The sequence below is a fragment of the Nonomuraea sp. IBHARD001 genome, from assembly GCF_056106265.1.
Genome location: NZ_JBWBBW010000002.1, coordinates 391,112 through 446,654 on the forward strand (window position 1 = coordinate 391,112; position 55,543 = coordinate 446,654).

General features: G+C 69.4%; 58 protein-coding genes (2 of these 58 cut by a window edge). 43 read left to right on the forward strand and 15 right to left on the reverse strand.

The window, feature by feature from the left end; all coding sequences use genetic code 11:
• From ACTWNK_RS03910 to ACTWNK_RS03925, 4 genes are all read right to left on the reverse strand, one after another.
• Positions 1-209: the beginning of an ABC transporter permease subunit gene (locus tag ACTWNK_RS03910; RefSeq protein WP_474302124.1), read on the reverse strand. Its footprint begins 502 nt before the window's first position; the window shows 209 of its 711 coding nt (coding positions 1-209); its start codon is at positions 207-209; the stop codon falls past the left edge of the window.
• Between the two features lie 38 nt (positions 210-247).
• The gene (locus ACTWNK_RS03915) at positions 248-1,147 is read right to left on the reverse strand and encodes an ABC transporter ATP-binding protein (RefSeq protein ID WP_474302125.1); all 900 of its coding nucleotides are present in this window, start codon (positions 1,145-1,147) and stop codon (positions 248-250) included.
• 149 nt (positions 1,148-1,296) lie between these two features.
• Positions 1,297-1,956, reverse strand: coding sequence for a response regulator (locus tag ACTWNK_RS03920; protein ID WP_474302126.1), 660 nt, complete (start codon positions 1,954-1,956; stop codon positions 1,297-1,299).
• On the reverse strand, positions 1,953-3,098 hold the full coding sequence (locus ACTWNK_RS03925; protein ID WP_474302127.1) for a sensor histidine kinase: 1,146 nt from the start codon (positions 3,096-3,098) through the stop codon (positions 1,953-1,955). Before ACTWNK_RS03925 ends, ACTWNK_RS03920 begins: the two co-directional genes overlap by 4 nt.
• Positions 3,099-3,315: 217 nt before the next feature.
• Between ACTWNK_RS03925 and ACTWNK_RS03930 the strand changes: the two genes are divergently transcribed.
• The 6 genes from ACTWNK_RS03930 to ACTWNK_RS03955 all read left to right on the forward strand — a co-directional run bounded on the left by ACTWNK_RS03930 (position 3,316) and on the right by ACTWNK_RS03955 (position 8,041).
• Entirely contained in the window at positions 3,316-4,479 is a 1,164-nt protein-coding gene (locus ACTWNK_RS03930; RefSeq protein ID WP_474302128.1) for an acetoin utilization protein AcuC, read from the forward strand.
• 8 nt (positions 4,480-4,487) lie between these two features.
• On the forward strand, positions 4,488-5,270 hold the full coding sequence (locus ACTWNK_RS03935) for a phosphatase (RefSeq protein WP_474302129.1): 783 nt from the start codon (positions 4,488-4,490) through the stop codon (positions 5,268-5,270).
• Positions 5,271-5,582: 312 nt separating this feature from the next.
• Positions 5,583-5,786: a helix-turn-helix domain-containing protein gene (locus tag ACTWNK_RS03940; RefSeq protein WP_012887307.1), complete on the forward strand. Its 204-nt coding sequence runs from the start codon at positions 5,583-5,585 to the stop codon at positions 5,784-5,786.
• A 172-nt stretch (positions 5,787-5,958) separates the two neighbouring features.
• Positions 5,959-6,057, forward strand: a complete 99-nt coding sequence (locus ACTWNK_RS03945; RefSeq protein ID WP_018654693.1) for a 30S ribosomal protein bS22 — start codon at positions 5,959-5,961, stop codon at positions 6,055-6,057.
• 23 nt (positions 6,058-6,080) lie between these two features.
• Positions 6,081-7,112: an NAD-dependent epimerase/dehydratase family protein gene (locus ACTWNK_RS03950; protein WP_474302130.1), complete on the forward strand. Its 1,032-nt coding sequence runs from the start codon at positions 6,081-6,083 to the stop codon at positions 7,110-7,112.
• Positions 7,109-8,041, forward strand: a complete 933-nt coding sequence (locus ACTWNK_RS03955; RefSeq protein WP_474302131.1) for a lysophospholipid acyltransferase family protein — start codon at positions 7,109-7,111, stop codon at positions 8,039-8,041. Before ACTWNK_RS03950 ends, ACTWNK_RS03955 begins: the two co-directional genes overlap by 4 nt.
• Positions 8,042-8,061: 20 nt before the next feature.
• Here the strand turns inward: ACTWNK_RS03955 and ACTWNK_RS03960 are convergent, their stop codons facing one another.
• From ACTWNK_RS03960 to ACTWNK_RS03970, 3 genes are all read right to left on the reverse strand, one after another.
• Entirely contained in the window at positions 8,062-8,931 is an 870-nt protein-coding gene (locus ACTWNK_RS03960; RefSeq protein ID WP_474302132.1) for an HAD family hydrolase, read from the reverse strand.
• Positions 8,932-8,960: 29 nt separating this feature from the next.
• Positions 8,961-9,650, reverse strand: coding sequence for a DUF5667 domain-containing protein (locus ACTWNK_RS03965; protein ID WP_474302133.1), 690 nt, complete (start codon positions 9,648-9,650; stop codon positions 8,961-8,963).
• Between the two features lie 113 nt (positions 9,651-9,763).
• Entirely contained in the window at positions 9,764-10,417 is a 654-nt protein-coding gene (locus ACTWNK_RS03970) for a sigma-70 family RNA polymerase sigma factor (protein WP_474302134.1), read from the reverse strand.
• 180 nt (positions 10,418-10,597) lie between these two features.
• On the opposite strand from ACTWNK_RS03970, the gene ACTWNK_RS03975 reads away from it, so the two are divergent.
• Complete coding sequence (locus ACTWNK_RS03975; protein ID WP_474302135.1) at positions 10,598-12,256, forward strand: hypothetical protein; 1,659 nt, start codon at positions 10,598-10,600, stop codon at positions 12,254-12,256.
• 2 nt (positions 12,257-12,258) lie between these two features.
• On the opposite strand, the gene ACTWNK_RS03980 is transcribed toward ACTWNK_RS03975, so the two are convergent.
• Positions 12,259-12,504 (reverse strand): glutaredoxin family protein, encoded by a 246-nt coding sequence (locus ACTWNK_RS03980; protein ID WP_474302136.1) that lies wholly within the window; start codon positions 12,502-12,504, stop codon positions 12,259-12,261.
• Between the two features lie 119 nt (positions 12,505-12,623).
• Between ACTWNK_RS03980 and ACTWNK_RS03985 the strand changes: the two genes are divergently transcribed.
• The 7 genes from ACTWNK_RS03985 to hemL all read left to right on the forward strand — a co-directional run bounded on the left by ACTWNK_RS03985 (position 12,624) and on the right by hemL (position 20,254).
• Positions 12,624-13,316: a redox-sensing transcriptional repressor Rex gene (locus tag ACTWNK_RS03985; protein WP_474302137.1), complete on the forward strand. Its 693-nt coding sequence runs from the start codon at positions 12,624-12,626 to the stop codon at positions 13,314-13,316.
• Positions 13,313-14,569 (forward strand): glutamyl-tRNA reductase, encoded by a 1,257-nt coding sequence (locus ACTWNK_RS03990; RefSeq protein WP_474302138.1) that lies wholly within the window; start codon positions 13,313-13,315, stop codon positions 14,567-14,569. Before ACTWNK_RS03985 ends, ACTWNK_RS03990 begins: the two co-directional genes overlap by 4 nt.
• Positions 14,566-15,474 carry a hydroxymethylbilane synthase gene (gene hemC, locus ACTWNK_RS03995; protein ID WP_474302139.1) on the forward strand — a complete coding sequence of 303 codons (909 nt, stop codon included), beginning with the start codon at positions 14,566-14,568 and terminating at the stop codon, positions 15,472-15,474. Before ACTWNK_RS03990 ends, hemC begins: the two co-directional genes overlap by 4 nt.
• The gene (locus ACTWNK_RS04000) at positions 15,471-17,027 is read left to right on the forward strand and encodes a bifunctional uroporphyrinogen-III C-methyltransferase/uroporphyrinogen-III synthase (protein ID WP_474302140.1); all 1,557 of its coding nucleotides are present in this window, start codon (positions 15,471-15,473) and stop codon (positions 17,025-17,027) included. Before hemC ends, ACTWNK_RS04000 begins: the two co-directional genes overlap by 4 nt.
• 131 nt (positions 17,028-17,158) lie before the next feature.
• A complete protein-coding gene (gene hemB, locus ACTWNK_RS04005; protein WP_474302141.1) occupies positions 17,159-18,142 on the forward strand; it encodes a porphobilinogen synthase in 984 nt (327 codons plus the stop codon).
• A 153-nt stretch (positions 18,143-18,295) separates the two neighbouring features.
• A complete protein-coding gene (locus ACTWNK_RS04010) occupies positions 18,296-18,934 on the forward strand; it encodes a bifunctional DNA primase/polymerase (protein WP_474302142.1) in 639 nt (212 codons plus the stop codon).
• Between the two features lie 30 nt (positions 18,935-18,964).
• Complete coding sequence (gene hemL / locus ACTWNK_RS04015; protein ID WP_474302143.1) at positions 18,965-20,254, forward strand: glutamate-1-semialdehyde 2,1-aminomutase; 1,290 nt, start codon at positions 18,965-18,967, stop codon at positions 20,252-20,254.
• On the opposite strand, the gene ACTWNK_RS04020 is transcribed toward hemL, so the two are convergent.
• The gene (locus ACTWNK_RS04020; RefSeq protein WP_474302144.1) at positions 20,251-20,559 is read right to left on the reverse strand and encodes a hypothetical protein; all 309 of its coding nucleotides are present in this window, start codon (positions 20,557-20,559) and stop codon (positions 20,251-20,253) included. The genes hemL and ACTWNK_RS04020 overlap by 4 nt on opposite strands.
• Positions 20,560-20,899: 340 nt before the next feature.
• Between ACTWNK_RS04020 and ACTWNK_RS04025 the strand changes: the two genes are divergently transcribed.
• Positions 20,900-21,832 carry a LysR substrate-binding domain-containing protein gene (locus ACTWNK_RS04025; protein ID WP_474302145.1) on the forward strand — a complete coding sequence of 311 codons (933 nt, stop codon included), beginning with the start codon at positions 20,900-20,902 and terminating at the stop codon, positions 21,830-21,832.
• On the opposite strand, the gene ACTWNK_RS04030 is transcribed toward ACTWNK_RS04025, so the two are convergent.
• Complete coding sequence (locus tag ACTWNK_RS04030) at positions 21,825-22,682, reverse strand: EamA family transporter (protein ID WP_474302146.1); 858 nt, start codon at positions 22,680-22,682, stop codon at positions 21,825-21,827. The two genes, ACTWNK_RS04025 and ACTWNK_RS04030, sit on opposite strands and share 8 nt — an antisense overlap.
• A gap of 242 nt (positions 22,683-22,924) precedes the next feature.
• On the opposite strand from ACTWNK_RS04030, the gene ACTWNK_RS04035 reads away from it, so the two are divergent.
• From ACTWNK_RS04035 to ccsB, 5 genes are read left to right on the forward strand one after another with little or no spacing between them, the layout of a single operon-like run.
• A complete protein-coding gene (locus ACTWNK_RS04035) occupies positions 22,925-23,563 on the forward strand; it encodes a histidine phosphatase family protein (protein WP_474302147.1) in 639 nt (212 codons plus the stop codon).
• A gap of 56 nt (positions 23,564-23,619) precedes the next feature.
• Positions 23,620-24,195, forward strand: coding sequence for a TlpA family protein disulfide reductase (locus tag ACTWNK_RS04040; protein WP_474302148.1), 576 nt, complete (start codon positions 23,620-23,622; stop codon positions 24,193-24,195).
• Entirely contained in the window at positions 24,188-24,910 is a 723-nt protein-coding gene (locus ACTWNK_RS04045) for a cytochrome c biogenesis CcdA family protein (protein WP_474302149.1), read from the forward strand. Before ACTWNK_RS04040 ends, ACTWNK_RS04045 begins: the two co-directional genes overlap by 8 nt.
• Entirely contained in the window at positions 24,910-26,502 is a 1,593-nt protein-coding gene (resB, locus tag ACTWNK_RS04050; protein ID WP_474302150.1) for a cytochrome c biogenesis protein ResB, read from the forward strand. The genes ACTWNK_RS04045 and resB overlap by 1 nt, the downstream gene beginning before the upstream one ends.
• Positions 26,499-27,425, forward strand: a complete 927-nt coding sequence (gene ccsB, locus ACTWNK_RS04055; RefSeq protein ID WP_474302151.1) for a c-type cytochrome biogenesis protein CcsB — start codon at positions 26,499-26,501, stop codon at positions 27,423-27,425. Before resB ends, ccsB begins: the two co-directional genes overlap by 4 nt.
• Positions 27,426-27,473: 48 nt before the next feature.
• On the opposite strand, the gene ACTWNK_RS04060 is transcribed toward ccsB, so the two are convergent.
• Positions 27,474-27,776, reverse strand: a complete 303-nt coding sequence (locus ACTWNK_RS04060) for a PLD nuclease N-terminal domain-containing protein (RefSeq protein ID WP_474302152.1) — start codon at positions 27,774-27,776, stop codon at positions 27,474-27,476.
• 118 nt (positions 27,777-27,894) lie between these two features.
• On the opposite strand from ACTWNK_RS04060, the gene ACTWNK_RS04065 reads away from it, so the two are divergent.
• Positions 27,895-28,923: a hypothetical protein gene (locus tag ACTWNK_RS04065; protein ID WP_474302153.1), complete on the forward strand. Its 1,029-nt coding sequence runs from the start codon at positions 27,895-27,897 to the stop codon at positions 28,921-28,923.
• Between the two features lie 10 nt (positions 28,924-28,933).
• Positions 28,934-29,173: a hypothetical protein gene (locus tag ACTWNK_RS04070; protein WP_474302154.1), complete on the forward strand. Its 240-nt coding sequence runs from the start codon at positions 28,934-28,936 to the stop codon at positions 29,171-29,173.
• 196 nt (positions 29,174-29,369) lie between these two features.
• On the opposite strand, the gene ACTWNK_RS04075 is transcribed toward ACTWNK_RS04070, so the two are convergent.
• Positions 29,370-29,591 carry a BldC family transcriptional regulator gene (locus ACTWNK_RS04075; protein WP_026214226.1) on the reverse strand — a complete coding sequence of 74 codons (222 nt, stop codon included), beginning with the start codon at positions 29,589-29,591 and terminating at the stop codon, positions 29,370-29,372.
• A 261-nt stretch (positions 29,592-29,852) separates the two neighbouring features.
• Here ACTWNK_RS04075 and ACTWNK_RS04080 point away from each other — a divergent pair, with 261 nt between their 5' ends.
• The gene (locus tag ACTWNK_RS04080) at positions 29,853-30,071 is read left to right on the forward strand and encodes a DUF4229 domain-containing protein (protein ID WP_474302155.1); all 219 of its coding nucleotides are present in this window, start codon (positions 29,853-29,855) and stop codon (positions 30,069-30,071) included.
• On the opposite strand, the gene ACTWNK_RS04085 is transcribed toward ACTWNK_RS04080, so the two are convergent.
• The gene (locus ACTWNK_RS04085; protein WP_474302156.1) at positions 30,068-31,309 is read right to left on the reverse strand and encodes a hypothetical protein; all 1,242 of its coding nucleotides are present in this window, start codon (positions 31,307-31,309) and stop codon (positions 30,068-30,070) included. The genes ACTWNK_RS04080 and ACTWNK_RS04085 overlap by 4 nt on opposite strands.
• Before the next feature lie 78 nt (positions 31,310-31,387).
• On the opposite strand from ACTWNK_RS04085, the gene ACTWNK_RS04090 reads away from it, so the two are divergent.
• Positions 31,388-32,107, forward strand: a complete 720-nt coding sequence (locus ACTWNK_RS04090) for a demethylmenaquinone methyltransferase (RefSeq protein WP_474302157.1) — start codon at positions 31,388-31,390, stop codon at positions 32,105-32,107.
• Here ACTWNK_RS04090 and ACTWNK_RS04095 read toward each other — a convergent pair.
• The gene (locus ACTWNK_RS04095; protein WP_474302158.1) at positions 32,089-32,598 is read right to left on the reverse strand and encodes a hypothetical protein; all 510 of its coding nucleotides are present in this window, start codon (positions 32,596-32,598) and stop codon (positions 32,089-32,091) included. The two genes, ACTWNK_RS04090 and ACTWNK_RS04095, sit on opposite strands and share 19 nt — an antisense overlap.
• Before the next feature lie 285 nt (positions 32,599-32,883).
• On the opposite strand from ACTWNK_RS04095, the gene ACTWNK_RS04100 reads away from it, so the two are divergent.
• From ACTWNK_RS04100 to ACTWNK_RS04190, 19 genes are all read left to right on the forward strand, one after another.
• Entirely contained in the window at positions 32,884-33,762 is an 879-nt protein-coding gene (locus tag ACTWNK_RS04100) for a helix-turn-helix domain-containing protein (protein ID WP_474302159.1), read from the forward strand.
• A gap of 56 nt (positions 33,763-33,818) precedes the next feature.
• Positions 33,819-34,022, forward strand: coding sequence for a DUF397 domain-containing protein (locus ACTWNK_RS04105; RefSeq protein ID WP_474302160.1), 204 nt, complete (start codon positions 33,819-33,821; stop codon positions 34,020-34,022).
• Between the two features lie 124 nt (positions 34,023-34,146).
• Positions 34,147-34,353, forward strand: a complete 207-nt coding sequence (locus ACTWNK_RS04110) for a DUF397 domain-containing protein (RefSeq protein ID WP_474302161.1) — start codon at positions 34,147-34,149, stop codon at positions 34,351-34,353.
• 204 nt (positions 34,354-34,557) lie between these two features.
• Positions 34,558-35,811, forward strand: coding sequence for a geranylgeranyl reductase family protein (locus tag ACTWNK_RS04115; RefSeq protein ID WP_474302162.1), 1,254 nt, complete (start codon positions 34,558-34,560; stop codon positions 35,809-35,811).
• A gap of 76 nt (positions 35,812-35,887) precedes the next feature.
• Positions 35,888-36,247, forward strand: coding sequence for an NADH-quinone oxidoreductase subunit A (locus tag ACTWNK_RS04120; RefSeq protein ID WP_474302163.1), 360 nt, complete (start codon positions 35,888-35,890; stop codon positions 36,245-36,247).
• Between the two features lie 2 nt (positions 36,248-36,249).
• Positions 36,250-36,801 (forward strand): NuoB/complex I 20 kDa subunit family protein, encoded by a 552-nt coding sequence (locus ACTWNK_RS04125; protein ID WP_474302164.1) that lies wholly within the window; start codon positions 36,250-36,252, stop codon positions 36,799-36,801.
• Positions 36,798-37,463, forward strand: coding sequence for an NADH-quinone oxidoreductase subunit C (locus ACTWNK_RS04130; protein WP_474302165.1), 666 nt, complete (start codon positions 36,798-36,800; stop codon positions 37,461-37,463). Before ACTWNK_RS04125 ends, ACTWNK_RS04130 begins: the two co-directional genes overlap by 4 nt.
• The gene (locus tag ACTWNK_RS04135; RefSeq protein WP_474302166.1) at positions 37,460-38,785 is read left to right on the forward strand and encodes an NADH-quinone oxidoreductase subunit D; all 1,326 of its coding nucleotides are present in this window, start codon (positions 37,460-37,462) and stop codon (positions 38,783-38,785) included. The genes ACTWNK_RS04130 and ACTWNK_RS04135 overlap by 4 nt, the downstream gene beginning before the upstream one ends.
• Complete coding sequence (gene nuoE, locus ACTWNK_RS04140) at positions 38,782-39,438, forward strand: NADH-quinone oxidoreductase subunit NuoE (RefSeq protein ID WP_474302167.1); 657 nt, start codon at positions 38,782-38,784, stop codon at positions 39,436-39,438. Before ACTWNK_RS04135 ends, nuoE begins: the two co-directional genes overlap by 4 nt.
• Positions 39,435-40,724, forward strand: coding sequence for an NADH-quinone oxidoreductase subunit NuoF (gene nuoF / locus ACTWNK_RS04145; protein ID WP_474302168.1), 1,290 nt, complete (start codon positions 39,435-39,437; stop codon positions 40,722-40,724). The genes nuoE and nuoF overlap by 4 nt, the downstream gene beginning before the upstream one ends.
• On the forward strand, positions 40,721-43,099 hold the full coding sequence (locus tag ACTWNK_RS04150; RefSeq protein WP_474302169.1) for an NADH-quinone oxidoreductase subunit G: 2,379 nt from the start codon (positions 40,721-40,723) through the stop codon (positions 43,097-43,099). Before nuoF ends, ACTWNK_RS04150 begins: the two co-directional genes overlap by 4 nt.
• The gene (gene nuoH / locus ACTWNK_RS04155; RefSeq protein ID WP_474302170.1) at positions 43,096-44,424 is read left to right on the forward strand and encodes an NADH-quinone oxidoreductase subunit NuoH; all 1,329 of its coding nucleotides are present in this window, start codon (positions 43,096-43,098) and stop codon (positions 44,422-44,424) included. Before ACTWNK_RS04150 ends, nuoH begins: the two co-directional genes overlap by 4 nt.
• A complete protein-coding gene (nuoI, locus tag ACTWNK_RS04160) occupies positions 44,411-44,926 on the forward strand; it encodes an NADH-quinone oxidoreductase subunit NuoI (protein WP_474302171.1) in 516 nt (171 codons plus the stop codon). Before nuoH ends, nuoI begins: the two co-directional genes overlap by 14 nt.
• Positions 44,919-45,683 carry an NADH-quinone oxidoreductase subunit J gene (locus ACTWNK_RS04165; protein WP_474302172.1) on the forward strand — a complete coding sequence of 255 codons (765 nt, stop codon included), beginning with the start codon at positions 44,919-44,921 and terminating at the stop codon, positions 45,681-45,683. Before nuoI ends, ACTWNK_RS04165 begins: the two co-directional genes overlap by 8 nt.
• Positions 45,680-45,976 carry an NADH-quinone oxidoreductase subunit NuoK gene (nuoK, locus tag ACTWNK_RS04170; RefSeq protein WP_474302173.1) on the forward strand — a complete coding sequence of 99 codons (297 nt, stop codon included), beginning with the start codon at positions 45,680-45,682 and terminating at the stop codon, positions 45,974-45,976. Before ACTWNK_RS04165 ends, nuoK begins: the two co-directional genes overlap by 4 nt.
• Before the next feature lie 69 nt (positions 45,977-46,045).
• Complete coding sequence (gene nuoL / locus ACTWNK_RS04175; protein WP_474310825.1) at positions 46,046-47,893, forward strand: NADH-quinone oxidoreductase subunit L; 1,848 nt, start codon at positions 46,046-46,048, stop codon at positions 47,891-47,893.
• A complete protein-coding gene (locus ACTWNK_RS04180) occupies positions 47,893-49,434 on the forward strand; it encodes an NADH-quinone oxidoreductase subunit M (protein WP_474302174.1) in 1,542 nt (513 codons plus the stop codon). Before nuoL ends, ACTWNK_RS04180 begins: the two co-directional genes overlap by 1 nt.
• Entirely contained in the window at positions 49,431-51,020 is a 1,590-nt protein-coding gene (nuoN, locus tag ACTWNK_RS04185) for an NADH-quinone oxidoreductase subunit NuoN (RefSeq protein WP_474302175.1), read from the forward strand. Before ACTWNK_RS04180 ends, nuoN begins: the two co-directional genes overlap by 4 nt.
• Before the next feature lie 11 nt (positions 51,021-51,031).
• On the forward strand, positions 51,032-52,021 hold the full coding sequence (locus ACTWNK_RS04190) for a polyprenyl synthetase family protein (protein ID WP_474302176.1): 990 nt from the start codon (positions 51,032-51,034) through the stop codon (positions 52,019-52,021).
• Here ACTWNK_RS04190 and ACTWNK_RS04195 read toward each other — a convergent pair.
• Positions 51,997-55,543 carry the 3' portion of a WD40 repeat domain-containing protein gene (locus tag ACTWNK_RS04195; RefSeq protein WP_474302177.1) on the reverse strand. Its footprint extends 131 nt past the window's final position, so only the last 3,547 of its 3,678 coding nucleotides appear in the window; the start codon falls outside the window, past its right edge; its stop codon occupies positions 51,997-51,999. The two genes, ACTWNK_RS04190 and ACTWNK_RS04195, sit on opposite strands and share 25 nt — an antisense overlap.

Consider the following 55,543-nt stretch of genomic DNA (forward strand, 5'->3'; position numbering starts at 1 on the left):
ATGGCGCCCGTCCGATACTCGCTGCTGATCACCAGCACGCCCAGTGAGGCCATCGCGAGCGCCGCGAACGACACCCCGCTCAGCGCCGTCGACGCGCCGTCGAACCCCTCCTTGCCGAGATCGGTGTTGGCCAGCGCGAGCGACAGGCCCACGCCGAACAGCAGCATCACCGCCGCCGCCGTGCCCAGCGTCCACATCGTGGAACGCACTGAGCGCATCTTGGTCCACTCGGACCGCAGAACGTCCGTCATGCCGCCACCGCCTCGTACTCGGTGCTGTCCTTGGTCAGTTCCATGTAGGCCGCCTCCAGCGTGGGCTGGACGACCGTGAGCTCCTCCAGCACCACACCGGCCCGCGCCGCGCGCGTGCCGATCTCCAGTGCGGTCATGCCGGTCACCCGCAGGTGGTCGCCGTGCAGCTCACCGCATTCGAGCAGTACGGCGAGCTGCGGCAGATGCGGCGAGCGGATCCGCACATAGGCCTGCGACGAGCGTCCGATGAACTCCCGCACGCTGGTGTCGGCGATGAGCCTGCCCCTGCCGATGACGATGAGATGGTCGGCCGTCTGCGCCATCTCGCTCATGAGATGGCTGGAGACGAACACCGTCTTGCCCTCGGCGGCCAGGCCGCGCATGAGGTTGCGGATCCAGAGGATGCCCTCCGGGTCGAGGCCGTTGACCGGCTCGTCGAACATGAGGATCTCCGGGTCGCCCAGCAGCGCGGCGGCGATGCCGAGCCGCTGCGACATACCGAGCGAGAACCCGCCGACCCGCCTCTTGGACACCTCGCTCAGCCCGACGACGCCCAGCACCTGGCGTACTCTCGCCGCCTCGATCCCGTTGGCCTGGGCCAGCGCCAGCAGGTGGTTGTAGGCCGTGCGCCCGCCGTGCACCGCCTTCGCGTCCAGCAGCGCGCCCACCTTGCGCAGGGGGTGCCTGTGCTCGGCGTACGGCCTGCCGTCGATGAGCACCGATCCGTCCGACGGCCGGTCGAGTCCCAGCATCATGCGCATCGTCGTCGATTTTCCGGCGCCGTTCGGTCCGAGGAACCCGGTCACCTGCCCAGGTCGCACCTCGAACGACAGGTCCGACACCGCCACGGTGTCCCCGTATCGCTTGGTCAGGCTCATGGCCGTAATCGCTGTCATGCCTCCACCCTCCCCCCGCCTCCGCCCCCTTTCGTCCTGCCCCAGGACCGTCCTGACCCCTTGCCTCCGGAACGACCCGGTGTACCTCCTGGGATCCAGCTCCTACACCTTTGTCTCCTCCTCGAGCCCGACCCGCCGTACGCCCCCGCCTACCCCCGCGGGCTCACCACCCCCGCCTCGTAGGCCACGATCACCGCCTGGGCGCGGTCGCGGACGCCCAGCTTGCTGAACAGGCTGGTGACGTGGTTCTTCACCGTCGACGGCGACACCTGCAGCGACTGTGCGATCTCCGTGTTGGACAGCCCCCGTGCGATCAGCACCAGCACCTCCCGCTCCCGGTCGGTCAGCACCTCCAGCCCGGCGGGCGCCGCGGCGACGCGCGGGCGGGAGGCGCGGACGAAGGTGCCGATGAGGCGGGTCAGGAGGCGGGGGGCGACGGCGGACTCGCCGCGGTGCACGACGCGGACGCCTTCGACGAGCTCCTCGGGCGAGACGTCCTTGGGCAGGAAGCCGGAGGCCCCGGCCCGGAGCATGGCCACGACGTGCTCGTCGAGGTCGAACGTGCTCAGCGCCAGTACCCTGACCTCGCCGAAGTCACGCGTGATGCGCTCGGTCGCCTGGACGCCGTCGAGCTCGGGCATGTGCAGGTCCATGAGCACGACGTCCGGCCTGATGCGGGCGCCGAGCTCGACGGCCTCGACGCCGTCGGCGGCCTCCCCGACGACGGTGATGTCGGGCTGGGAGTTGAGGATCAGCCGGAACCCGGTCCGGACCAGCGCCTCGTCGTCGACCAGCAGAACCTTGATCATGTACGTGCCTCCACGGGCAGCGGGATCCTCGCGTGCACCCGGAACCCGCCCTGCGGACGCGGACCGGTCTGGAGCTGACCGCCGCACAGCGCGACGCGCTCGGCCATCCCGCCGAGCCCGAACCCGGAGGGCGGCGCCCCGATCAGCCTGGCAGACGGCAGGCCGGGCCCGTCGTCGACCACCTCGACCTCGACCGCCCCCTGCGCATAGCTCAGCGACACACTGGCCCTGGCGCCGGGCGCGTGCTTGCGCGTGTTGGTCAGCGCCTCCTGGACCACCCGGTAGACGGCGTGGTCCACGGCGGTGGGCAGGGCGACGGGCTCGCCGAGCACGGTCAGGCTGGCGGGCAGCCCGGCGCTCGCCGCCTGGTCGATCAGCGCGGCCAGGCCCGAGGCTCCGGGGTCGGCGCCGAGCTCGGCGTCGCCGTCGTCGGCCCGCAGCACGGTGAGCATCTGCCGCATCTCGGCCAGCGCCTGGCGTGCCATCCGCTCGGCCGAGACCAGGGCGTCCTTGGCATCGACCGGACTCTGGTCCATGCTCGACCTGGCTCCGCCCACCAGGGCGTTGATCACGCTGATGTGATGGGCGACGACGTCGTGCAGCTCGCGGGCGATCCTGCGGCGCTCGGCCCTGACGGCGTCGTCCGCGGCCTGCTGCTCGCGCCGGTCCTTCAGCTCGGTGCGCAGCCTGACGAACTGCCCGAGCCCGACGGCGAGGACCGGCCCCAGCACGATGGCCAGCTGCGTGCTGTCCACGCCGTACTTGATCAGGGCGATGAGCAGGGACCCGCACGCGGAGAGCGCGGCGGCGATCCAGGCGACGCGGCCGGGGCGGTAGCGGCCGACGCTGTAGAGGGCGATGGTCGAGGGCAGGCCGTTGGTGTTCTCGGCGCCCATGACCGTGCAGAGCACGTCGACGGCGAAGGTGAACAGCGCGACCTGGACCGGCCTGTCGCGCCGGACGAGGAGGGCCAGGGCCGACAGCGTGGTCAGCGCCGCATAGGGGGTGACCTCGTAGCCCTGCGACAGGCTCGCGATCACCGCGGCCAGCGCGAGTGCGAAGAGCACCACCACGAGTGCCACGTCGAACACCCGGGGACGGCGCATGAAGTCCCACACGGTGTTCACCGTCCCCCATGCCATGCCCAGACCTTATGTGGTCGCCACGTCGAAGGATGGCGTGGCCGCCCGCCCTGTGGACAACCTCCTCCCGCCGAATCCCGGGCCGCACGCACACCCGTAATCTGCGGAGATATTGCGTTTCGCGAAACCCGGCCCCTCCTCCCCGTAGCCGTGTGAACTCCGTGTGCTCCCGCTGCGGTAACGTCGGCCCCAGGCGATGGACGGGAGTGGCGCGCAAATGAGCCAGTCGGTGCGAGTGGTCTGGGACGACGCGCTCACCTCCTACGACTTCGGTCCAGGGCACCCGCTGGCCCCCGTCAGGGTCGAGCTCACGATGGCGCTGGCCCGTGAGCTCGGCGTGCTGGAGAAGGTGGAGCTGGTCGGCTGCGTCCCGGCCACCGACGACGACCTGGCCCTGGTGCACGGGCGCGACTACATCGACGCCGTGAAGCGGGTTTCGGTCACCGGAGCGCCCGACCTGTCGGCAGGGCTCGGCACGACCGACAACCCGGCCTTCCCCGGCGTGCACGAGGCGTCGGCGCTGATCGCCGGGGCGACGCTGGCCGCGGCGAAGGCGGTCTGGGAGGGCGAGGCCGAGCACGCGCTCAACGTCGCGGGCGGCCTGCACCACGCCATGGCCGACACCGCCAGCGGGTTCTGCGTCTACAACGACCCGGCCGTGGCCATCGCCTGGCTGCTGGCCCAGGGCGCCGAGCGCGTGGCCTACGTCGACGTCGACGTGCATCACGGCGACGGGGTGCAGGCGCTGTTCTACGACGATCCCCGCGTACTGACGATCAGCCTGCACGAGTCGCCCCGCACGTTGTTCCCCGGCACCGGGTTCCCCGAGGAGACGGGCGCCGAAGGCACGGCGGTGAACGTGGCGCTGCCCGCCGGGTGCGGTGACACGGGATGGCTGCGCGCCTTCCACGCGGTGGTGCCGCCGCTGCTGCGGGAGTTCGCGCCCGAGGTGCTCGTCACCCAGCACGGCTGCGACAGCCATGCCCTCGACCCGCTCGCCCACCTGATGCTGAGCCTGGACGGCCAGCGCACGGCCTACGAGGCGCTGCACCGGCTCGCGCACGAGACGGCGGGCGGCCGCTGGGTGGCCACGGGCGGCGGCGGTTACGAGCTGGTCCAGGTCGTGCCGAGGGCGTGGACGCACCTCATCGCCGAGGCTTCGGGTCACCCCCTCGACCCGGCGACGCCGACCGGCCACGGCTGGCGTGAGCTGGTACGGGAGCGGACCCGCGAAACGCCGCCGCTGCGCATGACCGACGGAAGGCGCCCGGAATTTCAGGACTTCTCCGGCGGTTATGACCCAGCGGACTCCATCGACCGTGCGGTCATGGCGACCCGGAACGCGGTCTTCCCCCTGCACGGCCTCGACCCGCTCCCATAGGAGATCTGTTGCTCAGCCGCGACGAATTCCGCGACCACCTGATCCGCACCCGGATCGCAGGAGACGTGGCCACGAGCCGCGAGAACAACCTGGATCACTACCGCTCCCTCGCCAATCGTGATCCGTATCACATGTTCGGCCTGTCGATGGGCCAGGACTGGTCCTACCGCGACGTGCTCGCCCTGATGGCCAAGCAGGCCGGTGTGATCGCCGATCCCGGCCACAGGGAGGGCCAGGACACGATCGACCCCGACCGCACGATCGACGCGCTGGACGCCATGGCCGACAGGATCGCCGTCACGCTGTCGGGTCAGGCGCCCAAGGTGCTCGTCGCCACAGGACACCCCACAGGGCTCCTCGTGGTGCATCTGGCGCTCGCCAGGCTCGCCAGGTCGACGGGCGCCACCCTGCTCACCCCCGCCGAGGGCTGGACGTACTGGGGAGCGGGCTTCGGGCGCAAGCGGAAGATCCGTTACCTCGAGGACATCGCCATGCTCGACGACCGGGGCGGCTTCGTGCACACCCACGACCCGGCGCCGATGGAGGCCATGGTCGCGGAGATGGGCGACGCGCGGCCCGACCTGGTGATCGCCGACCACGGCTGGGCGGGCGCGGCGGGCGAGGCGGGCATCCCGACGGTGGGGTTCGCCGACTGCAACGACCCGGCGCTGTTCCTCGGCGAGGCGGAGGGCAAGATCGATGTGGTGGTCCCGCTCGATGACAATGTGCTGCCGCGCTATTACGAACCGTTGACCGAGCGGCTTGTCACACGAGTCACGCGAGCCCTTTGAGTCGAATTCGGTCCTCCCTATACCGTCTTTTCGCGCCTGCATTCCAAGAGGCTCGTCGTCCCTTTGCCAACTTTTGATGCGGGCTGGGCGACTCTTATGACAGGGAAGTTGGACAGTTCCAGCCTCCCGGCGAGGAGCACGACCCGGCTGCTGGCCAGCGAGTTTGCTGGTTTCGCTGACAGGCGGCTCCGAAGGCTGATGAAATAGGGGGTTTGCGCACTCGGAGTCCCGACTTACGCTGACGGCAGTACACGTGCGTGAGCGATGGCACCAGTGGGGATAACCCGGAAACACGTGCGGAAGAGGCGTCCGATGGGTGCAGGCGAAAGACCTCTCAGCGAGGTGAAGTTCCTGACGGTGGCTGAAGTGGCCACGGTCATGCGGGTGTCCAAGATGACGGTGTACCGACTCGTGCATTCGGGCGAGCTACCGGCCATCAGGGTCGGTCGGTCCTTCCGAGTGCCTGAGCAGGCGGTACACGACTATCTCAGGGATGCCTACATCGAGGCTGGCTGAAGTCTCGGTGCGGATCCGAACACTGAGGTAGCGATGCGATCGGTGGTCGCGTCGTGAGTGCGGCCGCGGGTTCATCCCCCAGGGGGCGATCTACCACGGATCGCCGGTAGGCTGTTGGCCCGGTGTGCGCTCGCACACCGGTTCAGCATTTCTATCTCCACCTGGGGGTCCCGTGGGCTCTGTGATCAAGAAGCGCCGCAAGCGGATGGCCAAGAAGAAGCACCGCAAGCTGCTCAAGAAGACGCGCATCCAGCGGCGTAACAAGAAGTAGTACGACGCGACTGTGAGGCGCCGATGACCCACACCGTGCTTGTCACCGGGGTCTCGCGCCACATCGGCGCCCGGGTGGCGAGTGTTCTCGCGGCGGACCCGGACATCACCCGCGTCATCGGAGTGGACACCGTGCCGCCGCCCTCGACCCGAGATGGCGGCATGTCACTCGGCCGGACGGAGTTCGTCCGGGTGGATCTGCGCAGCCCCGACATCGCATCGGTGATCGCGGCGGCGGACATCGACACCGTTGTGCACATGAGTCTGGTCAGCGCCCCCCAGCGGGGTTCGGGCCGGGCTCTGATGAAGGAGCACAACGTCATCGGCACCATGCAACTGCTGGGTGCCTGTCAGCGGTCGGCGACCGTGCGCCGTGTGGTGGTGCGTTCCACCACGGCGGTCTACGGCTCGTCGCCCAAGGATCCGGCGGTGTTCACCGAGGACGCAGAGCCTCCCGACCCACCCAGCCACGGCTATGCCAAGGACGCGGCTGAGGTCGAAGGCTATGTCCGGGGCTTCGCGCGCCGCCGTCCCGACATGGCGGTGTCGCTGCTCAGGTTCGCCAACTTCATGGGTCCAGGCGTCGACTCACCGCTCACGCGGTACTTCACCCAGCCCGTGCTCGCCACGGTGCTCGGCTTCGACCCTCGGCTGCAGTTCGTCCACGAGGACGACGCGGTCGAGGTGCTCAGGCGGATGGCGGTGGCCGACCACCCCGGCACGTTCAACGTGGCCGGGGCAGGTGTGCTGCTGCTGTCGCAATGCCTGCGCAAGGCCGGTCTGCCGTCGCTGCCGCTGCCCTCGCCCGCCTTCCGCGCCCTCGGCGACGCGGCCAGGTCGGCGGGGCTGGTCGCCTTCTCACCCGAACAGCTCAGGCTGATGTCGTACGGCAGGGCGGTCGACAGCGACAGGCTCGCGCTTGAGCTCGGCTGGAAGCCAAAGTTCAGCACGGCGGAGGCGTTCGACGACTTCCTGCGCACGCGCGGGGTGTCGGGCGGTTTCTCCGTGGCCGTCGCCGACTGGGTGTCGGCCCTGCTGGGAAGCGGGCGCGCATGAGCGTCTCACCGTCGCGGCACGAGCCGGAGGGCGGTGACGTGATCCCCATCACCTCCGCGCGATCGGCCGCACGCCAGGAGCCCGAGCCCGAACGGCCGGACGAGCTCGCCGCGCTGCTGGCCTTCGTCAGGCGCAGGCTCACCGGCGACTACGAGGTCGACGAGTTCGGCTTCGACGCCGAGCTCACCGACAAGGTCCTGCTTGAGCTGATCCGGCCGCTGTATCGCCACTGGTTCAGGGTCGAGACGCTGGGCCTGGCCAACATCCCCGGCGACTCGGGCGCGCTGATCGTCGCCAACCACTCGGGCACGCTGCCCGTCGACGCGCTGATGATGCAGGTCGCCCTGCACGACGACGCCGGCCGTCCGGCCCGCCTGCTTGGCGCCGACCTGGTCTACCAGCTGCCCTTCCTCGGCCATCTGTCGCGCAAGAGCGGCCACACGCTGGCCTGCCCCGAGGACGCCGACCGGCTGTTGCGCAAGGGCGAGCTCGTCGGGGTCTTCCCCGAAGGTTTCAAGGGCGTGGGCAAGCCGTTCGCCGAGCGCTACCAGTTGCAGCGCTTCGGCCGTGGCGGGTTCGTCGCCTCGGCGATCAGGGCCGGTGTGCCGATCGTGCCGACCGCGATCGTCGGCGCCGAGGAGATCTACCCCAAGATCGGCGATCTGCGCTTCCTGGCCAGGCTCTTCGGCCTGCCGTACCTGCCGATCACGCCGTTGTTCCCCTGGCTGGGGCCGCTCGGGCTGGTGCCGCTGCCGTCGAAGTGGATGATCGAGTTCGGCGAGCCGATCCGGACCGACGAGTACGACCCGGCGGCGGCCGACGACCCGATGCTGGTGTTCAACCTGACCGACCACGTGCGCGAGGTCGTGCAGCAGATGCTCAACGAGCTACGGCTGCGCAGGGGTCACGCCTTCCCGCCGTTCTTCTGAGCGCCGTTGCTCCGCGCGGGTCAGCTCGACCTGTAGTGCTTGCGCAGGGCGATCCCGGCGGCGATGCCGCCCGCGATGGCGCCGATGCCGGCGGCGATCGGCAGTGCGGTCAGTGTGGCCTTGCGGCCGGTGCGGAAGTCGAGGATCTCCCAGCCGTTCTTGCGGGCGTGCTCGCGCAGCTCGCCGTCGGGGTTGATGGCGACCGCGTGGCCGACGAGCGAGAGCATCGGCAGGTCGTTGGCCGAGTCGCTGTAGGCGGTGCAGCGGGTCAGGTCCAGCCCTTCGCGTCTGGCCAGGGCCCGCACCGCCTCCGCTTTGGCCGGGCCGTGCAGCAGGTCGCCGACGAGCCTGCCGGTGTAGACGCCGTTCTCGGTCTCCGAGACCGTGCCGAGCGCGCCGGTCAGGCCGAGGCGCTGGCCGATGACATGGGCCAGCTCGACCGGGGTCGCGGTGACCAGCCAGACGCGCTGGCCCGAGTCGAGGTGGCTCTGGGCCAGCGCCCTGGTGCCCGCCCAGATGCGGCCGGCCATCGACTCGTCGTAGATCTCCTCGCCGAGACGCACGACGTCGTCGACCTTGCTGCCCGCGACGAAGGCGAGCGCGGTCTCGCGTGCGATCGCGATGTGCTCGGGGTTCTCGGCGCCGCGCAGCCGGAAGACGGCCTGCCCGACGGCGAACTTCATCAGGTCGGACGTGGTGAACATGCCGCGGGTGGCCAGGCCCCTCGCGAAGTGGTAGATCGAGGCGCCGCGCATCATCGTGTTGTCGACGTCGAAGAAGGCGGCGGCCTTCTGGTCGGGCTCGACGGGCGGGCTCGTGGTGACCGCGGCCTCGGCCGCGACCTCGCCTGCCAGCACCGCCTCGTGCTTTCGTCGCAGTAGCCGCCTCATGTCATCAGAGCTTATCCGGCTCCTGTGACCTACTCCTGAACGTCGGAGGGAACAACAAGGGTGTCGATGTAGTCGAGATAGCCGTTGGCCTGGTCCTTGTCGTCGATGTCCATGAGCGGGATCATCGGCTCGACCTTGTCCCGCTGGTCCTTGGCGAAGTGGTTGACCTTGCGTGAGTGCGGCTCCTCGCGCTGCAGCCTGCTGATCGCCGAGCGCGTGGACTCCTCCATGTCCTTGAGCGTCCTGCCGACGAGCGAGGAGTCCTCGGAGCCGAGCAGCACGCCGACCTCGGTCGCCCGTGTCTTGGCCGACTCCAGCTCGCGTTCGGCCCGCTCGACGTCGTCGGTGCTGAGCCGCAGCAGCGTGCTCTCGGCGGCCCGCTTGAGCGGGTACAACGGATCGCCTGGCACCGACTGGTAGGTGAAGACGGCCGCGGTCAGCATCGCCAGCGTCACACTCATCGTGAGCGCCTGCGAGAACCACGGCACGGGGGTACGGCTCGGCCCCATGAACCTGCGCGTGCCGCGATGCCGTGCGCGGCGCTGAGCAGGAGCGGGGGTGCCGGGCGTCTCGGGTTCGGGCTCGGCGGCGGCGGCCGTGAGCAGTGTTTCGTGGAGCTTCGCGCGGAAGGCCGGGCTCGGACCGCCACCGAGCGGCTGGTCGCCCAGGTCGGTCAGCTGTCCGAGCAGGCGCGCCTGCGAGCTCCGCGAAGGGCCCAACAGCCCCCTCCGGGGTCGCGACCTAGCCATGTGCGCTCCCTGCCAACGGTGATACCTGCCTAACGACAGGCAGCCGGATGAGGTTACGCGAACTCTTCAATGCGGATGGTTGACTATTCAAGATCCGGCTTGAGCGCCCGCGCGAGGGCTTTGATCGCTCGGAACTGCAGGGCCTTGATCGCACCACTCTTCTTCCCCATCACGAGCGCCGTCTCCGCGAGCGACATCCCGTGCAGGAAGCGCAGGACGACGCATTCCTGCTGCTCGGGATTGAGGTCGCGGACCGCTCTCAGGACACGGTCGTTGATGATCGCGGTCACCACGGCGTTCTCCGGGATGTGCGCGCCGTCGAGCGGCACGTCGAGCACCTCGGCGGTGGAGACCTCCAGCCGGTACCGGCCGGACTTGAAGTGATCGGTGATGAGGTTGCGGGCGATCGTCACCAGCCAGGCGCCGAAGTCGCGCCCCTGCCAGGTGAAGTCGGCCATCCTGCGTAAGGCGCGTAAGAACGTCTCGCTGGTGAGGTCTTCGGCGAGGGCGTGTGAGCCCACCCTGAAGTAGATGTAGCGATAGACGAGATCGAGATACCGGTTGTAGAGCGTTCCGAAAGCATCGGTGTCTCCGGTCTTCGCACGCAGGACGAGCGTGCGCATCTCTTCGTTGACCTCGTCATCACCGGCGTTTTCGCGCACGGCAGGGTCGCTCTGCCGCGCCACGCCCGCCACGGCGGGAGTCAGCAGACCGGCGAACGGCCACGAGTTAGGCATCCGGTATCCCTAGGGGTAAGGGGTGCGGCGTGCTCGAACACTCTAGAAATCATCGGGAATTTCCACAATCCACCTTATGGGCGTCGTGACTACCCGTAACCGGCGGATACCGTGAGGACCGACCTGCTTCCCGCTTCGACTACCGGTTGGGAGGTTCTGTCCGGCAGCATTGGAGACACCATGGACTTCCTCGTCGCTGTCATCGCCTTCGCCGGTGCTCTCCTCGCCGCGGTAGCCGGGTTCGCTCTGGTGCGCCGGCTGAATGAGGAGCGTAGCGGCTGGCTGATCGCCTGGACGATCACCACCATCGCCCTGTGCCTGTCACTCACCGTGATCGGCGTCGGATCGATGGCCGGGTTCGGTGTGCTGACCTTCAGGGCCTTCCAGGTCACGGGCTCGCTGCTGGCGCCGCTCTGGCTGCTGGCCGGAGTCGTTCAGCTTCTCGCGGACAAACCGGCGGCCCGATTCGCCACCTGGCTCTTCGTCATCGCCTACTCGGTCGTCGGCGTCTACGTGCTGACCATCGACCCGGTGACGGCCACGTTCACGACGGCGTTGCCGCTCGGCTCGGCCAACTGGGACCTGCCGCCCGCCTACCTGCTCAACGCCACTCACGGTATCGTCGCGTTCGGGCTGCTTTTCTCGCTGGTCGTGGCCGGGTTGCGCTGGCGCGGCGGCGACGAGTACGACACCGACAACCTGCACGCCACCGTGGTCCTGGCCGCGACCGGCATCGCGCTGATCGGTTCGCTGCGCTTCGCCGTACCCGGCGTGTTCACCGCCGGGCTGCTCGCCGTCACCGTGGCCGGGGTCTGGTACGTCGTGCTGCGTCCCCTCGCGCCCTACGACGACGAGGAGGACGACATCGACGGCGCCGACGAGCGCTGGCAGGAGCGGCCCTCCACCGGGCGCAGGGCGGCTCCCGCGACCGTGCCGCCGCCGCCCCGCAGGTCCGGCCTCGGCGACCTCGTCGCTGAGTACCGCGCGGGCGACCAGGACGCCGACCACGCCGCCCGCATGGGCCCGGCGACCGGCTACATCATGGACGCACCCGCCGACCAGTACGGCAGGCCGCAGCACGGCGGGCCGCAGCACGGTGGGCCGCAGCACGGTGGGCCAAGCGGGCAGCACGGTCCCTTCGGCGCCCAGCCGATGTCCGGTCCCCAGATGTCCGGTCCCCCTATGTCCGGTCCGCAGCCCATGGGCCCTCAGGCGGGGCCCCACACGGGCCCTCACGGCTTCGCGCAGACCGGTCCGCACCCTGGACCCCCACAGGGCCCCGGGCCGCAGACGGGCGCCTACGGGCTCGTCCAGGGACCTTCGGGTCCGATGCCGACGGCGGTCCCGGGGCCACTGCGCCACGGGCAGCCCCAGCACGGCTTCGGTCCCGGCGGCGAGCCGGAGTACTCCATGCCCGCCACCGGCGCCCTCTACCCGGGCGCCGAGCTGCCGCCGCAGCCGCCGGGCCCGCCGCAGCCGGGCGCGGGTGGCAGGCCGGGCAGGCCCTCGCCCAGCATCTACGGGCTGCTCACCGTCTTCACCCTGATGGACGGCTCGGGCGAGGCGTTCGACAGGCTGGCCGAGCAGACCGTCGACGCGGTGCGCATGGGCGAGCCCGACACGCTGATCTACTCCTGCCACTCGGTGAAGTCGGCCCCGCTGCAGCGCATCGTCTACGAGCTCTACCGCGACGAGGTCGCCTACACCGACCACCAGCGCCAGCCGCACGTCGAGAGGTTCCTCGGCGAGCGCCAGTCGATGGTCCTGGCCACCAATGTGATCGAGCTCAGCGTCAACGCCGCCAAGGTGGTGCCGCTCCCGACGGCCTTCCAGCTGTAGCCCTAGCGGGGGCCCGGGGTGAGCGCCGCGCGCAGCCGATCCTCCGAGACACGCCAGAAGTCGTGCTGCTCGCCGTCGATCAGCGTGACGGGAATCATCTCCCAGTACTTCTCCTGCAACTCGGCCGACGAGGTGATGTCGACCTCCTGCCACGGGAGGCCCATTTCCCCTGCCACACGGGCGATGACGGCTCTCGCGTCGTCGCAGAGGTGGCAGCCAGGCTTGCTCATGAGGGTGATGCTCGGCATGCCGTCACGGTAGTGCCTCGGAGCACTGACTTTGTGCGTACGTTCACAAAGGGATTAACCTGAAAGACGCCCTGATAACGCGGCCCGGCAGGCCGCCCGTTCACCTGGAGCTCCGGCACGTGATCCGCCGACTGTCCCAACCGCGTGACCGTGGCATCCCCGAGGCGACCGTCGCCCGGTTGCCGCTGTACCTGAGGGCGCTCAACGGGATGGCGGAGAAGGGCACCGCCACCGTCAGTTCGGAGGACCTCGCGGCGGCCGCGGGGGTCAACTCGGCCAAGCTGCGCAAGGACCTGTCCCACCTCGGCTCCTACGGCACCAGGGGTGTCGGCTACGACGTCGAGTACCTGATCTACCAGATCTCCCGCGAGCTGGGCCTGACCCAGGACTGGGCCGTGGCCATCGTCGGGGTCGGCAACCTCGGCAGGGCGCTCGCCAACTACGGCGGGTTCGTCTCACGCGGATTCCGCGTCGAGGCGCTCGTCGACGCCGACCCCGAAGTGGTGGGCGACCACATAGCGGGATTGAATGTGGAGCACATCGACGCGCTCGAATCCGTGATCAAGAGGCGCGGGGTCTCGATCGTGGTCCTGGCGACACCGGCGGCGGCCGCCCAGCAGGTGGCCGATCGCGTCATCGCGGTAGGCGTCACCAGTATCTTGAACTTCGCCCCCGTCGTGCTTTCCGTGCCGGACGGCGTCGATGTCCGTAAGGTCGACCTGTCGATTGAGCTGCAGATCCTGGCGTTCCACGAGCAGCGCAAAACGGATCGTTTGAGTGGGGGGCCACTTATGGCGGTGGACAACACATGACTGTCCTGGCCATCGGACTGAGTCACCGGACTGCTCCGGTGTCCTTGCTGGAGCGCGTGTCGGTGTCCGGCGACGCGCTCGTCAAACTTCTGCACGACGTGCGGCAGGACAGCTGCGTGGCGGAGGCCATGGTGGTCTCGACCTGCAACAGGGTCGAGATCTACGCCACGGTCGACCGCTTCCACGCCGCCGTCACCTCCATCACGCGGCTGCTCGGCGTGCACTCGGGCGTCTCCTTCGAGGAGCTGACGCCGCATCTGTTCGTGCACTACGACGACAGGGCAGTCGAGCACCTGTTCTCCGTCGTCAGCGGCCTCGACTCCATGGTCGTCGGCGAGGGTCAGATACTCGGCCAGGTCCGTCAGGCGCTCAGGCTGGCCCAGGAACAGGGCACGGCGGGCGCCACCATCAACGAGCTGGCCCAGCAGGCCCTTCGGGTGGGCAAGCGCGCCCACGCCGAGACCGGCCTGGACAAGGCGGGCGCCTCGCTCGTCTCGGCCGGACTGGCCCTGGCGGGACCGTTGCAGGGCCGCAGGGCGCTGGTCGTCGGCGCGGGCTCGATGAGCGCGCTGTCGGCCGCGACGCTGGCCCGCATGGGCGTCACCGACATCGTCGTCGCCAACCGCACGTTCGAGCGAGCCGTACGGCTGGCCGAGACGGTGGGCGGCAGGGCGGTCGAGCTGTCGGAGGTGCCGCGCGAGCTGGCCGCGGCCGATGTGGTCATCTCCTGCACGGGCGCAGGCCACCACGTCATCACCCCGGCGATGGTGACGGGCGAGACGTTCATCCTCGACCTGGCGCTGCCGCACGACGTCGACCCGGCCGTGCGCGAGCTGCCCGGCACCACGCTGGTCGACCTGGAGGCCATCCAGGCCGCGGTCGCGGGCTCGCAGGACGGCGACGCCGTCGAGGCGGTCAGGCGCATCCTGGCCGACGAGGTGCGCGCCTACCTCGGCGCCGAGCGCGCGGCCAGGGTCACCCCGACCGTCGTGGCGCTGCGAAGCAAGGCGGCGGGCGTGGTCGAGGCCGAGCTCGGCCGACTGCTCATGCGCGTGCCCGACCTCGATGTGAGGACGCGCGACGAGGTCGCCCAGACCGTCAGGCGCGTCGTCGACAAACTGCTCCACGAGCCCACTGTGCGTGTCAAACAGCTCGCCGCCTCCCCGGCGGGCGATCATTATGCGGAGGCGCTGCGTGAGCTGTTCGACCTGGACCCGAAGGTCCCCGAAGCCGTGAGAGAGGGAGAGCTTTGAGCATCCTGAGGCTCGGTACGAGGCGCAGCCTCATGGCCACCACGCAGTCGCAGATGGTGGCCGACGCCTACACCGCCGCCGCCGGTCTGCGGATCGAGCTGGTCGGCGTCACGACGTTCGGCGACGTCACCAAGGCCCAGCTCAGCCAGCTCGGCGGCACCGGCGTGTTCGTCAGCGCCCTGCGCGACAAGCTGGAGGAGGGCGAGGTCGACTTCGCCGTGCACTCCCTCAAGGACCTGCCGACCACGCAGGACGCCAGGTTCACCCTCGCCGCGCTGCCCGAGCGCCACGACCACCGCGACGCGCTGGTCGGCCCGACGAAGTTCGCCGACCTGCTGCCGGGCGCCAAGGTCGGCACCGGCTCGCCCCGGCGCATCGCCATGCTCCGCGCGCTGCGCGCCGACCTGGACTACGTGCCGATCCGCGGCAACGCCGACACGCGCATCGGGAAGGTCGTCTCGGGCGAGCTCGACGCCGTCGTCCTGGCCGCCGCCGGGCTGAGCAGGCTCGGCAGGGAAGCGGAGATCGCCCAGCTCTTCGAGGTCGAGGAGATGCTCCCGGCCCCCGGCCAGGGCGCTCTCGCCGTCGAATGCCTGTCATCGCGCACCGATCTCGTCGAGCTGCTCGGCGTGCTCGACGACGCGCGCACCCGCTCCGCCGTGACCGCAGAACGCTCCGTGCTCAACGCACTCGAAGCGGGTTGCTCGGCTCCGGTAGGTGCGTACGCGCTGGATGACGGCGACAATGTTCACCTGACCGCCGCAGTCGTCGCCACCGACGGCCTGCGTGCGGTGCGCAAGTCCACCGCCGGATCACCTTCGGAGGCCATGGAGCTCGGCCGCGCGCTAGCGGCCGCCATGATCGCCGAAGGGGCCGACAGATTGATGGGGGAGCATTCCCATTGAGCTCCGATAGTCCAACCTCCGCATTCGTCGCCTTCGTCGGCGCCGGTCCGGGCGACGCGAACCTGCTCACGCTCCGTGGCGCGGAGCTGCTCGGCAAGGCCGATGTGGTCGTGCTCGACGACGAGACCTACACGCCACTGCTCAAGCACAGCGGGCCGGGCGTGCAGGTCGTCGACGGCGGCCGCTTCGACGCGGCGGTCGACCACGCCAAGGCAGGGCGCACGGTGGTCAGGCTCTGCGCCGGCGACCCGATGCTGTTCTCCTCGATCACCGAGGAGGTCGCCGCGTGCGCCGCGGCGGAGGTGGACTTCGAGATCGTGCCCGGCGTCCCGCCCGCGACCGCGGTGCTCACCTACGCCGGTATCCCGCCCGCCGTGGCCGTGCCCGAGTTCAGGATCGTCGACGCCTCCCAGGAGCAGGACTGGGCCTCGCACGCCGCCTGCCCCGGCACGCTCGTCGTCTACAACGGCATCACCGAGGCCGTGGCGATCGCCAAGGCGCTGATCGCGCACGGCAGGCCGGACGGCACGCCCGTCGCGGTCAGCAGCGGCGGCACCACGACCGAGCAGTTCACGGTCGTGTCCTCGCTGGGCAGGCTGCAGGCCGATCTCAAGCACGCCGGATTCACCGAGCCCGCCATCATCGTGGTAGGCGAGGCCGTCGGCATGCGCGAGAGCCTGTCGTGGTTCGAGACCAAGCCGCTGTTCGGCTGGCGGGTGCTGGTGCCGCGTACGAAGGAGCAGTCGGCCGCCCTGTCGGAGCAGCTGCGTTCCTACGGCGCCGTGCCCGACGAGGTGCCGACGATCTCGGTCGAGCCGCCGCGCACCCCGCAGCAGATGGACCGCGCGATCAAGGGCCTGGTCACCGGCCGCTACGAGTGGGTCGCCTTCACCAGCGTCAACGCCGTCAAGGCCGTACGCGAGAAGTTCGAGGAGTACGGCCTCGACGCCCGTGCGTTCGCCGGGCTCAAGGTTGCGGCGGTCGGCGAGGCGACGGCCAAGGCGCTGGTCGACTTCGGCGTCAAGCCCGACCTGCTGCCCGCCGACGAGCAGTCCTCCGAGGGCCTGGTGGCCGAGTGGCCGCCCTACGACTCGATGCTCGACCCGATCAACAGGGTGCTGCTCCCGCGTGCCGACATCTCCACCGACACGCTGGTCGCCGGGCTGACCGAGCTCGGCTGGGAGTGCGACGACGTCACGGCCTACCGCACGGTCAGGGCGGCGCCTCCGCCCGCGCCGATCCGTGAGGCGATCAAGGGCGGTGGCTTCGACGCGGTGCTGTTCACCTCGTCGAGCACCGTGCGCAACCTGGTCGGCATCGCGGGCAAGCCGCACAACGTCACGGTGATCGCGGTCATCGGGCCGCAGACCGCCAAGACGGCCGAGGAGTTCGGCCTGAGGGTGGACGTCATGGCCGACCGGCCTTCCGCGTCGGCGCTGGCATCGGCCCTGGCCGAGTACGGCGCCAAGCAGCGTGAGGCGGCCGTGGCGGTGGGCGACACGCCGCGCAGGCCGTCGCAGACGCGAAGGGGCGCCCGCAGGCGTACCAAGTAGCTCAGCCGATCGGCACTCGCTCACAAGCCGGGCTGCATAGGCTGAAGACCAGACATACGGACCCCGGCACCACGGCCGGGGCGGGGGATGAGGTCGCGCGCAGGGGCAGGGCGACCGGCTAAGGAGTCGTCGTGAGTGCTGAGTTTCCCGTTGCCAGGCCGAGGCGGCTGCGCCGTGACGGGGCGATGCGGCGCATGGTGGCGGGCACGCGGTTGCATGCCGCCGATCTGATCCTGCCGCTGTTCGTCAAGGAGGGCATCGAGGCGCCGCACCCGATCGGCTCGATGCCGGGCGTGGTGCAGCACACCCGCGACTCGCTGCGCAAGGCCGCGCACGAGGCGGCGCAGGCGGGGGTGGGCGGGCTCATCCTGTTCGGCATCCCGGCGGTGAAGGACGCGCGCGGCTCGGCGGCCGACGACCCCGACGGCATCGTGCAGGTGGCGGTGGCGGACGTGCGGGCCGAGGTCGGCGACGAGCTGGTGGTGATCACCGACACCTGTCTCGACGAGTTCACCGACCACGGCCACTGCGGCCTGCTGACCGCCGACGGCGAGGTGGACAACGACGCCACGTTGGAGCGTTACGCCGCCGCCGCCGTGGCGCAGGCACGGGCGGGCTCGCAGGTCATCGCGCCGAGCGGCATGATGGACGGCCAGGTGGGCGCGATCAGGACGGCGCTCGACGGCGCCGGGTTCGAGCAGCTGCCCATCATGGCGTACTCCGTGAAGTTCGCCTCCGCCTTCTTCGGCCCCTTCCGGGAGGCGGCCGAGTGCGCGCCGCAGTTCGGCGACCGCAGCGCCTACCAGCAGGACCCGGCGGGGCCGATCGGGGAGTCGCTGCGCGAGGTGCGCCTGGACCTGGCCGAGGGCGCCGACATGGTGATGGTCAAGCCGGCCCTGGCCTACCTGGACGTGTTGCGCCAGGTCCGCGACGTGGTCGACGTGCCGGTCGCGGCGTACCAGGTGAGCGGCGAGTACGCGATGGTCGAGGCGGCGGCGGCCAACGGCTGGATCGACAGGGAGCGAGTGATCATGGAATCGCTCGTCGCGATCCGCCGGGCCGGAGCCGACATGATCCTCACCTATTGGGCCACTGAGGTGGCTCGGAGCCTCTGACTAGGGGGTTTCCATCCGGCGCATGTGACCGGTGCGTTAGAGTGCGAGGACAAGTGCTGGTGTGTCCCAGGTGACGGCTTCTCGTGTGCGTTAGGCCCGAAGTCGCACCTCTTGGCGGGATCGCCGCATGCGCGGGACTCGACGGGAGACACCATGGTGGGGGTACCACTCGCTCGGCGTACCAAAAAGCGTGCTCGTCCGACGCGGATCGACGCGGTGCTCGAACTGGCCGCACTCGGCTGGCCGATGGTGCCGGGCGCGTATCCGCTCAGACACGGGGCCCGCGCGTGTTCGTGTGACCGCATCGGCTGTCCGGACCCGGGCGCGCATCCGCTCTCGCCCGCCTGGCACATGCAGGCCACGACGGACACGACGCTGCTGACGCGCTGGTGGCAGCGCGAGCCCGAGGCGAATGTGATTCTGCCCACCGGACGCGTGTTCGACGTCTTCGATGTACCGCTCGCCGTAGGTCTGTCCGCTCTGACGCAGATGGACGCCTCAGGATTCACCACGGGCCCGGTCGCCGCCAACGGCGACCGGGTTCTGTTCTATGTGGCCACGCGCGGCAATCCCGACGACGAGGACGAGTGGTGGTCGTGCAACCTCGACTGCGACCCGACCACGATCGACGAGACGCCCGGCCTGCGCTGGCACTGCCGTGACAGCTATGTCCTCGCCCCGCCCTCGGTCATCCCCACCGGCCAGCCCGTCTCCTGGCTGCGCCCGCCCGACGGCAGGCCGCTTCCCGATCCCGTGCGTGTGCTCGACCGTCTGGCCGACGCCTTCGTCTGAGCGCCCTGTGGCGTGACTACGCTTGGACGGGTGAGCAGCACTCAGAACTCAGCCGCCCTGTTCGCCCGCGCCCAGGAGATCGTTCCCGGCGGGGTCAACTCCCCGGTCCGCGCATTCGGCGCGGTCGGCGGCACCCCGCGCTTCATGGCCTCGGGGCAGGGCCCCTACATCACCGACGTCGACGGCAACCGTTACGTCGACCTGGTCTGCTCCTGGGGGCCGATGATCCTCGGCCACCGCCATCCGGCCGTCGTCGAGGCCGTCACCGAGGCGCTCGCGCACGGCATGTCCTACGGCACCGCCACACCCGGCGAGGTGGAACTGGCCGAGGAGATCGTCGGGCGCATCCCGCCCGTGGAGAAGCTGCGCCTGGTCAGCTCCGGCACCGAGGCCACGATGAGCGCCGTGCGCCTGGCCCGGGGGTTCACCGGCCGCTCCACGATCGTCAAGTTCGCCGGCTGCTACCACGGGCACGTCGACGCCCTGCTGGCCTCGGCCGGGTCCGGCGTCGTGACGTTCGGCCTGCCCGACACGCCCGGTGTGACCGGCGCCTCGGCGGCCGACACCATCGTCCTGCCGTACAACGACCTGGCCGCCGTCGAGCAGGCCTTCCGCGAGCACGAGATCGCGTGTGTGATCACCGAGGCGTGCCCGTCCAACATGGGCGTGGTGCCGCCGGTCGAGGGGTTCAACGCCAGGCTCAAGGAGCTGTGCGCGGCCGGGGGCGCGCTGCTGATCGTGGACGAGGTGCTGACCGGCTTCCGGGTCTCGGACCAGGGCTGGTACGGCCTCGACCCGGTCGACGCCGACCTCATGACGTTCGGCAAGGTGATGGGCGGCGGGCTTCCGGCCGCGGCGTTCGGCGGCAGGGCCGACGTCATGGCGCACCTGGCGCCCGAAGGCCCGGTCTACCAGGCGGGCACGTTGTCCGGCAATCCGCTCGCCTGCGCCGCGGGCCTGGCCACACTGCGGGCACTCGACGACGACGCCTACGACCGGATCGACGCCTCCGCGCTGGTCATCGGCAGGGCCGCCTCCGACGCGCTCGCCGCCGCCGGGGTGCCGCATCGGCTGCAGAGTGCGGGCAGCCTGTTCTCGATCTTCTTCACCGACGAGGCCGTGGTGGACTTCGCCGGGGCCCAGCGGCAGAACACCGCCGCCTACACCGCCTTCTTCCACGCGATGCTGGAGCAGGGGGTCTATCTGCCGCCTTCGGCGTACGAGGCGTGGTTCCTGTCGGCGGCGCACGACGACGAGGCGCTGACCAGGATCGCGCAGGCGCTGCCCACCGCGGCGAAGGCAGCGGCGGCGGTGCGCTAACGACTGAGAACGAGGGAGCGTGCGGCCGGAACGCCTTCGACCAGCGCCGAAAGGGCGAGGAGCGGCGGAGCCGACAGTGCGCTCACCCACACCATGAAGCGCAGGGAGTCGCCTGGCGCGGCCTTGCGGGTGGCGATGTTGCCCAGCCCCCACGAGGCGGCGGCCAGGCAGAGCAGGAAGGCGCCGATCGGACCGCTGGCCCCGAAGTCGACGGCGATCAGCACCAGCCCCGACAGGGCGACGGCGAGTCCGGTGATCCGCCTGCGCGTGAGCCGCTCGCCCAGCAGGGTGACGGCTAACACCACGGTGAACACGGTCTGGGCCTGCAGGGCGAGGGACGCGAGTAGCGCAGGCCCGCGAAGAGGAGGGGCGGGAAGTGGCGCAGCCCCACTTCCATCACCACGAAGTTGACGCCCCAGACGGCTGCGAGGGCGACGGCCATGGCTAAGTGCCGTGGCCGCACTACCGGGTCTTGGCCTTGCCCTGGTAGCGGTTGCGCTGCTCGCGGGCCTGCTCGGCGAGAGCCTTGAGGTAGGAGGTTTCCGACTTCTTGCTGACCTTTTCTGTGCTCATGCATATATTTTCGCGGACTCCACTATTGAGCACAAGCGAGACTTTCTAAGGTGCTCCGTTTAGACTTGCTACATGTTGGATCTGAACCGGCTCAAGGCTCTGCATGCCGTCGCCACCTACGGCTCGGTCGGCGCGGCGGCCGACGCGCTCATGGTCACACCGTCGGCCGTCTCCCAGCAGATCGCCAAGCTGGAGCGCGAGATGGGCGCCACGCTCGTCGAGCGCAACGGCAGAGGCGTCAGGCTCACCGACGCGGCCGGACTGCTCGCCGAGCACGCCGAGCGCATCCTCGCCCTGGTCGAGACCGCCGAGGCCGACTTCGAGGCCCTGCGCGGCGCGGTCGTCGGACGGCTTTCGGTCGGCGCCTTTCCCACCGCCGCACGCGGCCTGCTGCCCGCCGCGCTCAACACCCTGCGCGAGCGCCACCCCGACCTGACCGTGCACCTGCACGAGCGCGAGCCGGAACGGCAGCTGCGCGAGGTCGCCAGGGGAGAGCTCGACCTGGCCGTCGTCCAGGACTGGATGAACCGCCCGATGGCCGTGCCCGAGGGCCTGACCAGGGCCCAGCTCGTCGACGACATCGCCGACGTCGTGCTGCCGGTCGGGCACCCACTGGCCGGGCGCAAGGAGATCGAGTTGTCGGAGCTGTCGGGCGAGCGCTGGATCAGCTCATCGCCGGGCACGATCTGCCACGACTGGCTCATCTACACCCTGCGCAGCGCCGAGCTCGAACCCGAGATCACCTGCATGGCCGATGAGTACCCGACCCAGCTCGCCCTCATCGCCGCGGGCCACGGCACCGCCATCATCCCCCGCCTCGGCCGTGACCTCATGCCCGCCACCGTGCGGGCCGTGCCGATCCGCCCCCGCCAGACCCGCCGCATCTACGCCCTCTGGCGCACCGACGCCGCCCGCCGCCCCGCCATCCGGGCCACGGTCGAGGCCCTCCTGCAGGCCAGCCGCAACCTGGAGAACGACTGGATGACGGCAGCGGCGGTCAGCTGAGCCCGATCGCCACCATCCCCGTCAGGATCACCCCCGCCGCCAGCAGCCTGCGGCGCACGTCGCCCTCGGACAGCAGTCGGCCGCCGAGCACGACCGCGATGAGCACGCTCACCTCGCGCATCGGCGCCACCACGCTCACCGGGGCCATGGTGAAGGCGTGGAGGACCAGCACGTACGACAGCGGGATCAGCAGGGCGGCGCCGATCACGCGTGTCCTGTGCGCGCGCCACACACCGGCGACGAGGGCGCGTCTGCGGGGGGTCGCGATCCAAGGGGTCAACGCCACCGCACGGCCCACCTCGCCCAGGTAGTTCAGCATCATCGGCGCCACCATGAAGACGCCGACGACCTGGCGGTCCCAGATCGTGTAGCCCGCGATGAACACACCGGTCAGCAGGCCGTACACCAGGCCTTTGGGGTCGATCCTGCGGCCCGTGCCCATGACGAACACGCCTCCGCAGACCAGGACGATGCCCGCGATCCCGGCGGGGGCCGGGTGTTCGCCGAGGAAGAGGACGGCGACCAGGCTGGCCAGCATCGGGCCGGTGCCTCTGGCGACCGGGTACACCGTCGACAGGTCGCCGTGGCCGTAGCCGCGTTGCAGGAGCAGGAAGTAGCCCAGGTGCAGGCTGAGGCTGACGGCGATCACCCCGAGGTCGAGCCAGCCGAGCCGTACCCCTTCGACCAGGGCGAAGCCGAGCGCGACGGGGGCCCACAGGACGGCCGAGGCGACGCCGACCAGCCAGATGAACACCACGCCGTCGGCGTCGGCGGCCTGTTTGCTCAGCAGGTTCCACGAGGCGTGCGCGACGGCGGCGACGAGGATGAGGGCGAGAACGAGAGGACTCACGCGAGACTCCCTCCGGGTAGGCGGACAGGAGCCTCCAGGCTTTTGTCCCGTCAGCTGTGCGGCCTCCCGGCCGGGGCGCCGCTCGGACCTGACGTCCGGCCCTGATTGTGTCGGCGATATATCGGGCGGGCCGGATGCGGAACCCTAGGCGCAGTCGAGCCTCACTTTACCGTCCGTTTACCCGGAGGAGCAGGCAGCCTGCCGTTATCGCCGCCATCGAAGCGGCTAGGCTGGAGCGCACCATGGCAGAGACCACCGTCATCCACCTGCTGCGTCACGGCGAGGTGGAAAACCCCAACGGCATCCTCTACGGCAGGCTGCCCGGCTATCACCTGTCCCGGACCGGAAACCGGATGGCCGACACCGTCGCCAAAGCCGTGACCGGTCGCGATGTGGTCAGGCTCTACAGCTCACCCCTGGAGCGGGCGCAGGAGACGGCGGCGCCGCTGGCCGCGGCCTTCGGGCTCGACGTGACGCTCGACGAGCGGCTGATCGAGGCGGACAACCTGTTGCAGGGCGCCGCCGTCGGCATGGGGATCGGCATATTGCGTAATCCACGCCATTACCGCTACTTCACCAACCCGTTCCGGCCCTCGTGGGGCGAGCGATACACCGACGTCGTGGCCCGGATGCGGCTGGTCATCGACGACGCGCGCGACGACGCCCGAGGACACGAGGCGGTGCTGGTCAGCCATCAGCTGCCGATCTGGATCATCAGGCTCGCCGCCGAGGGCCGCAGGCTCTGGCACGACCCGCGCCGCAGGCAGTGCTCGCTGGCCAGTCTGACGAGCCTGACGTTCGACGGCGACCGGCTCATCTCGGTCGGCTACAGCGAACCCGCCGCCGCGCTGGTGAAGGGGCCCACTGTCCCGGGCGCCTGACCCCGCCGGTAGAGTGACGAGCTCTACTGGTTGTAGTACAAGGAGATCCCTCTCCCGTGCGCGCAAAGCCCTTCGCCTTCGCCCTGCTGGCTGCCCTTCCCCTGGTCATGGCCGGGTGCGCGGGCGATCCCGCAGGCCAGCCGCAGGCCGGCGACACCAGGTTCGTCGCGGGTGACGGCAAGGTGCAGATCTTCGCACCCGCCGACCGCAAGCCCGCGCCGCCCGTGCAGGGCGAGGGCCTCGACGGCGGCACGCTGTCGACGGCCGAGCACAAGGGCAAGGTCGTCGTGCTCAACGTCTGGGCCTCCTGGTGCGGCCCCTGCCGGGCCGAGGCGCCCGTGCTCAAGGACGTCGCGGCCAAGACCAAGGCCAGCGGTGTGGAGTTCATCGGCATCGACTTCAAGGACCAGAAGGCGGCGGCCCTGGCCTTCGAACGCACCGAGCAGCCCGGCTACCGCAGCATCTTCGACCAGAAGGGCGCCGTGCTGCTGCCCTTCACCGGCACCGTGCCGCCCGCCTCCATCCCCGCCACGCTCATCATCGACGCGCAGGGCAGGATCGCGGCCAGGGCGCTCGGCGCCGTCAAGTACACCGACCTGATGAACGCCGTGACCAAGGTGCGCGATGAGTGACGTCGTCGCCTCGGGCTCGCTGCTGCTGGCGGTGCCCATCGCGATCCTGGCCGGGATCGTCTCCTTCCTCTCGCCGTGCGTGCTGCCGCTCGTACCCGGTTACCTGTCCTATGTGACCGGGATGAGCGGCGATCCCAAGCGCGGGCGGCTCCTGCTCGGCACCCTGCTGTTCGTCCTCGGCTTCGCGGTGGTCTTCGTACTCGGCGGTGCCCTGTTCGGCGGCCTCGGCCAGATCATGTACGGCAACGCCGAGACGATCACGCGGGTGCTCGGCGTGCTGACGATCGTGCTCGGCCTGGCCTTCCTCGGGGTGATCCCCGGGCTGATGCGTGACATGCGCATCCACCGGGCGCCCGCGGCGGGTCTGGCGGGCGCGCCGCTGCTCGGGGTGGTGTTCGGGCTCGGCTGGACGCCGTGCATCGGGCCCACGCTGGCCGTCGTGCTCGCACTCGGCGTCAACGAGGGCAGCGCCGGGCGTGGCGCCCTGCTCGCCTTCTTCTACGCGGCCGGTCTCGGGCTGCCGTTCGTGGTGGCCGGTCTGGCCTACACCAGGGCGTTGCGGACGTTCAAGGCGATCCGCCGGCATCAGCAGCTCATCACCAGGGTCGGCGGCGGCATGCTGGTCGCGGTCGGCGTGCTGCTGGTCACCGGGCTGTGGGGGGAGATCATTGCGAACATGCAGGTCTGGGTCGGCGGATTCGTACCGGTGATCTGATGGGCGACTCGATCGTGGACAACACCGCAGGCAAGGGCCTCGGGCTCGTGGGGTGGCTGCGCTGGGGCTGGCGCACGCTCACCTCGATGAAGACCGCCCTCGTGCTGCTCTTCCTGTTCGCGCTGGCCTCCATCCCCGGCTCGCTGGTGCCGCAGCGCGGCGTCGAGCCGGACAAGGTCGCGCGCATCTTCCAGGAGGACCCCACGCTGGCCGCCTGGTACGACAGGCTCTGGCTGTTCGACGTCTTCACCTCGCCGTGGTTCGCGGCCATCTACCTGCTGCTGTTCACCTCGCTGATCGGCTGCATCATCCCGCGTACCTCGACGTACCTGCGTGAGTTGCGCCGCCGTCCTCCGGCCGCGCCGCGCAACCTGTCGAGGCTGCCGCACCACGCCTCGTTCGCCTCCGGCGCCTCCGCCGACGACCTCGCGCGGACGCTGCGCTCGATGCGGTTCCGCGTCGACAGCGGTCCCGGGTGGGTCTCGGCCGAGAAGGGCTACCTGCGTGAGGCGGGCAACCTGCTCTTCCACACCTCTCTGCTCGGCCTGCTGGTCGCGGTCGCCTTCGGCTCGCTCTACGGCTATCGCGGCAATGTGCTGGTCGTGGAGGGCGACGGCTTCTCCAACACCGTGGCCGCCTACGACCGCTACATCCCGGGCACCCAGGTCGCGGCCGAGTCGCTCGAACCGTTCTCCTTCACCTTGCGCGACTTCCAGGCCACCTACCAGGTCGAGGGCGACAAACGCGGTCAGGAGCTCGACTACTCGGCCCACCTGGCGGTGACCGACGCGCCCGGCGGCACCGAACGCGACTACGAGCTCAAGGTCAACGAGCCGCTGGAGATCAACGGCACCCAGACCTATCTCATCGGACACGGCTACGCCCCGACCTTCAAGATCACCGACGGCAAGGGCCAGATCGTCCACGAGGGCGCCGTGCCGTGCCTGATCTCCGACAAGCCCACGCTCACCTCGGCCTGTGTCATCAAGGCGCCGGACGCCAGGCCCGAGCAGCTCGGCTTCGTGCTGAGCTTCCTGCCGACCAGCGTCGCCCTTCAGGGTGGCGGGCACGCCTCGGCCTTCCCCGGTGCGCTGAACCCGGCCGTGCAGATCATCGGCGTGTTCTCCGGCGACCTCGGCGTGCGGTCGGGCCGGCCGATGTCGGTGTACGAGCTCGCGCCGCCCGATGTGATGAAGAAGCTCAATCCACTCGTCATGGGGTCGAAGGCGCCGCCTCCGCTGGAGCCCGGCCAGTCGTTCGACCTGCCCGGCGGCCTTGGCACGATCGCGTTCACCGGCGTCAAGGAGTGGATGACGCTGCAGATCGCCTACGACCCGGGCCGTATGCCCGCGCTCGTCACCTCGGTGCTCGCGGTCGTCGGCATCGTGATGTCGCTGATGATCAGGCGCAGGCGCGTCTTCGTCAGGACCGACGGGAGCACGGTCACCGTGGGCGGCCTGACCCGTACGGAGGGCTCGGGCGCGACGTTCGCCGAGGAGTTCGCCGACATCGTCAAGGCTCTGTCCCCAGGCTCATCCGACGATGTCGAGGATGACCTCATAGCAGGACCTCATAGCAGGAGTGAAGGATGACCGCTGAGCAACTCGGCGAGCTGAGCGATCAGCTCGTCCTGGCTACGGTGCTGCTGTACCTGGGGGCGATGATCGCATTCGCCCTCGAACTCGCCTTCGGCAAGGCCAGAACCGACCGTCCCGCCCGCAAGGTCCCGGTGGGCGCGGGCGGACCCGGCGCGCCGGCCTACGACGACGTGCCCACGCCGGAGGCGCCCGCGTGGGCGGCCAGGGCCGGAGGCATCGGGGTGGTGCTGGCCTGGATCGGCTGGGCGGCCAACCTGGTGGCCATCGTCGCGCGCGGGCTGTCGGTCGACCGCTGGCCGTGGGGCAACATGTATGAGTTCGTGGTGGCGATCTGTTTCGCCGCCGTGAGCGCGTTCCTGTTCACCCTGCTCCGGGCCAATGTGCGCTTCCTCGGTGCGTTCGTCACGGTGACGGCGGCGCTCGGGCTCGGCTTCGCGGTGATCTGGCTGCACGTGCAGGCCGGGCCCGTTGTCCCGGCGCTCAACTCCTACTGGATCGCGATCCACGTCAGTGCGGCGATCATCGCGAGCGGGCTGTTCATCGTCGCCGGTGCTTCGGGCATCCTCTACCTGCTCAGGGGCGACGGGCTCTCGCGGCTGCCCGCGCGTGCCGACCTGGAGCGTGTGGCGCACCGGGCGATCGTGCTGGCGTTCCCGATCTGGACGTTCGCCGTCATCGCCGGTGCGCTGTGGGCCGACAAGGCGTGGGGCCGGTACTGGGGCTGGGACCCCAAGGAGGTCTGGGCGTTCATCACGTGGGTGGCCTACGCGGCCTACCTGCACGCCAGGGTGACGGCCGGATGGCGGGGCAGGGCGGCGACGATCGTGCAGCTGGTGGCGTTCGGGTGCCTGCTGTTCAACCTGGTCGGCGTCAACATCTTCCTCGGCGGGCTGCACAGCTACGCCGACGTCGGCTGAGACGCGCTCACACGAGACAGGCACCGGGCGGGGAGCACCCCCGCCCGGTCAGTCGTCGTCGCGCAGCCTGCGGTCGAGGTCGCGCAGGAAGTCGGGGTCGTCGTCCGGCCCCTTGGGCGCCTCGGGACGCTGCTGCGGCGGCGGCGTGGAGCCGGGCACGGCACCGCCGCCGCCCCGGGGACGGCCGAGCAGGAGCCAGAAGAGGCCGCCCGCCAACGGCACCAGCACGATGATCAACACCCAAAGGATCTTGGGCAGGTTGCGCGTCTCCTCGTCGGGCGTGGTGATCACGTCGAACAGGCAGTAGAGCCACAGGGCCAGCACTGCCAGGCCTAGAAGCACATTAGGCATGCCCGCACTGTAAGCCATCCACACCGTGATCGTGTCGGCGCACTGTCCCATTTCGGATGACTGGCGAAGATCCACGTCGTACGGTGGAACCCGGTTCTGTGATCCGTGGAGAGGTGCGATGGCCTTTTCTGGCGACAAGGGCCGCCATCGAGGCGTAAGCCGATGGTGGCGCCGGGGTTCCTACCTTTCCTCCCGCCGCAACACCGCGAGGGCCGAACGCTCGATCTGGCAGGCCCGCCTCGGACGCGGCGGCGCCGACCGGGTCACGACGGGCGACAGGGGTGACCCCTGGGAACGCATCCACGGCGGCGACACCGCACAACCCCCCGAACGCGGCAGACGACCTGGCGGCCGGAGCGGCGTCGAATGGTCGGGCAGAGGGACGGCCGACCGCGTCACGAAGGGCGAAAGGACCGACCGGGGAGACCGGCCGCGCACCCGGCTGTCCGCCTCGGTCGCCGAGCGCCCGCAGTACACCTGGCAGGACTTCGAGCTGAGCGACGAACGGCCGAGGGCGCAGCCCAACACCCCCGACTCGCCGTACACAGGTGACGGCCTGCGGCACTGCGGCAAGCTGGAGGCGGTGCTGCACCGGCAGTGGGACGCCAGGCTCGGGCCGCCGCCGCCCGACGTGGTCAGGGCGGTGGAGAGCCTGGCCCGGCTGCCCGACCGGCTCAAGGAGAAGCTGGCCGAGGGCCTCGAAGGCATCTACGTGGGCCCGGGCGGCGTGCCCGACCTGGACGACATGGGCTACCTGCGCGGCGCTCCACTGCCGTCAGGGCGCGCCTCGTGGGACATCTGCGCGGGCGCGTACGGCGATCGCAAGATCGTGGTGGGCGACCGGCCCTCGCCCACGCCCGACGTGATGATGCACGAGGTCGGCCACGCGCTCGACGACGTCGACTCGCCGTACGGCGACTGGGTGTCGGACTCGGCGGAGTTCCAGCTGCTCTACGACAAGTGCGGTTCGCTGTTCGCCTCGGCCTTCCACCGGCAGGGCGGAGGGCTCGGTCGCAAGGAGTTCTTCGCCGACGCCTTCGCCGCCATCGCGTCCAGACAGCGTCCAGCACTCGTCGACATGCTGAGCGGTGACACGAGGCTCGCGCTGGATGTCATGCTCTTCTTCAACCGGCGTTACGGAATCTAGGTGATATCCCATGTACGTCATCCGGCTCGACGACGGGACCTTGCGGGTGCCGCAGAGCCTGACCAGCGGTGACGGGCGCCTGATCGGCAACGCGTACGTCGAGCTCGAGCCCGGCGATCCCGACTACGACCAATGGTTGCCCGAGGCGCTCACCGAGGACGAGGCCGAGGAGCGGCGCACGCGCTGGAAGGAGGACAACGACGCGCTTGAGCGCGAATTCCTGGCCTACAAGGCCCAGCAGGGGGAGTGACGCCACCTGCTTCAGCTGATGCCCGTCAGATCTCCCAGCGGCGGCGAGGGACGCGGCGCGGGGTGGGAGGCATGACGAGGCGGCTGTGCGGTATACCGGCCGTCGGACAGCTGTCCACTGTCGACTCGGACGAGTGTCCTCGGTGACCCTGCGGCTTCCAGGTTCGGGGGCGCAGAGTCACCGTGGTGACGGCACGTCAAACGCGCGGAGACTCACCTGCCGGCCTGTCGGCCGTAAGGACGTCCTCGCCACGAAGGAGGGCATGCACTTCCGACTCGCGGAAACGCCGGTGCCCCCCGGGGGTACGGATGCTACTGATGCGGCCTGCCGCGGCCCAGCGCGTAACCGTCTTTGGGTCTACCCGGAAGAGGGCGGCAACCTCTCCTGGGGTCAGCAGACGCTCGCTGCTACTCTCCACCAATCTCTCCCCCTCGCATCCCGCTTCCTGCCAGCGGGCGGACAGGTAACCAAGTGTGTCGAGCGAAGCCTGATTTATCCGTGGTTTTCAGCAAAGATCACGGGTTGTTATCAGCTGACTGCCCGATTGTTATATGATAGAGCCTCTTTGGGGCTCTCGTGGGTGTTTCTTTACGAAAGCACCTGAACGGGCACCCTAGCAGCGCTCGCTCCCGATGCGAAGAGCGCTCGCGGTGTCCGAGGGTGACGTAACCTCGACGGCGTGCGTCCAGTCCTCGTATACACCGCATCGCGGATCGGCTTGTTCGTCGTGGCCTTCGTGGTGATCTACATCGTCAGCCCGTGGAACATCTGGCTTGAGCTGATCATTGCGTTCCTGATCAGCGGAATCGCCAGCTATGTCCTGCTCTCCCAGCAACGCGACGCGATGAGCGAGCGCATCAGCGGGAAGGTTCCCCCAAAGCCTCTCGAAGACGACTAGGGCAGCGGGAACATGCCTATCCGGGCATGGTACTCGTGACTGAGCGATGTCGTGTCGCTACCAACGAGTAATCCGCCCTTATGCGCAAGAAAGGCCTTGACGCCGATGCCGCGCTCCCTGCCGGGGTTCCAGCGCAGCGCCTTGCCCGTGGTCGGATGGATGGCGGCGATGCCCTCTCTCGGCACCGATCCCGGGCCCGCCGAGTCGCGGCCGTAGGGGTTGTCCATCCATCGCTGGTGCCCGCCCACGTAAACCGCGGCGCCGGTGACCGCCACCGAGTAGAGCGAGTCGCCGCCCGTGTGGTTGACCCAGGTGGGCCGGATGTCGGATCCCGTGGTGTAGGTCTCGAACCTGGCCGCGCTGTCGCACAGCTTGCGGCCGCCGCCGGGGCCGCCGGTCGCCACCACGGCGAAGTAGCTGCCGTCGGGTGCGAAGTCCAGCCCGCGCACGTAGGAGGGGAAGACCTCCATGCACTCCGGCTCGTAGGCGGCGGTGTGCCAGTCGGCGACCTTCGCCTCGGGGCCGCCGATGTCGATGAGGCCGAGCTGCGGTCTCGGCAGTCCGTCGAGCGTGGTGAACGTGCCGTCGACGGCCAGCCGGTCGCGGGTGGCCGCCAGCGCGTATACGCGGACCTTGGGCGTGCGCGGGTCGCCCGGTGTGACGGTGAAGGCGGGGTCGGGCGCGCCGGTCGCGGTGTCGAGCCTGGCCAGGCCGGTGCGTGAGGAGGAGTCGATGCGGATGAAGTCGCCGCCCACGTAGAGCTGCGTGCCGCGTCTGGCCAGGGTGGAGACCGACCCGCCGTACACCCTCGGTGCGAACGAGCGCACCGTCGAGCCGTCGGACAGCCTCAGCCTGACCAGGGCCCTGCCCTTGCCCCTGTTGACGGTGGCGAAGTCGCCCCCCGCGTAGACCGAGCCGCCCGTGCCCACGGCCAGCGCGTGCACGGGACCGTCGACCGTGGGCGCGAAGCCGGGCAGCACCCGGCCGGTGCGCAGGTCGTAGGCGAACAGATTGCTTCTGACCATCTCGGTGGAGTCGCCCGCGTCACGGACGAGGCTGAACTGGCCGCCGACCACGACCGTGTCGCCCGCCAGGGCGATGGCGTTGACGATGCCGTCGAGAACATGGGGCGTGGTGTCGACCGGATCTTCGGACACGACGCGGGAGTGCCTGGTCACGCCGGTCGGGACGAACGCCAGGACCGCCACGACCGCCGCTGCGGTGGTTCGGGCAAGCATTCGTCAAGTGGTAGCAGACTCTTGGTTACCGAGAGACTACTTTCCGTTTATTGTCCACTACGCCCTAGGCTTATCCTCATGACGCGCGCTTCGCTGGACAAGCAGCCGCACGAGGTCGCCGCGATGTTCGATCGCACGGCCCGGCGCTACGACCTGGTCAACGATGTCCTCTCCCTCGGCCAGGACCGGCTGTGGCGCAGGGCGACGGCCGCCGCCGTCGACGCGGGCCCGGGTGAGCTCGTCCTCGACCTCGGCGCGGGCACGGGCACGTCGACCGAGGCCTTCACCGCACTCGGCGCCAGGGCGATCGCCTCCGACTTCTCCCTCGGCATGCTGCGCACCGGCGTCGAGCGCAAGGGCGGCAACGGCCTGACGGGAGGCGGCCTGGCCTTCATCGCCGGGGACGCGCTCAAGCTGCCGTTCGCCGACGACTCCTTCGACGCCGTCACCATCTCCTTCGCCCTGCGCAACGTGCACGACACCGAGCGGGCCCTGCGCGAGATGCTGCGCGTGGCCAAGCCGGGCGGGCGGCTGGTGATCTGCGAGTTCTCCCACCCCACGGTCAAGTCGTTCGACCTGGTCTACTCGCAGTACCTGATGAAGGCGCTCCCGCGCGTGGCCAGGGTGTTCGGCTCCAACGACGACTCCTACGACTACCTGGCCGAGTCCATCGCCGACTGGCACGACCAGCCGGCCCTCGCCTCGATCGTCCAGAGGGCCGGTTGGCGCAAGGTGGCGTGGCGCAACCTGTCGCTCGGCGTCGCCGCACTGCACCGGGGTTACAAGCCCCAGGGCTGAACGACCGCGACCGTCACACGCGCACTGTTGCCCCCTTCCTGCTCGACGACCGCGTGTACGGCGCCGCAGGCCGCGGCGATCGCCGTCTCGTGCTCCTTGATCACCTCCGCGGTGAGCCCCGAAGGGCAGAGCACACTCAGGAAGACCGCACGGCTCTGCGGCCTCATCCGCGTCCGGATGACGAGCGGCAGCCGTCCTGTGGGGCTCCGCATCGGCGTGCGCAGGCACACGCCCTGGAAGCGGTGCCTGACCACGAGCGCGACGACGCGCAGGCGCAGGCCTCGCCGTACGTGCGGGGTGCCGAGGCAGGCGAGTACGACGCCGAGCGGGGCCAGCACGGCGCTCACGGGACCGGCCCAAAGGGCGGTCTGCGCGACGCACACGGCCATCAGGGCCAGCGCGCCGATCACGTCCCGCCATCGGACGGCGGCTCCCAGCAACGACAGGGGCCGACTCTTGCGTGACGTGTGGTGCAGGGGGAAGCTGGACATGGTTCCACCGCCGATTCCCTTCGCGGTCGGTTGGGGAGGTGTTGTGGGATCCCGGGCGGATGGGTGCTGACCATCCGCCCGTTCACGTGCCGGAGGCGGCAACGGAATGGTGAACATCCGCGCTTTCCCCGGGCGGGCGGGCTACTCTCATAGTGCGGTCCCGAAAGGACCGATGCAATTCCCGCAGGGATTCCTGTTGCGACTATTTAGGTGATTCCCTACGGGATTGAACCTGGTGGCTACGGGGTATCCCTTCGGGGTTTCTCTTTTGGGAGGAGTCGGTCGTTGGCTACCAACCTCAGCCCGACCGTCTGCCGTCGCAGGCTCGCCGCGGAGCTGCGCCGGTCTCGCGAGGATGCCGGTTTACAGGGCACCCAGGTCGCCAAGGCGCTCAACTGGTCCACCTCCAAGGTCTCCCGCCTGGAAAACGGCCAGGTGCTGCCCAATGAGAAGGACGTCACCACGCTGCTGCGCCATTACGACGTCGACGAGTCCAGGGTCGCCCTGCTCGTGGGGTTGGTGGAGCTGGCGCAGAGCAAGGGGTGGTGGGAGTCGCAGAGTGAGTTGCTCGGCGAGACGCTGACCGACTTCCTCGGCATGGAGGCGGCGGCCTCGGAGATCCGCACCTGGCAGACCATGGTCATTCCCGGCCTGCTGCAGAGCGCCGACTACGCCCGCGCGCTCGGCCGTGGTTCGACCGACCTCTACGCGACGACGCCTGGCGAGGCCGAGCGGAGGGTCCAGGTGCGTATCCGGCGCCAGCGCCTACTCACGGCGCCACACGCGCCCAGTGTGCACACCGTGATCGACGAGGGGGTGCTGAAGCGCACCTACGGCGACGCCGGCATCATGCGCGAGCAGCTGCGCCACCTGCTCAAGCTCTCCGAACTGCCCAACGTCGTGGTGCAGGTGCTCAGGCTCGACGGACCGCACTTCTTCGACTCCGGCAGCTTCGTCCTGCTCAGGTTCCCCGAGATCGAGGGACTGGGCGGCGCCTACGGCGACGTCGCCTACGCGGAGTCCTTCCACATCAAGACCATCGAGGAGAGTGAGGCGTCGGTATACCGGTACGAAATGACCTTCGACAAGCTCGCCACGATGGCGCTCGACCCCACCTCGTCCAGGGAGAGGATCGCCAGGCTGGCCGATTCCCTGAAGAGTTAGAAGGCGTCTTCGGGAGGGAATAGGTGGATTGCCCCCTAATGCCCCAAGGAGACTGCATGGGCGAGCACGCCTCCGAGGCTACATGGCGCAAGAGTAGTTACAGCATTCCTAGTGGTGAATGCATTGAAGTGTCCCGATCGCCGTCGGGAGAGGTGTGCATCAGGGATTCGAAAGACCCGACAGGTCCGTTCCTGACGTTCTCGCCGGACGCCTGGCGCTCCTTCGTCGATCACGTCAAGGGAGGCGGGCTCGACACGTAAGCGAGGCTCTCGTGCAAGCCTGCTGGTCGGTCCGGAAATCTCACCGACACGGCAGACTTTTCTTACCAGTTAGACAGTTGAAGATCTCTGCGGGCTGTACCCTCTGACCATCGCGTCAGCGTTGATGCCTAAGGAGGCTTGGGTGGGTCCCACGGAAGCGCCATTGGTGTGGCGGAAGAGTTCCTTCAGCACTGCTACGGGCGAGTGCGTCGAGTTCTCCCCATCCGCCGACCGAGTGCTCATGCGCGACTCCAAGGACCCCTCGGGACCGGTTCTCAGCTTCTCGCCCGGGGAGTGGCGGGACTTCCTGGCGAAGATCCGCGGCGTCTGAAGCTCGGCGCTGTGATCGTTCAAGGCCCTCCGTCGGTGACGGGGGGCCTTCGTGTGTGAGGTTACCCATGGGTAGGACCACCCGCCTGACACGTTGCGTCGGAAAAGCGTTAGACTGCGGGCCGACAAGTTTGTGAAGAGGTTCACAAAGGAACGAAGGCCCCACACCCCGAGGCCATCGAGCGTGTAGGACAGGACAGGTCCCGTGACCGTGCCAGCCGCCATCCAGGCTGACGCCGACGTCATCGTCGTCGGCGCCGGTCCCGCCGGTTCCGCAACCGCCTTTTATCTCGCCCAGGCCGGGCTCGACGTGTTGCTCCTGGAGAAGACCAGGTTCCCGCGCGAGAAGGTCTGCGGCGACGGGCTCACCCCCCGGGCGGTCAAGCAACTGATCAACATGGGCGTCGACATCGACGCGCCGGGCTGGATCAGGAACAAGGGCCTTCGAGTCGTCGGCGGGGGGCTGCGCTTCGAGCTCGACTGGCCGGAGTTGTCCAGCTATCCCGACTTCGGCCTGGTCAGAACCAGACAGGACTTCGACCAGATCGTCGCGGCCAACGCGGTCAAGGGCGGTGTGCGCCTGATCGAGGGCGTCAACGTCACCGGGCCGATCCTCGACGACAGGTCGGGCCACGTCGTGGGCGTCACGGCCAAGGACGGCACGGACTACCGTGCGCGTGTCGTGGTCGCGGCCGACGGCAACTCCACCAGGCTCGCCCTCGCACTCGGGCTGCACAAGCGCGAGGACCGCCCGATGGGCGTCGCGGTGCGCACGTACTTCGAGAGCCCGCGTCACGACGACGACTACCTGGAGACCTGGCTGGAGCTCTGGGACGGCGACACGCTGCTGCCCGGCTACGGCTGGATCTTCGGCGTCGGCGACGGCACCAGCAATGTCGGCCTGGGCCTGCTGAACACCAGCACCCAGTTCGGCAACATCGACTACCGCGACCTGCTGCGGCGCTGGGTGCGCAACATGCCGCCCGAGTGGGGCTACACCGAGGCCAACATGACCGGCCCGATCCGCGGAGCCGCGCTACCGATGGCGTTCAACCGGCAGCCGCACTACACGCGGGGCCTCGTGCTCGTGGGCGACGCGGGCGGTGCGATCAACCCCTTCAACGGGGAGGGCATCGCCTACGCCATGGAGACCGGCGAGATCGCCGCGGAGATCGTCGCCAAGGCGCTGACCGGCACCACGGCGGCGCAGCAGGAGCGCACGCTGCGGACCTACCCCCAGGTGCTCAAGGACGTCTACGGTGGGTACTTCACCCTGGGGCGGGCCTTCGTCGAGGTCATCGGCAGGCCCGGCGTGATGAACTTCGGCACGCGGCACGCGCTGCCGCATCCGAGGCTGATGCGTTTCGCGCTCAAGCTTCTTGCTAATCTCACCGACCGGCGAGGCGACGCGTCAGACCGGATCATCAACGCTCTCTCAAAGGTCGCCCCACCAGCATGAACCTTAGACTTGCCCGGCAAACTTATAGATCAGTCCGCGCGTTCGCGCGCGTGGAGATGGGAGAGGAGGCGTAGCGATGGATCTTTATCTACCCATCCTCGTGCTCGCCGTTGTCGCGGGAGGCTTCGCTGTCTTCTCGGTCGCGATCGCTCCTTTCACCGGTCCCAAGCGCTGGAACCGCGCGAAGCTTGACGCATACGAATGCGGCATCGAGCCCACGCCCCAGCCGGTCGGTGGCGGCCGCTTCCCGCTGAAGTACATGATCACCGCGATGCTGTTCATCGTGTTCGACATCGAGATCATCTTCCTGTACCCGTGGGCGGTCTCCTTCGACCTGCTCGGCGTGTTCGGACTGGTCGAGATGGTGCTGTTCATCGTCACCGTGCTCGTGGCCTACGCGTACGTGTGGCGCCGCAAGGGTCTGGACTGGGACTAGAAATGGGACTTGAAGAGAAACTCCCGAGCGGGTTCATCCTCAGCACGGTCGAGCAGGCCGCGGGCTGGGCGCGCAAGAACTCCGTGTGGCCCGCCACCTTCGGGCTCGCCTGTTGCGCCATCGAGCTGATGGCCACCGGCGCCTCGCACTACGACCTCGCGCGCTTCGGCATGGAGCGCGCTTCGGCGTCTCCGCGCCAGGCCGACCTGATGATCGTCGCCGGTCGTGTGTCACAGAAGATGGCCCCGGTCCTGCGCCAGATCTACGACCAGATGGCCGAGCCCAAGTGGGTCATCGCGATGGGCGTGTGCGCCTCCAGCGGCGGCATGTTCAACAACTACGCCATCGTGCAGGGCGTCGATCACATCGTCCCCGTCGACATCTACCTGCCGGGCTGCCCGCCCAGGCCCGAGATGCTGATCGACGCGATCGTGAAGCTGCACGACAAGATCCAGAACATGAAGTTCGGCGCGCACCGGGCCCAGCAGATCGACGACCTCGAACTGCGTGCCCTCCGTTCGCTGCCGCTCATCGACCAGGGGGCGGGGAAGTGACCTCCGACAACCTGCCCAGCGTCCCCGAGACGCCGGTGGCCAGGCACGGCATGTTCGGGTCCAAGGACTCGGGCGACACCTCGGGCTACGGCGGCCTCGTCGTGAGGCGAGCACCGCAGCTGTCCACCCAGCGCCCGTACGGCGGCTACTTCGACGAGGTCGTCGACCTGCTCGAAGCGGGCGTCGAGGACGGCGTCGAGCGCGTGGTCGTCGACAGGGGCGAGCTGACCCTGCACGTCAGGCGGGACAAGCTGGTCGAGGTCTGCCGCAGGCTCCGCGACGAGCCCGCCCTGCGCTTCGAGCTCTCGCTCGGCGTCTCGGGCGTGCACTACCCGCATCTGGAGGGTGAGGAGCTGCACGCGGTCATCCACCTGTGCTCGATCACCCACAACCGCCGTGTGCGCGTCGAGGCCAGCTGCCCCGACACCGACCGGCACATCCCCTCGACCGTCGGCGTCTACCCGACGCACGACTGGCACGAGCGGGAGACCTACGACTTCTTCGGCATCGTCTTCGACGGCCACCCCGGCCTGACCCGGATCATGATGCCCGACGACTGGGACGGCCACCCGCAGCGCAAGGACTACCCGCTCGGCGGCATCCCGGTCGAATACCGCGGCGCCGAGATCCCCGCGCCGGACCAGAGGAGGTCCTACGCATGACGACTCACGCAGAAGAGGCCGCCGAGGGCAAGGTCTACTCGGTCAACGGCCAGGACTGGGACGACGTCGTCGGCGCGGTCCGCGACTCCGACGAGGAGCGCCTCGTCATCAACATGGGGCCGCAGCACCCGTCGACGCACGGCGTGCTCAGGCTCATCCTGACCCTCGACGGCGAGACGGTCACCGAGGCCCGCACCGGCATCGGCTACCTGCACACCGGCATCGAGAAGAACATGGAGTTCCGCACGTGGACCCAAGGGACCACGTTCGTCACCCGCATGGACTACCTCGCGCCGATCTTCAACGAGACCGCGTACTGCCTGGGCGTCGAGCGGCTGCTCGGCATCGAGGAGCGGGTGCCCGAGCGCGCTCAGGCCATCCGCGTGATGATGATGGAGCTCAACCGGATCTCCTCGCACCTGGTGGCGATGGGCACGTTCGGCATGGAGCTCGGCGCGACCACGCCGTTCCTCTTCGGCTACCGCGACCGTGAAATGATCATGGACCTGTTCGAGTACATCACGGGTCTGCGGATGAACATGGCCTACATCAGGCCCGGTGGCGTGAGCGTCGACCTGCCCGCGGGCGCGGTCGACAAGGTGGGCGAGTTCCTCAAGGAGTTCCCCAAGCGGATCAAGGACATCCGCAAGCTCCTCGACGAGAACCCGGTCTACACGCGCCGTACGAAGGACGTGGCCTACCTCGACCTGACCGGCTGCATGGCGCTGGGCGTCACGGGGCCGATCCTGCGGGCCGCCGGCCTGCCGTGGGACCTGCGCAAGTCGCAGCCGTACTGCGGCTACGAGACCTACGACTTCGAGGTCGCGACCCAGACCACGTGTGACGTGTTCGGCCGCTACCTGGTCCGCATGCAGGAGATGGAGGAGTCGCTGAAGATCATCAAGCAGGCTCTCGACCGTCTCGCCGGACCGCTGAAGAACAAGCCCGTGATGATCGACGACAAGAAGATCGGCTGGCCCGCGCAGCTCGCGCTCGGCCCCGACGGGTTCGGCAACTCGCCCGACCACATCGCGCACATCATGGGCTCGTCGATGGAAGCGCTCATCCACCACTTCAAGCTGGTGACCGAGGGCTTCCGCGTTCCGGCCGGCCAGGCCTACGCCAGTGTCGAGTCGCCGCGCGGCGAGCTCGGCGCCCATGTGGTCAGCGACGGTGGCACCCGCCCCTACCGGGTGCACTTCCGCGAGCCGTCCTTCACGAACCTGCAGACCGTGCCCCCGATGTGCGAGGGCGGCCAGATCGCCGACGTCATCTCGGCTGTGGCCTCGATCGACCCCGTCATGGGAGGTGTGGACCGGTGACCTACTCGCCGGAAGTCCGCGAGCGCCTCGAGCGCGACGCCAAGGAGATCATCGGGAAGTACCCGAAGGCCCGCTCGGCCCTGCTTCCGCTGCTGCACCTGGTCCAGTCGGAGGACGGCTACGTCTCCGACGCCGGACAGGAGTTCTGCGCCGAACTGCTGGGCCTGAGCAAGGCCGAGGTCGTGGGCGTCTCGACGTTCTACACGATGTACAAGCGCAGGCCGATGGGCGAGCACCACGTGGGCGTGTGCATCAACTCCCTGTGCGCCGTCATGGGCGGCGACGAGATCTGGGAGGAGTTGTCGGAGCACGTCGGCGTCGGCCACGACGAGACGACCGGCGACGGCAAGATCTCCCTTGAGCGCCTGGAGTGCAACGCGGCCTGCGACTTCGCACCCGTGATGATGGTCAACTGGGAGTTCTTCGACAACCAGAACCCCGAGTCGGCCAAGCAGCTCGTCGACGACCTGCGCGACGGCAAGGACGTCTCGCCCACCCGCGGCCCGAAGAAGCTCTGCTCCTTCAAGGAGGCCTCCCGGGTGCTGGCCGGACTGCCCGACGGCCTCGCCGCGGACGGCCCCTCGGCCGCCGGAGCCTCGCTCGAAGGCCTCAAGGTCGCCAAGGCCAACGGATGGAAGGCCCCCGAGGCATGAGCACTACACTGACGCCGGTCCTCACCGCCAACTGGGACCAGCCGAACTCCTTCACCCTTGAGGGCTACGGCGACTACTCCGCCGCCAAGAAGGCCCTGGCCATGGACCCCGACGCGGTCATCCAGGCCGTCAAGGACTCCGGGCTGCGCGGCCGAGGCGGCGCGGGCTTCCCCACCGGTATGAAGTGGGGCTTCATCCCGCAGGGCGACGGCAAGCCGCACTACCTCGTCGTCAACGCCGACGAGTCGGAGCCGGGCACCTGCAAGGACATCCCGCTGATGATGGCCAACCCGCACTCGCTGGTCGAGGGCGTCATCATCACGTCGTACGCGATCAGGGCCAACCACGCCTTCATCTACGTGCGCGGCGAGGTGCTGCACGTCATCCGCAGGCTCCAGGCGGCGGTCGCCGAGGCGTACGCCAAGGGGTTGCTGGGCAAGGACCTCTTCGGCACCGGCTACGACCTGGAACTCGTCGTGCACAGCGGCGCGGGCGCCTACATCTGTGGCGAGGAGACGGCGCTGCTCGACTCGCTGGAGGGCTTCCGTGGCCAGCCGCGACTCAAGCCCCCCTTCCCGGCCGTGGCGGGCCTCTACGCCTCGCCCACTGTGGTGAACAACGTCGAGTCCATCGCCAGTGTTCCCTCGATCATCGCCAACGGCGCCGACTGGTTCGCGGGCATGGGCACCGAGAAGTCCAAGGGCTTCGGCATCTTCTCCCTCAGCGGCCACGTCACCAGGCCCGGCCAGTACGAGGCCCCGCTGGGCATCACGCTGAACGAGCTACTCGGCATGGCGGGCGGCATCAGGGCCGGGCACCGGATCAAGTTCTGGACCCCGGGCGGCTCCTCCACGCCGATCTTCACCGACGAGCACCTCGACGTGCCGCTCGACTTCGAGGCGGTCGGCGCCAAGGGGTCGATGCTCGGCACCCGGGCGCTGCAGATCTTCGACGAGACGACCTGCGTGGTCCGCACGGTCCTGCGCTGGACGGAGTTCTACGCGCACGAGTCGTGCGGCAAGTGCACGCCGTGCCGTGAGGGCACGTACTGGCTCAAGCAGGTGCTCAAGCGGCTGGAGAAGGGGCAGGGCACCGAAGAGGACCTGACCACGATCACCGACATCGCCGACAACATCCTCGGCCGCTCCTTCTGCGCCCTGGGCGACGGTGCGACCAGCCCGATCCACTCGTCGGTGAAGTACTTCCGCGACGAGTACCTCAAGCACTTCGAGATCGGCGGCTGCCCGTTCGACCCGAAGAAGTCCACTGTGTGGGGTGACAAGTGAGCGCCGTGGTTGAGACCGCGACCGATCTGGTGACCGTCACCATTGACGGTTTCCAGGTCTCCGTGCCCAAGGGCACGATGATCATCAGGGCGGCCGAGCTGCTCGGGATCCAGATCCCGCGCTTCTGCGACCACCCGCTGCTCGAACCGGCGGCCAACTGCCGCCAGTGCCTCGTCGACATCCCCGACGCCGGAAACGGCCGCGGCTTCCCCAAGCCGCAGCCCTCCTGCGCCATCGAGGTCGCCCAGGGCATGGTGGTGGCGACCCAGCTCACCAGCCCGGTCGCGGAGAAGGCCCAGCGCGGTGTCATGGAGCTGCTGCTCATGAACCACCCGCTGGACTGCCCGGTCTGCGACAAGGGCGGCGAGTGCCCCCTGCAGAACCAGGCGATGTCCAACGGCCAGGGCGAGTCGCGCTTCCACGAGCACAAGCGCACCTTCCCCAAGCCGCTGCCGCTGTCGACGCAGGTGCTGCTCGACCGCGAGCGCTGCGTGCAGTGCGCCCGATGCATCCGCTTCTCCGACGAGATCGCGGGCGACCCGCTCATCGACTTCTTCGAGCGCGGGGCCAAGGAGCAGGTCGGTGTCGCCGACGGCAGGCCTTTCGAGTCCTACTTCTCCGGCAACACCATCCAGATCTGCCCCGTCGGCGCGCTGACCAGCGCGGCCTACCGGTTCAGGGCCAGGCCGTTCGACCTGGTCTCGACGCCGAGCGCCTGCGAGCACTGCGCCTCCGGCTGCGCCCTGCGCACCGACCACAGGCGCGGCCGGGTCACCCGCAGGCTCGCGGGCAACGACCCGCAGGTCAACGAGGAGTGGAACTGCGACAAGGGCCGTTTCGCCTTCGCCTACGCCACCCAGCCCGACCGCCTGAAGAGCCCGCTGGTCCGTAACGAGGACGGCCTGCTCGTCCCGGCGTCCTGGCCGGAGGCGCTCGCCGTCGCGGCCGAGGGCCTGGCCAAGGCGCGCGGCAAGGCGGGCGTGCTGGTGGGCGGCCGGGTGACGGTGGAGGACGCCTACGCCTACTCCAAGTTCGCCCGCGTCGCACTCGCCACCAACGACATCGACTTCCGCGCTCGCCCGCACTCGGCCGAGGAGGCGCAGTTCCTCGCGCACGCGGTCGCGGGCAAGGGCATCGAGATCTCCTACACCGACATCGAGCAGGCGCCCGCCGTCCTGCTGGTCGGCCTTGAGCCGGAGGAGGAGGCGCCCGGCGTCTTCCTGCGCCTGCGCAAGGCGTGGCGCAAGAAGGGCCTGCGGGTCACCGCGGTCGCGCCTTTCGCCACCCGGGGCCTGGCCAAGATGGGCGGCACGCTCGTGCGTGCGACGCCCGGCACCGAGGCCGAGGTCGTGGGCGGCCTCATGGGCACGCTGACGCCCGGCACGATCATCCTGGCCGGTGAGCGGCTCGCCACCGTGCCGGGTGCGCTGAGCGCCCTGCTGCGGCTGAGCGCGTCGGCCGAGGCCAGGATCGCCTGGATCCCCCGCAGGGCCGGTGAGCGCGGCGCCGTCGAGGCGGGCGCACTGCCGAACCTGCTGCCGATCGGCCGTCCCGTCGACGACGAGGCCGCGCGGGCCGAGGTGGCCAGGGCGTGGAACGTCGCCTCGCTTCCGGCCACGCCCGGCCGTGACACCGAGGGCATCCTCATCGCCGCACTCGGCGAGGAGATCGAGGCGCTGGTCGTGGCCGGGGTCGACCCCTACGACCTGGCCGACCCCGAGGCGGCGCTCGCCGCCCTGGAGAACACGCCGTTCATCGTCAGCCTGGAGACGCGCGCGAGCGCCGTCACCGACCGCGCCGACGTGGTGCTGCCGGTCGCGGTCGTGCAGGAGAAGGCAGGCACGTTCGTGAGCTGGGAGGGCAGGGGCCGTACCTTCGAGGAGGCCCTTCCCGTGCCCGGCGTGCTCAGCGACATCAAGGTGCTGGCCGCCATCGCCGACCACATGGACGTCCACCTGGGCCTGCCCGACGCCACCACGGCTCGCCGCGAGCTCGGCGGCCTGGGCGCCTGGCGGGGCGCCAGGGTCGCCGCTCCCTCGGTCAACGCCCGCACGCCGGACGCGCCGAAGGCCGGAGAGGCCGTCCTGGCCACCTGGCACCACCTGCTGGACGCCGGTCGTCTCCAGGACGGCGAGCCGTACCTGGCCGGCACCGCTCGTGAGGCCGAGGCGCTGCTGTCGGCGGCCACGGCGGCCGAGATCGGTGTGGCCGACGGTGACAAGGTCGTCGTCGGGGGCACGGTGAGCCTGCCGGTGCGCGTGGCCGACCTGCCCGACCGGGTGGTCTGGGTGCCGACGAACTCGGCCGGCTGCTCGGTGACCCGTGACGTGCGCGCGGTCGCCGGCGACATCGTCAAGATCGGGAGCGCTTCATGAGCCTGCCAGTCCTCGCGGCGGACCTGACCGACTTCGGCAAGGATCCGCTCTGGATCATCATCATCAAGGCCGTGGCGGTCTTCGTCTTCCTGATGGTGTGCGTGCTGTTCGGCGTCTGGTACGAGCGCAAGCTCATCTCCAGGATGCAGAACCGCTACGGACCCAACAGGGCGGGCAAGTTCGGTCTGCTGCAGTCGGTGGCCGACGGTCTGAAGATGGGCCTCAAGGAGGACCTCTTCCCGAGGACCGTCGACAAGGTCATCTACCTGTTGGCCCCGGTCATCATGGTGATCCCGGCCTTCCTGGCCTTCTCCATCATCCCGTTCGGCCCCGTGGTCTCGCTGTTCGGCGTGCAGACGCCGCTGCAGCTGGTCGACATGCCGATCGCGGTGCTGTTCATGCTGGCGATGGGCGCGGTCTCGGTCTACGGCGTCGTGCTGGCCGGTTGGTCGTCGCGCTCGCCGTACGCGCTGCTCGGTGGGCTTCGGTCGGCCGCGCAGGTGGTCTCGTACGAGATCGCGATGGGGCTGTCGTTCGTGGCGGTCTTCCTGTTCGCCGGGACGCTGTCGACCTCCGAGATCGTGGAGTCGCAGGCGGCGGGCGGCGAGGTCGTGGGCATCCCGATGCCCTCGTGGTACGTCGTGCTGCTGCTGCCCTCCTTCCTGATCTATGTCGTGTGCATGTTCGGCGAGGCCGCCCGCGTGCCGTTCGACCTGCCCGAGGGTGAGGGCGAGCTGGTCGGCGGGTTCCAGACGGAGTACTCCTCGTCGCTGAAGTTCGCGCTGATCATGATGGGCGAGTACCTCCACACCTTCACCGCGTCGGCGATGGCGATCACGCTGTTCCTCGGCGGGTGGCGGGCGCCGTTCCCGATCTCGTTGTGGGACGGGGCCAATGTCGGCTGGTGGCCGGTGCTGTGGTTCTTCATCAAGTTCGTGCTCGTGTTCTCCTTCATCGTGTGGGTGCGCGCCTCGCTGCCGCGTGTGCGTTACGACCAGCTCATGGCGCTCGGCTGGAAGATCCTCATTCCGCTGAACCTGGCCTGGATCCTCCTGGTCGCCACCATGCGCGCCCTGCGTGTCCCGGAGAACCGCGGGCCGGTCACCTATGTCATCGCGGCCCTCGTGCTCATCGGCGCCTTCGCCGTGTGGGCCAGGTTCGACACCGTGAACCAGCGCCGCAAGGAAGCGAAGAAGGCCCAGGTCGCCGCCGAGTTCGAAGAGCTCGACGCCGAGCCCACCGCAGGCGGGTTCCCTGTGCCGCCGCTCGACCTGCCGCACTACCACGGGGTGCAGCGCAAGGAGGTTCCCAGTGGGAGCAACTGATTGGCTGAACCCCGTCAAGGGCTTCGGCGTCACCTTCCATACGATGTTCAAGAAGCCCGTCACCACGAACTACCCGGAGGAGAAGAAGCCGACGGCTCCTCGCTTCCACGGGCGCCACCAGCTCAACCGCTGGCCCGACGGGCTGGAGAAGTGTGTCGGGTGCGAACTCTGCGCCTGGGCGTGTCCGGCCGACGCGATCTTCGTGGAGGGCGCGGACAACACCGACGAGGAGCGCTTCTCGCCGGGCGAGCGCTACGGCAGGACGTACCAGATCAACTATCTGCGGTGCATCCTGTGCGGCCTGTGCATCGAGGCCTGTCCGACGCGGGCGCTGACGATGACCAACGAGTACGAGCTGGCCGACTCCAGTCGTGAGAGCCTCATCTACACCAAGGAGATGCTGCTCGCACCGCTGACGCAGGGCATGGAGCAGCCGCCGCACCCGATGCGCCTGGGCGAGACGGAAGAGGACTACTACCTGCTGGGGCGGAACAATGGGTGAGACCGTCACCTTCTGGGTGCTCGCCGTCGTCTCCGTCGGGGCCGCGCTCGGCATGGTGTTCAGCCGAAAGGCGGTGTACTCGGCGCTGATGCTCGGCGGCGTGATGCTCTGCCTCGCCGTGCTGTACGCCGTGCAGGAGGCGCCGTTCCTGGCCGCCGTGCAGATCATCGTCTACACCGGCGCGATCATGATGCTGTTCCTGTTCGTGCTCATGCTGGTCGGCGTCGACTCCTCCGACTCGCTGGTCGAGACGATCAAGGGGCAGCGCTTCTGGGCCGCGGTCGCGGGCATCGGCTTCGCCACGCTGGCCGTCACGGCCGTCGGCAACGTGCTGTTCACGCCCGCCGTCACCGGTCTCGGCACCGCGACGGCGGAGAAGGGCGGCAATGTCGTGGCCCTGGCGAGCCTGCTGTTCACCCGGCACGTGTTCGCCTTCGAGATCACCTCGGCGCTGCTGATCACCGCGGCGCTCGGTGCGATGGTCCTGGCCCACCGCGAGCGTGCCGAGGCCAAGCCCACGCAGAAGGACCTGTCCCGCGCGCGCTTCCTCGGCCCCACGCCGCACGGCCTGCCCGGCCCCGGCACCTACGCCAGGAACAACGCCATCGACATGCCCGCGCTGCTGCCCGACGGCTCGGTCGCCGAGTCCTCGGTCAACCGCTACATCGCGCGCTACGACGTCGCGCAGGACCACCTGCCCGCCGATCCCAAGCTCGCCGAGGCGATCAAGCACGCGGCCGACGAGGAGGCGAAGTGACGACGAACTACCTGGTGCTGAGCGCGCTGCTGTTCAGCATCGGCGCGGTCGGCGTGCTGATCAGGCGAAACGCGATCGTCGTGTTCATGTGCATCGAGCTCATGCTCAACGCCGCGAACCTGGCCTTCGTCACCTTCGCCAGGCAGCACGGCAACCTCGACGGTCAGCTCATCGCCTTCTTCGTGATGGTGGTGGCCGCGGCCGAGGTCGTGATCGGCCTGGCCATCATCGTGACGATCTTCCGAACCCGCCGGTCCGCGTCCGTTGACGACGCGAACCTGCTGAAGTACTAGAGGCGCCCTGTGGAATCTCCCGTAGAGATCATCCCGAACTCCGGCGGAGCGATCGGGGTCTCCTGGCTGATGATCGTGCTGCCGCTGGTCGGCGCCGCGATCCTGCTGCTGGGCGGCCGCCGTACCAACCGCTGGGGTCACCTGCTCGGCACCGCGCTCTCGCTTGGCTCGTTCGTCGTGGCGGTGCTGGCCTTCCTGCAGATCCTCGGACTTGACGAGGCCTCGCGCAGGCAGTCGGTCTTCCTGTACGAGTTCATCCCCGGCATGGCCGACATGGGGCTGCTGATCGACCCGCTGTCGATCAGCTTCGCCCTGCTGATCACCGGTGTCGGATCGCTGATCCACATCTACTCGATCGGCTACATGTCGCACGACAGCGACAGGCGCAGGTTCTTCTCCTATCTGAACCTGTTCGTCGCGGCCATGTTGCTGCTGGTGCTGTCGGACAACTACCTGGGCCTGTTCATCGGCTGGGAGGGCGTGGGTCTCGCGTCGTACCTGCTGATCGGGTTCTGGCAGTTCAAGCCGTCGGCGGCGACCGCGGCCAAGAAGGCGTTCATCGTCAACCGCGTCGGCGACCTCGGCCTGCTCATCGGCATGTTCGTGATGTGGACGACGTTCGGCTCACTGGCGTTCGGCGACGTGCTCGGCAAGGTCGGCGAGGCCTCGTCGGCCACGACGACCGCGGTCGGCCTGCTGCTCCTGCTCGGCGCGTGCGGCAAGTCCGCCCAGCTGCCGCTGCAGTCCTGGCTGCTGGACGCGATGGAGGGCCCGACCCCGGTCTCGGCCCTCATCCACGCCGCCACCATGGTCACCGCCGGTGTCTACCTGGTCGTGCGCTCCGGCGCCTTCTTCCAGGCCTCCGACACCGCCTCGCTGGTCGTCACCATCGTCGGTGTGGCCACGCTGCTGGCCGGTGCGATCATCGGTTGCGCCAAGGACGACATCAAGAAGGGCCTGGCCGGCTCGACGATGTCGCAGATCGGCTACATGATGCTGGGCGCGGGTCTCGGCCCGGCCGGCTACGCCTTCGCCATCGCGCACCTCATCGCGCACGGCTTCTTCAAGGCCGACATGTTCCTCGGCGCCGGTTCGGTCATGCACGCCATGAACGACGAAGTGGACATGCGCAAGTACGGCGGCCTGCGCAAGGCCATGCCGATCACCTTCGCCACGTTCATGGTCGGCTACCTGGCCATCATCGGCTTCCCGTTCCTGTCCGGGTTCTACACCAAGGACGGGATCATCGAGACGGCCATGGAGCACGGCGCCTGGATGGGCTGGCTGGCCATTCTCGGCGCGGGCATCACCGGCTTCTACATGTCGCGCATGGTCTTCATGACCTTCTTCGGCGACAAGCGCTGGGACAAGGACGCACACCCGCACGAGTCGCCCGCCGTCATGACGGTCCCGCTCATGCTGCTGTCGGTCGGCGCGGTCGTGCTGGGCTTCTTCCTGGTGCAGAACAACAGGTTCATGCACTTCCTCGCACCGGCCGTCGGCCTGCCCGAGCGCCAGCCCGAGTGGCACGTGTTCAGCACCACCCCCGTCGCGCTGGGCTCGCTGGCCCTGGTGGCCGTCGGCGCCGCGTTCGCGTGGGTGCGCTACGGCAGGGCCGCCGTCCCCGTCGTCGCGCCGCGTGGTTCCTTCCTGACCACCTTCGCCAGGCGTGACCTGTACGGCGACGCGCTCAACGAGTCGCTGTTCATGCGTCCCGGCCAGTGGCTGACCAGGTTCGCCGTGTTCTTCGACAACCGCGGCATCGACGGCCTGGTCAACGGGCTGGCCGCGGCGATCGGCGGGACGTCGGGCCGGTTGCGCCGGATCCAGACCGGTTTCGCCCGGACGTATGCGTTGTCCATCCTGCTCGGCGCCGCCGTGGTCGCCGGCGCTCTGCTTCTCGTAGGGAACCTGTGATGCCCTGGCTTTCCATCCTCATAGCGGTGCCCGTCCTGGGCGCCGTGGGAGTGGCCCTCGTCCCCAAGGGCAACGACAAGCTGGCCAAGCAGCTCACCCTGCTGGTCTCGCTGATCGTCCTGGGACTCACGCTGGCCATGGCTGTCGGCTTCAGTCCGAAGGGCGACAGGTTCCAGTTCGTCGAGACCTATGACTGGATCCCGAGCTTCGGGGTGCACTGGGGGCTCGGCGTCGACGGCATCGCGCTCACGCTGATCGCACTGTCGGCCGTACTCGTGCCGATCGTGGTGCTGGCCTCCTGGCACGACGCCGATGGCGCCAAGACGGCCGAGGGCGCGGTCATCACGCCCAAGCGCTCGGTGAAGACGTACTTCGCGCTCCTGCTGGTGCTGGAGGCGATGATGATCGGCGTCTTCGCGGCGACCGACATCTTCCTGTTCTACGTCTTCTTCGAAGCCATGCTGATCCCGATGTACTTCATGATCGGCTCCTACGGCGGCGCCCAGCGGTCCTACGCGGCCGTGAAGTTCCTGCTGTACTCGCTGTTCGGCGGCCTGCTCATGCTGGTGGCCGTCATCGGGCTGTACGTCGTCGCGGCCAAGGGCACGTTCATGTTCCCCGAGCTGATCGGCGTGATCGAGGACCCGACGACGCAGAAGTGGCTGTTCGCCGGCTTCTTCATCGCCTTCGCCGTCAAGGCGCCGCTGTGGCCCTTCCACACCTGGCTGCCCGACGCCGCCGCGCAGGCTCCCGCCGGTGCGGCCGTCCTGCTGGTCGGCGTGCTGGACAAGGTCGGCACGTACGGCATGCTGCGTTTCTGCATCGAGCTGTTCCCGGACGCCTCGAAGTACTTCACGCCGCTGGTCATCGTGCTTTCGGTGGTCGGCATCATCTACGGCGCGATCGTGGCCATCGGCCAGACCGATATGAAGCGCCTCATCGCCTACACCTCGATCTCGCACTTCGGCTTCATCGCCATGGGCGTGTTCGCGATGACCGCCGACGCTCAGGCCGGGGCGGCGCTGTACATGGTCAACCACGGCTTCGCTACCGGCGCGCTGTTCCTGGTCGCGGGCTTCCTCATCGCGCGGCGCGGTTCGCCGTACATCGCCGACTACGGGGGTGTGCAGAAGGTCGCGCCGGTGCTGGCCGGGGCCTTCCTCATCGCCGGTCTGGCCGGGCTCTCGCTTCCCGGGCTGTCGTCGTTCGTCTCCGAGTTCATGGTGATGATCGGGACGTTCGAGCGTTACGCGCTGCCGGCGATCCTGGCGGCCACGGCCGTCGTGCTCGCCGCGGTCTACATCCTGTGGATGTACCAGCGGGCCATCAACGGCCCGACGAGCGAGTCGGTCAAGAGCTTCACCGACCTCAACGGGCGGGAGAAGTGGGTGGTCGCGCCGCTGATCGCACTGATCATCGGGTTCGGCTTCTTCCCCAAGCCCCTGCTCGACGTGATCAACCCCGCGGTTGAGCACACGCTCTCCAACGTGAAGGTGGACACGTTCACCCCGGCCATCGCTGAGAAGGAGGCAGGCCAGTGAATCCGCTGGACCCGCCGGTCATCGAGTACGGCACGCTCGCGCCGATGCTGGTCGTGTTCGCCGCGGCCGTCGTCGGCGTGCTCATCGAGGCGTTCGCGCCCCGGTACCTGCGCAAGTCGATCCATGTCCCGCTGACGCTGCTGAGCCTGCTCGGCGCGTTCGTTCTGGTGATCTTCCAGGCGATCAGGTCGGGCGCGCCGACCACGCCGTCGGCGATGGGCGCGGTCGCGGTCGACGGGCCCGCCCTGTTCTTCTGGGGCATCATCCTCGTGATGGCCTTCGTCAGCGTCCTGCTGGTCAACGACGAGGACCACTTCGTCGCCTCGGCCGCCGCCGTACCCGGCAGTGCGGACGAGGAGCGGGCCGAGATCGAGGGCGCGGGACACACCGAGATCTACCCGCTGGTCCTGTTCGCGGTGGGTGGCATGCTGCTGTTCGCCTCGGCCAACGACCTGCTGATCATGTTCGTCGGCCTCGAGGTCATGTCGCTGCCGCTGTACCTGCTGTGCGGCCTGGCCCGTCGCCGCCGCCTGCTGTCGCAGGAGGCGTCGATGAAGTACTTCCTGCTCGGCGCGTTCTCCTCGGCGTTCTTCCTGTACGGCATGGCGCTGATGTACGGCTTCGCCGGTTCGGTCGACCTGGTGAAGATCAACGCGGCGCTGGCCACGGTCGGCGGCATGGACACGCTCCTGCTGGCCGGTCTCGGCCTCATGGGCGTCGGCCTGTTCTTCAAGATCGGCGCTGCGCCGTTCCAGGCCTGGAAGCCCGACGTGTACCAGGGTGCGCCCACGCCGATCACCGCGCTCATGGCGTCGGGCACGCTGGTGGCCGCCTTCGGCGCGCTGCTGCGTGTGTTCTGGGTCGGCCTCGGCAACCTGGACTGGGACTGGCGTCCGGTCATGTGGGGCGTCGCGATCCTGACGATGATCGTCGGTGCGATCCTGGCGATCACCCAGACGGACATCAAGCGCATGCTGGCCTACTCGTCGATCGCGCACGCGGGCTTCCTGCTCATCGGCGTTGTCGCTACGAACGACGACAAGCTCGGACCTAACGGTCAGGTCGTCGAGACCGCCGCCGCGCAGAACGCCGATTCGCTCTCAGCGATCATGTTCTATCTCCTCGTGTACGGCATCTCGACGATCGGCGCGTTCGCCGTGGTCACGATGGTGCGCGACGCGGGCGGCGAGGCGGGGCACCTGTCGCGCTGGGCCGGTCTCGGCAAGCGGTCGCCGGTACTCGCGGGTATCTTCGCGTTCTTCCTGCTGGCCTTCGCGGGCATCCCGCTGACCAGCGGTTTCTTCGGGAAGTACGCCGTGTTCACCGCCGCCGTCTCCAGTGGGGCCACCCCGCTGGTCGTCGTCGGCGTGGTGACGTCGGCCATCGCCGCGTTCTTCTACGTCAGGGTCATCGTGCTGATGTTCTTCAGCGACCCGGCGCCCGACGGCCCGACCATCGCCATGCCCTCTGTGGGCACCGCGGCGGTCATCGCTCTGGCGGCAGCGGTTACGGTAGGACTCGGGGTCTTCCCGCAGCCCGTGCTGGACATCGCCGACAAGGCTGCGTCTACCTTGTTCATCCGTTAAGGGGTTTCTGAATGGCCGCGCCACCTGTTGTTGACCTGCCCATCGTCGACGAGCGGTTGGCGCAGGACGTGGCTCAAGGCTTGGCCGCCGTCGAAAAGCTCCTCAGGGAGTCGGTGGAGAGCGAGGACACCTTCGTCACGGAGGTGTCCCGCCATCTCATCGAGGCGGGTGGCAAGCGCTTCCGCACCATGATGGTGCTGCTCGCCGCCCAGTTCGGCGACGCGACGGCGCCGGGGGTCGTGCCCGGCGCCGTCGTCATCGAGCTGACCCACCTCGGGTCGCTCTACCACGACGACGTGATGGACGAGGCCCCCGTACGCCGGGGTTCGCCCTCGGCCAACGCCCGGTGGGACAACACCGTGGCCATCCTCACGGGCGACTATCTGTTCGCCCAGGCGTCGGAGATCCTCTCCGACCTCGGCGCCGAGGTGATCAGGATCCAGGCGACGACGTTCTCGCGCCTGGTCCAGGGGCAGATCCGCGAGACCGTCGGCCCCCGCCCCGGCGTCGACCCCGTCGACCACTACATCCGCGTGCTCGCCGACAAGACGGGCTCCCTGATCGCCGCCTCCGGCCGTTTCGGCGGTGTGCTGGCCGGAGCCTCGCCCGATGTCGTCGAGCGGCTCAGCAGTGCGTGTGAGGCCATCGGGGTGGCCTGGCAGCTCGGCGACGACCTGCTGGACGTGGCGTCGTCCTCGACCGAGTCGGGCAAGACGCCCGGCACCGACCTGCGCGAAGGCATCCGCACACTTCCCGTCCTGTACGCGCTCGCGGCGCCAGGCGAGTCGCGGCTCAAGACGCTGGTCAGCGGTCCCGTGGCCGAGCAGGACGTGGAGGAGGCGCTGACCCTCCTGCGCGGCGACGCCGCCATGGCCAGGGCTCGCGCCGAACTCCTCTCCTGGGTCGACCGCGCCCGCCGCGACCTGGCTGGCCTGCCCGACATCCCGGCCAGGGCGGCCTTCTACGCCCTGTGCGACTACGTGCTGGAGCGCTCGGGCTGAGCGAGGCCTCCGCTCCCGCACAGGCGGCGAAAGGGTGTGCCAGGCAGATGGTGTGACCACTCGCGCTCTCGCAGGTCGCCGTCGGTCGCGCAGATCACGGCGACGGCCGCCCCGGGAGCCAGCGGCAGGGTGACGAGCGTGCCGTCGTGGTAGGACAGGGTGAGCGTGCTCGCCGAGACCGCGACGACCGGCACGTCCTCCTGCCGGGCGAACGCGGCGCCGACCGGCCCCAGCGCCGGCCAGTCCCACAGCCGTACCGTTCCGTCGCTTCCGACGCTGGCCGGCATCGGCCCGTCGGCGACCGCGACCACGCCCATCCTGTGCGCCTGCCGAGGCGGACTCACCCGCTCCTGCAGCCTCCCGTCCCAGAACGTCACCTGGCCCTGCCCGTCCCCTGTGATCGCGTACGGGGCGGCGGGCGCGAACGCCAGGCCGTCATGGGCCCACGGGCCGGGACGCACCGGCCGAGCACGGCCGGAGGCCACGTCGATCAGATGCCCGGTGCCGCCCCGCCCGGCGTAGAGCGCGTGTCCGTCGCCGGTGAACGCCAGCACGTCACCGCTCGTGCTGGGCACCCACCTGGTCCGCACGCCTTGCGCGGTGTCCCACAGCTCCACACCGGTGTCGTGGCCCACGGCGAGCACGCCTCCGTCGGGTGAGAAGGCGGCCTGCCGTACGCCGGAGGTCCCGGTGTGCAGCAGGGCGATGCGGGCGGAGGTTGCGGTGTCCCACAGCGTGATGGCGGGGGAGGACCCGTGGAAGAGCGCGAGCACCCTGCCGTCGGGGCGGAAGGCGGCGCCGTGGGGCTGCCCGCCCGAGGCGGGCAGGGGGATCGGCGGGCCGGAGGGGGCGCGGGCGGCGACGTTCCACAGCCTGGCGTGGCCGTTGTGCACGACCAGGAGCAGGGCGCCGTCCCGGCTGAGGTAGCGGGCCGAACCACCGGGGCCGACGACCGGCGCGGTGAGCACATCGGTCAGGTCATAGGTGTGCACGGTGCCGTGAGCGCCCTTGACACGCAGCAGGGCTCCGTCGGGCGAGATACGCGGGGTGTAGGTGGTGTCGAGGGGAGAGGGGTCGACCGACAGCAACTTGACGCCGTCCTTCACGCGCCGCACCTCCAGCTCCCCCTCAGGGGTCGAGCCCACCAGGTGCCGGCCGTCGGGGAAGAAGGCGAGCTGCCGCAGGGCTGGACCCGCGGAGGAGTGGTGCTCGCGGCCGGTGGCGGTGTCGTACACGCGGGTGCGATCGTGGTCGGAGGCGGCCAGCAGGGCGCCGTCCGGGCTGAACGCGGCGGACGTCGCCTCCTCCGGCAGGCGGGGCATCGCCACCTCGGTGGCCTTGGTCAGATCGAGCAGTTCGGTGAGCGGCTCGGTCTCCGTCCACGCGAACGACGCGAACCCGGGCTCGACCTTGCGGTGGGCGTCGGCGCTCGACGCGACCGGCGGGTCGAAGGAGGAGAAGGCGGGCACGGTGACGGCCAGCCTGTCCCCAGGGGCGATCGCCTCGACGTTCCTGGAACTGACCCTGGCGCCGGTCGCGGCGTCGAGCACCTCGGTGTTCTCGCTGCTGAGGATGAGCAGCCTGCCACTGGCGCTGAAGCGGATCGGCTCCTCCACCCGCGACGGCACCCGCCCACGCCATGCGGTCAGCGGCACGGCCCCGGGCTTCAGGGCGAACGTACGGCCGTCGCCCGGAACGACATACAGGCCCGAGGCGTCGGCAAGGGCGAGCGCTCGGCCGTCGGGACGCCAGGCCATGGCCTGCACGACGCCGCCCTGTCGCCAGGAGGAGCGGCCGATCGGACGTTCGCTCGCCAGATCGTAGACCGTGATCGTGCCCGAGGGGCGGCCGGGGGTGAACGTGGCCGCCTTCCTGCCGTCAGCGCTCAGGGACAGCAGGGAGCCAGGCGCGACGGCCGGGTCGGTGAAGACGTCCAGCGCCGGATCGGCGAGCGAGTCCAGTAGTGCGCCCCTCGCCTCCACGGTCGGCGCCAGCAGCCACGCGGCCACGCTCAGCCGCCGTGCCGTACGCGGGTCGCTCGTGCGCAGGTCCGCGGCGCGCTCGGCAGCCAGCCTGGAGGCGATGGCCTCCAGACGTGAGGTGGCCAGCGCCGCTTGGCGCAACGCCACCGCCCCTCCGGCGGCTGCCACCACCGACAGCAGGACCAGCGCCGCCAGGACCGTCGTCCTGCGCCTGGCCTTCGCCCTGGCGTTCGCCCGGCAGGCCAACAAGAATGCCCGCTCCCGCTCGGTCAGGTCGTCTCCGGGCAGCAGGCACTCGGCGGCGGCGAGGCGGGCGCCTCGGTACAGGACGCCGGGGTCGTGGTCGTGCTCGGTCCAGGTCCTGGTCGCCTGGGTCAGCAGGTGCTGCTGGCGCAGACGCTCCCTGTCGTCGTCGACCCAGGCGCGCAACCTCGGCCACGAGGTGATCAGCGCCTCGTGGGCCAGCTCCACCCGATCGGCGTGCGAGGTGAGCAGGCGGGCGGCGAGCAGCTGGTCCAGGACGTGGGCGGTGTCGGGGTCTTCGCGCGGGTTCAGCTCGGCCATGGTGGCTGGGCGGCGGGTGTCGGCCTCCCGTTCGCCCGGTGTGATCAGGCGCAGCAGTGTCTTTCGGGTGATTGCCGCCTGCTCCGGGGTTTGCTCGCCGTACATGAGTTCGGCCGTTGTGGCTATCGCTCCCTGGATCCGGCCGAGCTCCTCGTAGGTGCGCAGGGTGAGGAACTTCGTCCGCCTGCTCAGTCGCCAGGTCTCGCGCAGGGCGTGCGACATCAGCGGCAGCGCGCTCGGCTCGGCGGCCATGTCGTCGAGGACGGCGGTGGTGAGCTCACGCTGCACCTTCACGCCCGCCCTGCTCGCGGGACCGACGACCGCCTGCCTGAGCTCGTCCCTGGTCATCGGGCCGACCAGGACGCCCGCGTCACGCAGAGCCTCGTCCAGCGGCCTGTGCTCGGCGCATCGGCCGTAGAAGTCGGCGCGTACGGCGATGACCACTTTCACCTCGGGCGGCAGCCCGACCAGTCGCTCGACGAACGTCCCACGCTCCGCCCTGTCCTCGCACAGGGTGAACATCTCCTCGAACTGGTCGACCACCAGGACGGCGGGCCGCTCGTCCGACAGTGCCTCCTCCAGCCGGGCGGCAGGGAAGGCGCCCGGGGTGAGGCAGAGGGCGGGCTCGCGGATCGAGGCCAGCAGACCGGCGTGCAGCAGCGAGGTCTTGCCGCAGCCGGACGAGCCGAACAGCGCCACGAACCCCCTGGCGCGTAACCGCCGGCCGAGCTCGGCCACCAGCTCGGTCCGCCCGAAGAACCTGGCGGCGTCGGCCCGGTCGAACGCGGCCAGTCCCTGGTACGGGCCGGAGCCGTTCTCGCCCGCCGCGAGCTCGGCGCACTCGGCCACCGCACGCTGTCTGCGCCGCTCCCACACGATGGCGTCGCCGCCGCACGCGCGTACGAACGCCTCGGTGGTCGCCGCGCTCGGCAGGCGCTCGCCGCCCATCGCCTGCGACAGCACGGTCGTGGAGCAC

Bases quoted from the DNA above. Each gene is read 5' to 3' on its own strand.
- ACTWNK_RS04045 (WP_474302149.1), top strand. From the start codon at position 24,188: ATGAGTGACGTCGTCGCCTCGGGCTCGCTGCTGCTGGCGGTGCCCATC.
- ACTWNK_RS03940 (WP_012887307.1), top strand. From the start codon at position 5,583: ATGGGTGCAGGCGAAAGACCTCTCAGCGAGGTGAAGTTCCTGACGGTG.
- ACTWNK_RS03930 (WP_474302128.1), top strand. From the start codon at position 3,316: ATGAGCCAGTCGGTGCGAGTGGTCTGGGACGACGCGCTCACCTCCTAC.
- ACTWNK_RS04135 (WP_474302166.1), top strand. From the start codon at position 37,460: ATGACGACTCACGCAGAAGAGGCCGCCGAGGGCAAGGTCTACTCGGTC.
- ACTWNK_RS03970 (WP_474302134.1), bottom strand. From the start codon at position 10,417: ATGCCTAACTCGTGGCCGTTCGCCGGTCTGCTGACTCCCGCCGTGGCG.
- ACTWNK_RS04070 (WP_474302154.1), top strand. From the start codon at position 28,934: ATGTACGTCATCCGGCTCGACGACGGGACCTTGCGGGTGCCGCAGAGC.
- ACTWNK_RS04190 (WP_474302176.1), top strand. From the start codon at position 51,032: ATGGCCGCGCCACCTGTTGTTGACCTGCCCATCGTCGACGAGCGGTTG.
- resB (WP_474302150.1), top strand. From the start codon at position 24,910: ATGGGCGACTCGATCGTGGACAACACCGCAGGCAAGGGCCTCGGGCTC.
- ACTWNK_RS04035 (WP_474302147.1), top strand. From the start codon at position 22,925: ATGGCAGAGACCACCGTCATCCACCTGCTGCGTCACGGCGAGGTGGAA.
- ccsB (WP_474302151.1), top strand. From the start codon at position 26,499: ATGACCGCTGAGCAACTCGGCGAGCTGAGCGATCAGCTCGTCCTGGCT.
- ACTWNK_RS04105 (WP_474302160.1), top strand. From the start codon at position 33,819: ATGGGCGAGCACGCCTCCGAGGCTACATGGCGCAAGAGTAGTTACAGC.
- ACTWNK_RS03915 (WP_474302125.1), bottom strand. From the start codon at position 1,147: ATGACAGCGATTACGGCCATGAGCCTGACCAAGCGATACGGGGACACC.
- ACTWNK_RS04065 (WP_474302153.1), top strand. From the start codon at position 27,895: ATGGCCTTTTCTGGCGACAAGGGCCGCCATCGAGGCGTAAGCCGATGG.
- nuoH (WP_474302170.1), top strand. From the start codon at position 43,096: ATGAGCCTGCCAGTCCTCGCGGCGGACCTGACCGACTTCGGCAAGGAT.
- ACTWNK_RS04120 (WP_474302163.1), top strand. From the start codon at position 35,888: ATGGATCTTTATCTACCCATCCTCGTGCTCGCCGTTGTCGCGGGAGGC.
- ACTWNK_RS03920 (WP_474302126.1), bottom strand. From the start codon at position 1,956: ATGATCAAGGTTCTGCTGGTCGACGACGAGGCGCTGGTCCGGACCGGG.
- ACTWNK_RS04090 (WP_474302157.1), top strand. From the start codon at position 31,388: ATGACGCGCGCTTCGCTGGACAAGCAGCCGCACGAGGTCGCCGCGATG.
- ACTWNK_RS03925 (WP_474302127.1), bottom strand. From the start codon at position 3,098: ATGGCATGGGGGACGGTGAACACCGTGTGGGACTTCATGCGCCGTCCC.
- ACTWNK_RS04110 (WP_474302161.1), top strand. From the start codon at position 34,147: ATGCCTAAGGAGGCTTGGGTGGGTCCCACGGAAGCGCCATTGGTGTGG.
- ACTWNK_RS03955 (WP_474302131.1), top strand. From the start codon at position 7,109: ATGAGCGTCTCACCGTCGCGGCACGAGCCGGAGGGCGGTGACGTGATC.
- ACTWNK_RS03950 (WP_474302130.1), top strand. From the start codon at position 6,081: ATGACCCACACCGTGCTTGTCACCGGGGTCTCGCGCCACATCGGCGCC.
- ACTWNK_RS04095 (WP_474302158.1), bottom strand. From the start codon at position 32,598: ATGTCCAGCTTCCCCCTGCACCACACGTCACGCAAGAGTCGGCCCCTG.
- ACTWNK_RS04165 (WP_474302172.1), top strand. From the start codon at position 44,919: ATGGGTGAGACCGTCACCTTCTGGGTGCTCGCCGTCGTCTCCGTCGGG.
- ACTWNK_RS03980 (WP_474302136.1), bottom strand. From the start codon at position 12,504: ATGCCGAGCATCACCCTCATGAGCAAGCCTGGCTGCCACCTCTGCGAC.
- ACTWNK_RS03960 (WP_474302132.1), bottom strand. From the start codon at position 8,931: ATGAGGCGGCTACTGCGACGAAAGCACGAGGCGGTGCTGGCAGGCGAG.
- ACTWNK_RS04085 (WP_474302156.1), bottom strand. From the start codon at position 31,309: ATGCTTGCCCGAACCACCGCAGCGGCGGTCGTGGCGGTCCTGGCGTTC.
- ACTWNK_RS03975 (WP_474302135.1), top strand. From the start codon at position 10,598: ATGGACTTCCTCGTCGCTGTCATCGCCTTCGCCGGTGCTCTCCTCGCC.
- ACTWNK_RS04025 (WP_474302145.1), top strand. From the start codon at position 20,900: ATGTTGGATCTGAACCGGCTCAAGGCTCTGCATGCCGTCGCCACCTAC.
- ACTWNK_RS04180 (WP_474302174.1), top strand. From the start codon at position 47,893: ATGCCCTGGCTTTCCATCCTCATAGCGGTGCCCGTCCTGGGCGCCGTG.
- nuoL (WP_474310825.1), top strand. From the start codon at position 46,046: ATGATCGTGCTGCCGCTGGTCGGCGCCGCGATCCTGCTGCTGGGCGGC.
- ACTWNK_RS04125 (WP_474302164.1), top strand. From the start codon at position 36,250: ATGGGACTTGAAGAGAAACTCCCGAGCGGGTTCATCCTCAGCACGGTC.
- ACTWNK_RS04060 (WP_474302152.1), bottom strand. From the start codon at position 27,776: ATGCCTAATGTGCTTCTAGGCCTGGCAGTGCTGGCCCTGTGGCTCTAC.
- ACTWNK_RS03990 (WP_474302138.1), top strand. From the start codon at position 13,313: ATGACTGTCCTGGCCATCGGACTGAGTCACCGGACTGCTCCGGTGTCC.
- ACTWNK_RS04010 (WP_474302142.1), top strand. From the start codon at position 18,296: ATGGTGGGGGTACCACTCGCTCGGCGTACCAAAAAGCGTGCTCGTCCG.
- nuoF (WP_474302168.1), top strand. From the start codon at position 39,435: ATGAGCACTACACTGACGCCGGTCCTCACCGCCAACTGGGACCAGCCG.